Consider the following 57,671-nt stretch of genomic DNA (forward strand, 5'->3'; position numbering starts at 1 on the left):
CCTCGGCCGGGGCGGAGACGAACGGCAGCGCGAGCGCGGCGGCCGTGACCGTGAGGGCCAGGGTGCGGGCACGGGGGATCATCGGCCGCTGCCTCCCGGGATCGGGCGGATCCTGCGCGGCTCGGCCACACCGCTCAGGCGCGACTCGCTCGGGACGGCGGACGCGGTGGATCCCGCGGTCGCGCGTACGAAGGCGGGGGCCCCGCCGACGATCGGCAGCTTCGCCGAGGTGCGGGCCAGATCGAGGGTGAGCGTCGGAGTGCTCGCGGGCGGGTCGATCAGATCCCTGTCCGTACCGCCGACGATCAGCGCGAGCCGGTGCCCGGCCGGGACGACATGGTCACTGGCATGCAGGTCGAGGGTGATGGTGTACGCCGTGCCGGGGGTCAGCGGGCGGCCCTTGGCGTCGGAGGCGTAGTTGCCCAGATCGGCCCAGCCTCGGCTGAACACCGTGTAGTCGACGGCGGCCGTGCGCGCCTTGGTCTCCTTGAAGCAGGGGCTGTCGCCCGGCGTGCTCGCTCCCCAGCAGGTGCGGTCGGTGAGAGTGGTGATCCCCTCGCCCGCCGCCGCGTAGTCGCGGATGGTGTCGGGCCCCAGGTCGACGAGGACCGCGGAGAGATGGGCACTGGTGGTGGACGGGGTCGCGGTGATCGTCACCTTGGACGAGCCGGAGATCCGCAGATCGCGGCCGAGCGGCTTGGTGAGGAATCCGGCCTTGGCGGGCGTCGACGTGTCGATCGCCGCGGCCCAGTCGGTCTCGTCCAGCGCCCGGTCGTCGGTGAACGTCTCGGTCGCGCCCGCAGGTGCGGGGGTCAGGGCGAGGGTGCCGACGCCTGCCGCAGTGCCCTTGCCCGGCCGGAGGCTGGTGGTGCCGGTGGCCAGGGGCGGCCACACGCGGCCGGTGGTCCACCGGTCGGGGGCACGCTCGATGTCGGCCATCGGCTCGCGGTCGATGCCGTTGTCGTAGCCGAGGAGATAGTGGTCGAACCAGCGGTGCAGGGTCTTGGTCCACTCGGCCCGTCGGAAGTCGAACGGGTCGACGTGCCCGGTCTGCGAGAGCCAGATCTTGCGCTCCACGCCCCGGTCGGCGAGGGCGTCCCACCACTGGCCGAAGTGCTTGGTACGGACGTTGAGGTCCTGCATGCCGTGCACCGCGAGGACGCTGGCGCGGACATTGTCCGCGGTGCGGACGTAGTCGCGCTCGCTCCACAGCCCGGTCAGGTCACCGCTGCGCGGGGCCTCGTCGACCAGCCGCTTCTGGACGGCCTGGCAGCGGGCGCGTGCCTCGGGACTCTCGACATAGTCGGAGAGCCATTCGGGTCCGGAGTCGTAGAGCGGCGCGCCCTTGGCGAAGTAGTAGTCGTACCAGGAAGAAATGGCGGCGATCGGGACGATCGTCTTCAGCCCCTCGACTCCCGTCGCCGCGACGCCGTTGGCGATGGTGCCGTCGTAGCTCTTGCCGATCATCCCGGTGTCGCCGTTGCTCCAGCCGGCCCGGGCGCGCTCACTGCCGGTGCGGGTGGTGTAGCCGCGTGCGCGGCCGTTCAGCCAGTCGACGACGGCCTTCGCGGACTGGACGTCGGAGCGCCCGCCGACATCGACGCAGCCGTCGGAACGGTTGGTGCCTGCCAGGTCGACGCCGACGAAGGCGTAGCCGCGCGGGACGAAGAAGTTGTCGTAGTAGAGCGGCATCTGCACGACGTTGCCGTGAGCGTCGTAGGTCTTCTTCTGGCTCTCGTTGCCGCGTCCGCAGCAGGAGTAGTACGGACTCGCGTCCATGATCACGGGGATCTTCCGGCCCTGCTGAGCCGGCTCCCGCGGCCGGACGATGTCCACGGCGACACGGTCGGTCCGGCCGTCTCCGTCACCGTCGAGACGGGTGTCCACCCACACGGACTCGCGTATCGCGTTCTCGTACGAGTAGACCGGTCTGCTCTCCCGCAAGGGCGTGCTCTGGGCGCCCGTCGGGGCCAGGGTCATGGCCATCAGGGCGGCCGAAGCCGCCACCACCAGCGATCTGCACGTCAAGCGGGTCCCCCGCGCGCGTATCGGCATGGGCGGAAGGTACTCCGGCCAACTCCCTTGCGACAGAGGGCCATCAGCGCATCAAAGTGACGACTGGGACACCCGGGTTCATGTCGGCCGAATGGCGATCCCGTGAAAGGCCGAGCTTCGCTCCTGACTGAGGGCCCGGGGTCTGCATAGGGTCCAAGTGATCATCGGCCCCCCACGACTTGGAGCATCCGTGCACCGCAGACTCATCGTCCCGAGCGCGCTCGCGGCCTCGCTTGTGCTGGCGATCCCGGCATCGGCCGCAGACTTCTCACCGGGAGCACCGGGCATCGGCGACCCCTACTACCCGGCCAGCGGGAACGGCGGATACGACGTATCCCACTACGACCTGAGGCTCACCTACCAGCCGAAGACCGATCTGCTGGAGGGTACGGCGACGATTCTCGCCACCGCCCAGCAGAATCTGAGCCGCTTCAACCTCGACTTCGGCCTGCAGGTCAAGGAGGTCCGGGTTGACGGCAAGAAGGCGACGTTCGCCAAGGAGGGCGACCAGGAGCTGGTCATCACTCCCGTCGCACCGCTGGAGAAGGGCAAATCCGTCTCGGTGGTGGTCCGTTACGCGGGCAAGCCGTCCGAGCTGAGCATCGGCGGATACACCGCCTGGCACCGCACCCCGGACGGCGGCGTCGCGGCCCAGGAGCCGGACTCTGCCGTGTGGTGGTTCCCCAGCAATGACCACCCGCTGGACAAGGCGACGTACGACATCTCCGTGTCGGTGCCGGACGGCACCCAGGCCATCAGCAACGGCGTACTGCAGTCGCAGAGTTCGAAGCTCGGCTGGACCCGCTACAACTGGCGATCCAACAAGCCGCAGGCGTCATATCTGGCCACGCTCGCCGTCGGGAAGTTCGACATCACGACGGACAAGACGGCCGACGGGCTGCCGATCCTCAATGCGTACAGCAAGGATCTCGGCGACAACGCGGGGGCGGCGCGGGCGAGCGTCGAGCGGACCGGTGAGGTCGCCGAGTGGCTGACCGAGGTCTTCGGCCCGTACCCCTTCAACGCGCTGGGCGGCTATGTCCCCAACGTGAAGAGTGGCTACGCGCTGGAGACGCAGACCCGCCCGTTCTACAGCCCGCGCCAGTTCGCGAACGGCGCGAATGTCTCCGTGGTCGTCCACGAGCTGGCCCACCAGTGGTACGGCGACAGCGTCTCCGTCCACGGCTGGAAGGACATCTGGGTCAACGAGGGCTTCGCCCGGTACAGCCAGTGGCTGTGGTCGGAGAAGGAGGGCGAGGGCACGGCGCAGCAGCTCGCGGACTGGGTCTACGCACAGCACCCGGCCGACGACGCCTTCTGGACGGTCAAGCCGGGCGACCCGGGCGCTGACAAGCAGTTCGACATCGCCGTGTACGACCGGGGCGCGCTGGCGTTGCAGGCGCTGCGCAACGAGGTCGGCGACAAGGACTTCTTCGCGATCCTCAAGGGCTGGCCGGCCGAGCACGCCTACGGCAACGCCAAGGTCGGCGACTTCGTGAAGTTCGCCGAGAAGGTCTCCGGCAGGCCGCTGGCCGGGCTCTTCGACACATGGCTCTACCAGCCGTCGAAGCCGGGCACTCCTGCCGCGGCAGGGGCGCGGATCGCGCGGGCGGACGGGAAGCCCGCCCGGCCCGCGTCGTGGAAGAAGATCGCCGCGACGAACTCGATCCACGATCACGACCACGACCACCACTGAGGTGCCCGCGTGCGGCGCCGCCGTCCCAGGCCGGGACGGCGGCGCCGTTCACCTCGGAACACCGCGGGTGGGAGCGCTCTCAGCCGATCGCCGGGACCGGATATCCTGGACGTCCCACGCGGCTGAATGACGCAGACGAGGAGCTCCCGCCTTGCCCGAGCAGACCACTGGCTCCCGCCCCACTCTGGAAGCCGTCGCCGCCCGCGCCGGTGTATCCCGGGCCACGGCATCGCGGGTCGTCAACGGCGGCGCGGGGGTCAGACCGCCGCTGGTCGACAAGGTGCGCCAGGCGGTCGAGGAACTCGGATACGTACCGAATCACGCGGCCCGCACGCTGGTCACCCGGCGCAACGGTGCGATCGCGGTGATCATCGCCGAGCCGGAGTTCCGGATCTTCTCGGACCCCTTCTTCGAGCAGCAGGTGCGGGGCATCAGCCGTGAGCTGGCGGCGTACGACTCCCAGCTGGTGCTGCTGTGGGTGGAGGGTCCCGGGGACTACGACCGGATCGCCCGCTATCTCGGCGGCGGCCATGTCGACGGCGCGCTGGCCTTCTCGCTGCACAACGACGACGAACTGCCCTCCATCATCCGCCGGGTGAAGGTCCCGACCGTGTTCGGCGGCCGCCCCGGCTGGCCCGGCGCCGCCGCCGGGTCCGCCGTCCCCTATGTCGACTGCGACAACCGCGGGGGCGCCCGCGAGGCCGTGCGGCATCTCGTCTCTCTCGGCCGCGAGCAGATCGCGCACATCGCGGGCCCACGCGACCAGACCTCCGCGACGGACCGGATCGACGGGTACCGCGACGTTCTGCTGGACGCCGATCCCGGTCTTGTCTGCCAGGGCGACTTCACCGCCGAGAGCGGCGCCCGGGCGATGGCCGAGCTCCTCGACCGCCGCCCGGAGCTGGACGCCGTCTTCGCCGCGAACGATCTGATGGCGTCGGGTGCCCTGCAGACACTGCGGGAGCGGGGACGGCGGGTGCCGGAGGATGTGGCGCTGGTCGGTTTCGACGACATGGCCTCGGTGGTCGAGTCGACCGATCCTGCGCTGACGACGATCCGTCAGGACATCGAGGGCATGGGCCGGTTGATGGTCCGGCTGCTGATGCGCGTGCTGAACGAGGGCGAGCCGGGCTCCGGCGCCCCCGCCTCGGTGATCACCCCGACGACACTGGTGCGGCGGGCCTCGGCCTGAGCGATCGGGGCCCGCCGTACACAGAGCATCAGCTGTAGGGGATCACCAGTACGGACTTGTCCGTGCCGGTCTGGAGCTTGCTGGTGCCGTTGCCGATGGCGCTCCACACCTCCAGCCGTACGGTGCCGCCGCTCAGGTTGCCGAGGCTTCCGGTCGCCGCCTTCAGCCCTCGTGACTGCGCGTACTCCTCCCAGCCGGTGACCGGATCGGTCGCGAAGTACTGATAGGTCTCCGCCCGGTCGAAGGTGCCGTCGCCCGTGAAGTCGTAGCTGATACGGGCCTGCTGGCCGAGGCCGACCGTGGTGCCCGCGTCCAGCTGGAGGCGGAACGCGGTGGCCGCGCCCGGGGTGAGGGTGCCGTTGACATCTCTGATCTCGTAGACGAGCGGCTGATGCGGGGTGCCGTCGTAGTTCGCGCCGCCCGCCGAGGCGATCGTGTCGCTGCCCGCCGTGCCGTCGGTCGCGGTCGTGAGCACTCCTCCCGTACGGAGCCGGAAGGTGTTGCCGGTCGGCGGCTCGGGGTCGGGATCCGGGTCCGGGTCCGGGTCGCCTCCCCCGGTCCCCGTGCCCGTCGCCGTCGAGCGCGCCGGGACGGCGAGCGTCTTGCCGTCGGAGAAGGTCACCGTGCGGGCCGTGGCGCCGTAGTTGTGCGCGGCATAGGTCCGTTCGGTGCCCTTGGTGAACACGGCGGAGCTCGGAATGTCCCCGGTCACCGTCGCGTCGGGGGCGCCGAGCGTGTCCAGTGTCGTGAGCCAGTGGTAGGTGTGCGCCTTGGACTCGCCCTGCTCGGGGGTGTAACCGGTGTTGCCCGCGTCCCACTTGGCCTTCGCGGCCGCCGGGTCGGCGAAGGACTGGAACTCCCACAGGATGTCCCGCCATTCGACGGCCGGGCCGCCGTTCTCCCGTTCCATCTCGGCGATATTGCGGCGGATCGCGGCCTTGTCGCCGCCCAGGTGGAGTGAACCGCCCGTCACCGGAAGGGCGTTGATGCCGTGGATCTCCTCAGGGTTGGCGGTCCACCAGGTGGCGTACGCGGCCCCGCTGCCCCACACCATGCCGGCCGTGTCATGGCCGAAGGAGGACGGGAAGACCTGCTCGTCGGCGTCGAACCAGTACTGGGCGATCGCCTCGGACTCGGTGGTGAGCAGATACGTGCCGAGGTCGCGCAGCGTGTTGTCGCCGGTCGCCGATCCCCACAGCACGAGGCCCGCGCTGAGGTTGGTGGACTCCGAGGACGACTCCTGGTTGTTGCCCGCGGCGAAACCCTGGTGCCCGGAGGCCCAGCTGTGGCCCGCGTACACGTCGAAGCCGCGCAGGAAGGGGAAGGCGGTGTCGGTGCGGCTGGGGTTGGCCGCGTCCCGCACCAGTGTCTTCACCATGCCGCCCCAGGCGGAGTCGGCGGCCCATGCCTGGTCGTACTGGGCGACGACGGCAGCCGCGTAGACGTAGTAGCTGTAGTGGAAGTGGTGGTCGTTGAGCTCGGTGTCGCTGCCGTACGAGGCCGGGTAGCCGGTGAGCGTCTTCCAGTCCTTGTCGTACGAGAACTCGTTGCCGCCCCCGGTGGTGAACCAGTCCTGGAGCTTGCCCTTCATCAGGCCGATGAGCTTGTCGCGGGTCGCGGTCTCGCCGATCTGGTCGGCGAGCGGCACGAGTTGGGCGAGCTGCCCGAGCACCTTTCCGGTCCAGTAGGTGTCGGTGTAGTCCTTGAACGGGTTGGGATCGTTCGCGACCTGGTCCAGATAGCCCTTGAGCCGGGCCTGGTCGACGGCACTGGTCTTCGGCAGTGCGGGCAGGACCGCCGACGCCTTCTGGCTGGTGGTGAAGGAGGCCGCCTCGCGGACCTTCATGGTGCCGCGGGGCGAGACGTAGGTGTACGCGGTGAGCGGGTCGGCGGTGTGCAGCCACTGGTGGCGGTAGAGGGCCTGGAGCGTTCCGCGCTCGGTGCCCTCCTTGGCCTCGGTGGTCAGGCTGTAGGTGGCCTGGACGGTGCCGCCGGTGTAGTTCCAGGTGGCCCTGGATCCGGTGACGAAGCTGTAGGCGTACTTCTTGTACGTCGCGAGCGCGTCGGTGGAGGGCAGCACGGCGAGCGAGAAGTAGTCCTTGGCGCCGAGGCCCGCGGTGATGGTGGAGCCGGAGACGGTCCAGTCGCTGCCGGTGGGGGCGAACAGCGCGTAGTGGTGGCCCGCGACGGTGATGCCGAGGACATTGCCCTGGTCGGCGAAGACGGCGGGCGAGGCGGCGGTGGTGATCTGTGCGTTGCCGCCGGAGCCCTTGGCGTATACGAACGGCAGGCCGTGGCCGATGGTCGTGCGCAGGGTGCGGGTGCCGTCCGACCAGTAGGGGGTCACGGTCCAGTCGGACCAGTCGTCGGCCTTGGTGTCGGGCGAGTTGAGGCCGCTGAGACCGAGAGTGAGGTCCCGCTTGTGCGCGTACTCGTACTGGCGGCCCTCCCCGACGATCGCCGGGGCTGTCGGATAGCCGATGTCGAGTCCGCCGGCGGTGGCCTGGTAGGTGAGCGGGTGGCCGTACATGGGGGTGGAGTACGGGTTGTCGCCGTAGCGCTGGAAGGCGAGCGAGGACCACCAGTCGTTGGTGGGAACCGGCTTGTCCTTGGCTGCGGGGGTGACTTTGGGGGTTACCGGCGCACCGGTGTTGGTGGTCGGTCCTGACGTACCGGCGGGGCGGGTGTCGGAGTAGCTGCCAGAGCCTACGGGGACGGTTGCGGCCGCCGCCGGGGTGGCGGCCGGGCCCAGGCCGAAGGCGGCCAGGGCGGTGACCAGGACCAGCGCGGCAGCTGGTCCTGTGCGGGTGGCTGGCATGGACGGCACCTCGAAGTCATCACGGGTAAGGGCGTCCGAGAGCGCTCTCAGATGCCATGGAACGTAAAACTCCTGAAACAGAAGTGTCAATAGGCGGGACACAGGCGGTAGTTGGCGGCCCACCCAACCTGTTATGTGTTCGGGACTTGACGGGGCGATCGCCTCCGGGGCACTCTCCAGTCGCAGATCTGAGAGCGCTCTCAACGGCGTCCTCGCTCCACCGAAGCCAAGGGAGGCTTCCCATGCCCATCGCCCGAGCCGCCAAAAGGGCCACCGTCCGCCTGAGTGCGGTCGCGCTCGCCGGGGCACTGCTCGCCGCCTGTGGATCCGGCTCGTCCGGCGGATCCTCCGACAGCGCGGGCGGCAAGGTCACGCTCACCGTCGACCTGTTCGGATCCTTCGGTTACAAGGAGGCCGGGCTGTACGCCGAGTACGAGAAGCTCCACCCGAACATCAAGATCAAGCAGAGCGACACCGAGGACGAGCAGGACTACTGGAAGTCGCTGCAGACCCGGCTCGCGGGCGGTGGCGGCCTCGCCGATGTGCAGGGCATCGAGGTGGGCCGGATCGCCGCCGTCACCCAGCAGCAGGCCGACAAGTTCGAGGATCTGAAGAAGTACGGCGCCGACAAGCTCAAGGACCAGTTCGCAGAGGCCAAGTGGTCGGCGGCGACCGGCAGGGACGGTCAGATCCTGGGCCTGGGAACCGATGTCGGCCCGGAGGCCATGTGCTATCGGACCGACCTCTTCAAGCAGGCCGGTCTGCCCACCGACCGCACCCAGCTGGCGGCCAAGTGGTCCACCTGGGACGGCTATCTGGCGCTCGGCAAGGAGTACAAGAAGAAGGCCCCGGCCAAGAGCGCCTGGGTGGACAGCATCGGCAGCCTGTACGCGATCATGGTCGGTCAGCAGAAGGAGCGGTACTACGACGCCTCCGGAAAGCTGATCTACGAGAACAACCCGGCGGTCAAGGCCGCCTGGGACGCCTCCACCGATGCCGCGCAGGCAGGCCTGAGCGCCAAGCTCGACCAGTGGTCACCGCAGTGGAACCAGGCGTTCTCGGCCGGCTCCTTCGCCACCATGCCCTGCCCCGCCTGGATGCTCGGCTACATCAAGGGCCAGGCCGGTGACGCCGGCAAGGGCAAGTGGGACGTCGCCAAGCTGCCCGAAGGCGCGGGGAACTGGGGCGGTTCGTATCTCTCGATCCCGCGTGCGGCCGAGCACAAGAAGGAGGCCTACGAGCTGATCCAGTGGCTCACCGCCCCCGAGCAGCAGGCCAAGCTCTTCACCAAGCAGGGCAACTTCCCCTCGTCGACCGGTGCCATCGCCAAGGTCGCGGCTGCCAAGGACCCGTACTTCTCCGACGCCCCGATCGGCCAGATCTTCGGCGACGCCGCCAAGGCCGCGCCGGTCCAGGTCCTCGGGGTGCACGACAAGAACGTCGCCGACCAGATCACCAACGCGCTGAGCGAGGTCGAGCGCAAGGGCACCTCGCCCGACAAGGCCTGGTCGACCGCGAAGAAGAACGTCGAGAACGCGACCGGCTGACCCCGCCTCCACCCGCTCCGGAGGCCGGTCCTCGACACCCGGCCGGACCGGCCTCCGGTTCCACAGCCCGTACCGACTCTCGAAGGGCCGCACAGTGACCCTCACCGCCACCGCGAAGCCGGTGTCCCCGAAGCCGGGGGCCCGGCCGTCGGCCGCGCGCAGGACCTGGCGCACGCTCTCGCCGTACGCCTATATCGCCCCGTTCTTCACCCTCTTCGCCGCCTTCGGTCTCTTCCCGCTGATCTACACGGCCTTCGTCTCGCTCTACCGCGTCGAGCTGCAGACCCCCGGCGAGATGGAGTGGCGGGGACTGGGCAACTACACCGCCCTCTTCGGCGACGAGATCTTCTGGACCGCGCTGCGCAACACCTTCACCATCGGAGTGCTCTCCACCGTCCCTCAGCTGGTGATGGCGCTCGGTCTGGCGCATCTGCTCAACTACCGGCTGCGCGGCCGGACTTTTCTGCGTACGGCGATGCTGCTGCCGTACGCGACGAGCGTCGCCGCCGCGACCCTGGTCTTCGCGCAGCTCTTCGGCCGCGACTTCGGACTCATCAACTACGTACTGGGCCTCGTCGGCTTCGACCCGGTGGACTGGCAGGCGGGCACGGTCTCCTCGCAGATCGCCGTCTCCACCATCGTCATCTGGCGCTGGACCGGCTACAACGCGCTGATCTACCTGGCGGGCATGCAGTCCATCCCGAGCGAGCTGTACGAGGCCGCTGCGATGGACGGCGCCTCACGCTGGCGGCAGTTCATCCATGTGACCCTGCCGGGGCTGCGTCCCACGATCCTGTTCACGGTCGTCGTCTCGACGATCGGCGCGACCCAGCTGTTCGGTGAGCCGCTGCTGTTCGAGGGCTCCATCTCCGGCGGTATCTCGCACCAGTACCAGACGCTCGGTCTGTATATGTACGAGCAGGGCTGGGGCTTCTTCCATCTGGGCCGGGCCGCCGCCATCGCCTGGGTGATGTTCCTGCTGATCCTGGTGCTCGTCGGGGTCAACGCCCTGATCGCGCGCCGCCGCTCGAGCAAGGAGGCCGGCCGATGACCGCGCTCGCCGCCCCGCCGACAGAGCCGCCCACCACGGGCGGCCGGCCCGCGCGGTCCCCGCACCGCAGGAGGAACCGGGCCGGGCGCACGATGCAGGGCGGCAGGCTCGCGTACGCGATGCTGATCCTCGCCGTGCTGATCTCGGCGTTCCCGTTCTACTGGACGATCGTCGCCGCCAGCCGTTCCAACGCCGATCTGGCGAAGGTGCCACCGACACTGCTGCCCGGGCCGAATCTGTTCCGCAACTTCGAGGCGGTGGTGGAGGAAGCCGATATCGGCAAGGCGCTGCTCAACTCCTTGATCGTCTCCGGCTCGATCACCGTGGGCACGGTGCTGTGCTGCACGCTCGCCGGTTTCGCCTTCGCCAAGCTGCGCTTCCGCGGCCGCGGCGCACTGCTGGCGGTCACGGTCGGCACGATGATGATTCCGCCGCAGCTCGGTGTGATTCCGCTGTTCATGCTGATCGCCGAGCTGCAGTGGGTGAACCAGCTGCAGGCCGTGATCCTGCCCGGCCTTGTCTCCGCTTTCGGGGTGTTCTTCATGCGGCAGTACCTGGTGCAGTCGCTGCCGGACGAGCTGATCGAGGCGGCCCGGGTCGACGGCGCGTCGACCGCCCGGATCTTCTGGTCGATCGTGGTGCCCATCGCCCGGCCCGGTATGGCGGTGCTCGGGATGCTGACGTTCATGGCCGCGTGGAACGACTTCTTCTGGCCGATCGTCGCCCTCTCCTCGCAGGAGCCGACCGTCCAGGTCGCACTGCGCCAGCTCGGCGGCGGCTATGTCCACGACCAGTCCGTGATCATGGCCGGGACCCTGCTGGGCACCCTCCCCGTGCTGCTCGTCTTCGGTCTGCTCGGCCGGCAGATCGTCGGCGGCATCATGCAGGGCGCCGTCAAGGGCTGACCGGTCTCCCCCCACCGCCACCTCACTTCCTGGGAGTTCTTTCCTTATGACCGCACTCGACGCACGCCCCGGCACGACGACGACGCGACGCTTCCCGGCCGGTTTCCGCTGGGGCACCGCCACCGCCGCCTACCAGATCGAGGGCGCCGCCGCGGAGGACGGCCGTACTGCCTCCATCTGGGACACCTTCAGCCGCACGCCCGGCAATGTGCGCAACGGCGACACCGGTGACATCGCCGCCGACCACTACCACCGCATGCGCGAGGACGTCGCGCTGATGGAGCAACTCGGCGTCACCGACTACCGGTTCTCCGTCGCCTGGCCGCGGGTCCAGCCGACCGGGCGCGGTCCCGCCGTGCAGAAGGGCCTGGACTTCTACCGGCGGCTCACCGACGAGCTGCGGGACGCGGACATCCGGCCCGTCGCCACGCTCTACCACTGGGATCTGCCGCAGGAGCTTGAGAATGCCGGCGGCTGGCCCCAGCGCGAGACCGCGCAGCGCTTCGGCGACTACGCCGGGATCATGGCCGATGCGCTCGGCGACCGCGTCGCGACCTGGACCACGCTGAACGAGCCGTGGTGCGCGGCCTTTCTCGGCTACGGCTCCGGGGTCCACGCACCGGGGCGCACCAGCGCGAGCGCCTCGCTGCGTGCCGCGCACCACTTCAATCTGGCGCACGGCTGGGCGGCGCAGACTCTGCACGCGGCCCTGGCGTCGAGAACCGAGATCTCGCTGACGCTCAATCTGCACGCGGTGCGAGCGCTCACCGACTCGGAGGCGGACCAGGACGCCGCCCGCCGCATCGACGCCGTCGGAAACCGGATGTTCCTCGACCCGGTCTTCCACGGCCGCCTTCCGCAGGACCTGGTCCGCGACACGGCCGCGGTGACCGACTGGTCCTTCGTCCGGGACGGCGATCTCGAGGTCGTCTCCACGCCGATCGACTCACTGGGCATCAACTACTACTCCCCCACGGTCGTGGCCGCCGGTACCTCGGACGCGCCCTCGCCGTGGGCCGGTGCCGAGGAACATGTGCGCTTCATCCCGGCTCCCGGCCCGCGCACGGCCATGGACTGGCCGGTCGACGCGGAGGGTCTGTACGAGCTGCTGATCCGGCTGCGGGACGATCTGCCGGGTGTGCCGCTGGTGATCACCGAGAACGGGGCCGCCTACGACGACTACGCCGACCCGTCAGGCGACGTCCACGACCCGGAGCGGGTGGAGTACGTGCGCACCCATCTCGCCGCCGTGCACCGGGCGATCGCCGACGGCGCGGATGTGCGCGGCTATTTCCTGTGGTCCCTGCTCGACAACTTCGAGTGGGCGTACGGCTACAGCAAGCGGTTCGGCATCGTGCATGTCGACTTCGCGACCCAGCGCCGTACGTTCAAGGACAGCGCCCGCTGGTACGCGGATGTCATCGCACGCGGCGGACTGACCGGCTGAGTCCGGCGGCGCGCCGCGCCTCGCGCGCGATCGGGAGGTAGCGCAGCCGCTCGGGGAGTACGGGAACCACGGCCCGTACGACCCGGGCGAATCTGCGCAGTGCGCGCTCCTGCTCCGCGGTCCACTGCAGACCGATCGCGTCGCGCGCCTCGGGCGGCATCAGCCCGATGGTGAGGAAGCGGCGGAAGCGGACGAACGACGGAAGCAGCATCGGCCACAGCATCGCGAGCAGCACTCTGACGGGCCGCGGCCCGCGGTCGGGCGGCGGCAAGGTCACGTCGAGGGCGACCAGTTCGCGTACGACGGCCGTCTCCTCCACCTCCTCGGCGAGCCTCTTGCGGAAGTACGGCCAGAACTCCTCGACCGTCTGCGGCATGTCCCGCTCGTGGATGCCGAGGATCCGGCCGACCTGGAGCCACTCGGCGTACAGTTGCTGCTCCTGCGCCGCGGTGAGCGGGCGCGCCAGATAGCGCAGCGCATACCGGAAGACGGGGAAGCCGGTGGCATGGACCCAGGAGTAGCACTCGGGATCCAGGGCCCGGTACCGGCGGCCGTGGGAGTCGGTGCCCCGGATCGGCTTGTGGAGCTCGCGGAGCCTGCGCCCCTCCTCGGCCGCCGCCTCACCTCCGTACACCCACAGCTGGAGCGATCGAAGGGAGCGCTCGCCGCGGCCCCAGGGGTCGGTACGGAAGACGGAGTACTCGTCGACGCCCGCGGCGACGGCCGGGTGGGCGACCTGGAGGGCGAGGGCGGCGGGCAGCATGAGCAGCTCGCGGATGTCGCCGACGACGGACCACAGCACTCCGCCGGGCGGTGGTGGCAGGGGATCTTTCGCGGCCCCGGTCATGCTCACCATCGTAGTGTCGCGATCCGGGCGGTGGGGAGTTGGTGTGATCGTGCGGTTGTGGAAAGAAAGTGGGCACCTGGTCATTACCAGGAGGTAACTCTGGCTGATTTGATGTGCCGCGCCGGTCGTACCCCCCACCTGAATCGGGAGTTCCTGTGCCGCACTCCGTGCTCCGCCGTATCCCTGGCGCAGCTCTGTCCACCGCGCTCGCCGCCGCCGTCCTGACCGGGACGGCTCCGGCGGCTTCCGCCGCCGAGGCGGCGACCCCGCCCCTGAAGGTGCTGACGTACAACACCTTCCTCTTCAGCAAGACGCTGTACCCCAACTGGGGCCAGGACCACCGGGCCGCCGCGATACCGGCGACCTCGTTCTTCCAGGGCAAGGACGTCGTCGTGGTCCAGGAGGCTTTCGACAACTCCTCGTCGGACGCGCTCAAGCAGAAGGCCGCCGCCCAGTACCCGTACCAGACCCCCGTGATGGGGCGGAGCAAGGACGGCTGGGACGCCACGGGCGGTTCGTACTCGGCCACGACGCCCGAGGACGGCGGTGTCGCGATCCTCAGCAAGTGGCCCATCGTGCGCAAGGAGCAGTACGTCTACAAGGACGCCTGCGGTGCCGACTGGTGGTCCAACAAGGGCTTCGTGTACGTCGTGCTCAATGTGAACGGCACGAAGGTCCATGTCGTGGGCACGCACGCGCAGTCCACCGACCCCGGCTGCGACGCTGGCGAGGCGGCGCAGATGCGCAGCCTCCAGTTCCGGGCGATCGACGCCTTCCTGAACGGCAAGAACATCCCCGCCTCCGAACAGGTTCTGGTGGCGGGCGACTTCAATGTGGACTCGCGGACGCCGGAGTACAACACGATGCTCACGGACGCCGGGCTCACGGGGGCGGACACCCGCACCGGGCACCCGTACTCCTTCGACACCGAGCAGAACTCGATCGCGAACTACCGCTACCCGGACGACCCGCGCGAGGACCTCGACTACGTCCTGCACCGTGCCGGGCACGTGAAGCCGGCCGGCTGGACCAATGAGGTGATCAAGGAGCAGAGCGCGCCCTGGTCGGTCTCCAGCTGGGGCAGGACGTACACGTACACCAATCTCAGCGACCACTACCCCGTGATCGCGTCGGGGCAGTAGTCGCGAGCCGTTCGCAGCTGGTCAGAGGCCGCTCTTCGGCAGTGGCTGCAAGGTAGTTGATGTGTCACGGTGGTGACCATGACGGGGTTCGGACACGTCCATGGTCACCACCATCACGCTCCGCACGACCGCATCGACGCGGCCCTCGAAGGGTCCGTGCAGGGGCTGCGCACGCTGTGGTTCTCCTTCGGTGTGCTCGCCGCGACCACCGCCGTCCAGGCGGTGATCGCGGCCGCCTCGGGCTCGGTGGCGCTGCTGGGCGACACCGTCCACAACGCGGCCGACGCGCTCACCGCGCTGCCGCTGGGCCTCGCCTTTCTCCTCGGCCGCCGGGCGGCCACCCGCCGCTACACCTACGGCTTCGGACGTGCCGAGGATCTGGCAGGCGTCTTCGTGGTGCTGGTGATCGCCGCGTCCGCCCTCTTCGCCGGGTACGAGGCGCTGCGACGGCTGTTCGAGCCGCAGGAGGTCAGCCATCTGGCCGCGGTGGCCGGGGGCGCGCTGGTGGGGTTCGCCGGCAATGAGTGGGTCGCCCGGGCCCGCATCCGGACCGGCCGCAGTATCGGTTCGGCCGCGCTCGTGGCCGACGGACTGCACGCCCGCAGCGACGGGTTCACCTCTCTGGCCGTACTGCTGGGCGCGGGCGGAGCTGCACTCGGATGGCGGTGGGCCGATCCGGTGACCGGGCTCGCGATCACCGGGGCAATCGCCCTGGTACTGCGCGGTGCGGCCCGTGAGGTCTGGCACCGGCTGATGGACGCGGTCGACCCCGCGCTGATCGACGAGGCCGAGGACGCGTTGTCCCATGTCGAGGGCGTACGGGCCGTGGGGACCGTCCGCATGCGCTGGCTCGGGCACGGGCTGCGGGCGGAGACCTCCATCGTGGTCGACCCCGCGCTGACGGTGATGCAGGCACATAAAGTGGCGTTGGCCGCCGAGCACGCCCTGATGCACGGGGTCCGGCGGCTGAGCACGGCCACCGTGCAGATCCATCCCTGACCCCCCTTGCCGGGAGGGTGTTCCGGTATTCCCGCACTCCTGCGTACATGACAGGGCCATGTCACATCGAACAATCGGATTGCTTCATTCCGCATCACTTCTCGGCACTCCCCCACAGCGCACTCGCACGAAGGAGAAGCCCCCCATGAGACGCACGCTCCGCGCGCGCATCTGCCTTTCCCTCCTCATCTCCCTGCCCGCCGTCGGCCTGGGCTCGGGCACCGCAGGTGCCGCCCCGGAACCCACACCGGGCGTCACCGCCTCCGCCTCCCAGTACGCCATCGACAGCAGCCTCGAACGCTCACTGGACGACGACAACAGCGCCGGGTCGTATCTCGACGCCGCGACGGGCGAACTGGTCGTCACCGTCACCGATTCGGCCGCGGCCGAAGCGGTGAATGCCGCCGGCGCGCGAGCCAAGCTCGTCGAGCGCAGCACGGCGGAGCTCCAGGCCGCCATCAACACCCTTGAAACCCAGGCGAAGATCACCGGCACCTCGTGGGGCATCGACCCCTCCACCAACCAGATCGCCGTCGAGGCCGACCAGTCGGTCTCCGTGGCCGCCATGGCCCAGCTGCGGAAGGTGGGCGCCGGACTCGGCGCGGCCGTACGTATCACGCGCGTGCCGGGCGTCTTCAAGAAGGAGGTGTCGGGCGGCGACGCGATCTACGGCGGGGGCTACCGCTGCTCGGCCGCCTTCAACGTCGCCAGGGGCACGGCCCGCTACTTCCTGACGGCAGGCCACTGCACCAACCTGGCCTACAGCTGGTCGGCGACGTCCGGTGGGGCGCCCATCGGCGTCCGCACGGGCACGAGCTTCCCGACCAACGACTACGGCATCGTCCGCTACCTGCCCGGCCCCCAGCCCGCCGGGAGGGTCAACCTGTACAACGGCACGTACCAGGACATCGTGACCTCGGCCGATGCCATCGTCGGCCAGGCCATCAGGAAGAGCGGCTCGACCACCCATGTGACCAGCGGGAGGGTCACCGCGGTGAACGTCACGGTGAACTACCCCGAGGGGCCGGTCTACCAAATGGTCCGCACCACCGTGTGTTCGGCCGCCGGTGACAGCGGCGGCGCACACTTCGCCGGTTCCGTGGCACTCGGCATCCACTCGGGCAGCTCCGGCTGCTCAGGCACCAACGGTTCGGCGATCTTCCAGCCGGTACGGGAAGCGCTGAGCGTGTACGGCGTGAACGTGTACTGACGCACGACGTGCGATGAGGACAGGCGTGCCCACCGCGGTGGGCACGCCTGCCGCGCCACCGGCGCGAGCGCGCCACGCCGACGGCCCTGCGCCCGGGACGGCGCCCGGGACGGCACCCGGTCACCCCTGATGGTCGTACACGGTGACCGGTATTCCCCGGCCCGTCAGCCGCTGAGCTATCAACGGCTCGACGCGGGACCAATTTCCGCCCGCCAGCCCGCAGCCGATCCTCGGCATATGAACCGAGGCCTCCAACTCGGCGGCCTTCTCGGCGAGCGCGCCGAGGGCGGTGTCGATCGCCTCGTACCGCACCGCCGAGCCCGAAGTCATTGCCCGCACGCTCGCGGTGCCAGCGGCGGTACTCCGCCTCGGGCCCGGGCCACCGGCGCGATATCGCCAGCACGAAGCCCTTGCCCCAACCGCCCAGGTCGTTGCAGACGTGCGCGATCAGCTTCACCCCCTTGCCCCGCGGCGTGGTGGCGTCCCCCCGTACGTATTCGATCTCGAGCATTCATCCACCATAGAGACGGTCACTGACAATCTGTGTTCGTTGTACAGCGCCTTTCACAACAATGGTGAGACAGCAATACTGTTGCACCGGACGGATGTCCAGGAGAGGCGAGGCAGACCATGGCGACCGACACCGAGGAGCCGACGCTCACCGTCGACGAGCTGGCTGCGCGTGCCGGGGTGACCGTGCGGACCATTCGCTTCTACAGCACGCGCGGGCTGCTGCCGCCCCCGGTCATCGGACCGCGTCGCGTCGGGCACTACGGGCAGGGGCATCTGTCCCGGCTCGCTCTCATCGAGGAGCTTCAGCACCAGGGCATGACGCTCGCCGCGATCGAGCGCTATGTGGAACAGCTGCCGCCGGATCTGAGCGCTCACGATCTCGCCATCCACCGTGCGCTGGTGGCCTCCTGGGCGCCGGACTCGGCCGAGGAGGCGACCCGTGCCGAGCTGGAGCGCCGCGCCGGACGGTCGCTCGGCGAGGAGGACATCGACCGGCTGGCGGCGATGGGCGTCCTGGAGCGCGAGGCCGCCGGGGGCGGCTACCGGCTCGACCCCGGACTGCTGCGGCTCGGTGTGCAGTTGCTCGATGTGCCCATCGCGCACGAGACGATCCTCGCCGCCCGTACCGTCCTGCTGGAGCACACCCGCTCGGCAGCGCACGAGCTCACCCGGCTCTTCCGCGACGAGGTGTGGAACCCGTACCGGGAGCGGGAGTCGGACCCCGAGCATGTGGCCGCGATGAAGTCGCTGTCCGCCCATATGCAGCCGATGGTCGTGCAGGCGCTCGTCACCGCCTTTCAGCGGTCGTTGAAGCAAGAGCTGCGGGCCGCGTTCGGCCAGGAGGGCTGAACGCGGCCCGGGCATCGGGCGTCACGCGTCGGTGAAGACCTCGCCGCGCTCCGCCTTCTCGACGAGCAGCGCCGGCGGCTCGAAGCGCTCGCCGTAGCGCTCGGCGAGTTCACGGGCGCGCGCCACGAAGCCGGGCAGCCCGCCCTCGTAGCCGTTGATGTACTGCAGCACACCGCCCGTCCAGGCCGGGAAGCCGATGCCCATGATGGAGCCGATGTTGGCGTCGGCGACCGACGTCAGCACGTTCTCCTCCAGGCAGCGGACGGAGTCCAGAGCCTCGGAGAAGAGCATCCGCTCCTTCATGTCGGTGAAGGGCACATCCACGTCCGGCTTCGCGAAGTGCTCGCGCAGGCCCGGCCACAGTCCGGCCCGCTTGCCGTCCTCGCCGTACTCGTAGAAGCCCGCCCCGCCGCTGCGGCCCGTACGCGCGAACTCGTCGACCATCCTGTCGATCACCGCGTCCGCCGGGTGGCCGGCCCAGGTGCCGCCCGTCTCCTCGACCGCGCGCCTGGTCTCGTTGCGGATCTTGCGCGGCAGGGTCAGCGTCAGCTCGTCCATCAGCGAGAGCACCTTGGCCGGGTATCCGGCCTGCGCCGCTGCCTGCTCGATCGACACGGGGTTGACGCCCTCGCCGACCATCGCCACGCCCTCGTTGATGAACTGCCCGATCACACGCGAGGTGAAGAAGCCGCGCGAGTCGTTGACCACGATCGGGGTCTTGTTGATCTGGCGGACCAGGTCGAAGGCACGGGCCAGCGCCTCGTCGCCGGTGCGCCCGCCCTTGATGATCTCGACCAGCGGCATCTTGTCGACCGGCGAGAAGAAGTGCAGACCGATGAAGTCGGCGGGCCGCGAGACACCTTCGGCGAGCAGGGTGATGGGCAGGGTCGAGGTGTTGGAGCAGAGCAGCGCGTCCGGCTCGATGACGTCCTGGATCTCCTGGAACACCTTGTGCTTGAGTGCGGTGTCCTCGAAGACCGCCTCGATCACGGCGTCGCAGCCCGCGAGATCGGCGGGGTCGGCGGTCGGCGTGATCCGGGCGAGCAGGGCGTCGCGCTTGGCCTCGGTGGTACGGCCCCGGGAGAGCGCCTTGTCGAGCAGCGCCTCGGAGTAGGCCTTGCCCTGCTGGGCCGCCTCGGCCGTCACGTCCTTGAGGACCACGTCGATGCCCGCGCGGGCGCAGGAGTACGCGATGCCCGCGCCCATCATCCCGGCGCCGAGGACGGCGACCTTGCGGACCGGCCGCGGCTCGATGCCCCCCGGGCGGTTGGCGCCGGAGTTGACGGCCTGGAGGTCGAAGAAGAACGCCTGGATCATGTTCTTGGAGATCTGCCCGGTGACCAGCTCGGTGAAGTACCGGGCCTCGATGGTCAGCGCGGTCTCGAAGTCGACCTGGGAGCCCTCGACGGCCGCGGCCAGGATGTTGCGCGGCGCGGGGTACGGGGCGCCCGCCGTCTGCTTCTTGAGGTTGGCCGGGAAGGCAGGAAGGTTCGCCGCGAAGCGCGGGTTGGACGGGGTGCCGCCGGGGATCTTGTAGCCCTTGACGTCCCAGGGCTGCTGGGAGACGGGGTTGGCGTCGATGAAGGCGCGCGCCTTGGCGAGCATCTCCTCGGGCGTGGCGGCGACTTCGTGGACGAGCCCGTTCTCCAGGGCGCGCTGCGGCGAGTACTGCGTGCCCTGCAGGAGCACCTTCAGCAGCGCGTCGGCGATGCCCATCAGCCGTACGGTACGGGTGACTCCGCCGCCCGCCGGAAGAAGTCCGAGCGTGACCTCGGGCAGGCCGATCTTCGAGCCGGGTGCGTCGAGCGCGACGCGGTGGTGGCTGGCGAGCGCGATCTCGTAACCGCCGCCCAGCGCCGCGCCGTTGATGGCCGCGACGACGGGCTTGCCCAGGGTCTCGATACGGCGCAGGGAGGCCTTGATGGCCGTACCGGCGTCGAAGGCCTGCTGGGCCTGCTCGGGGCCGACCTTGATCATGTCCTTGAGGTCGCCGCCCGCGAAGAAGGTCTTCTTGGCAGAGGTGTAGATGATGCCGCGGATCGAGTCCTTCTCGGCCTCGGCCCGCTCGGCGATGACCGCGATCGAGTCCTTGAAGGCCTGGTTCATGGTGTTCGCGGACTGGTTGGGGTCGTCGAGGACGAGGGTGACGATCCCCGTCTCGTCCTGCTCCCAGCGGATGGTGGTGCTCTGGGTCATTGCGAAGTCTCCTGAGGGTGTGGTGAGGACGCGGGCGGACCTGTCGCACGGCGACGGTCACGCAGGCGTCCGCGCGGCTGCGCCGCAGCGGCCGGCGGGCTCGCGCATCGGACGTACGCGTGCCCCGGGAGTGTGCGTGCGGCGCTAGACGCGCTCGACGATCGTGGCGATGCCCATTCCGCCGCCCACGCAGAGGGTGACGAGGCCGTACCGCTTGTCCTGGCGCTCCAGTTCGTCGATGACGGTGCCGAGGATCATCGCGCCCGTCGCACCGAGCGGGTGGCCCAGAGCGATCGCACCACCGTTGACGTTGATCTTGTCCAGCGGGAGGTCCAGATCGCGGGCGAAGCGCAGCACGACACCGGCGAACGCCTCGTTGATCTCGACGAGGTCGATGTCGTCGATCGTCAGTCCGGCCTTGGCGAGTGCCTTGCGGGTGGCGGGCGCGGGGCCGGTGAGCATGATGGTCGGCTCGGAGCCGGAAACCGCGGCCGCGACGATGCGGGCGCGCGGGGTCAGGCCGTAGCGCTCGCCGACCTCCTTCGTACCGATCGCGACGAGCGCCGCTCCGTCGACGATGCCGGAGGAGTTGCCCGCGTGGTGGACGTGGTCGATCTTCTCCACCCAGTGGTACTTCTGCAGTGCCACCGCGTCGAAGCCACCCATGTCGCCGATGCCCGCGAAGGAGGGCTTGAGCGCGGCGAGGCTGTCGGCGGTGGTTCCGGGGCGCATGTGCTCGTCGTGGTCGAGGACGACAAGGCCGTTGCGGTCGCGCACCGGGACCACGGACCTCTCGAAGCGGCCGTCCTTCCAGGCCGCGGCGGCACGCTCCTGGGAGAGTGCGGCGTACTCGTCGACATCGCGCCGGGAGAAGCCCTCGATGGTGGCGATGAGGTCGGCGCCGATGCCCTGCGGGACGAATCCGGTGTCGTAGTTGGTCATCGGGTCGGCGAACCAGGCGCCGCCGTCGGAGGCCATCGGTACTCGGGACATCGACTCGACGCCACCGGCGAGGACCAGGTCCTCCCAGCCCGAACGGACCTTCATCGCCGCCATGTTGACGGCTTCGAGACCCGAGGCACAGAAGCGGTTCTCCTGCACGCCGGCGACGGTGTCGGGCAGTCCGGCCGCGATGGCCGCGATACGGGCGATGTCGGAGCCCTGGTCGCCGACCGGTCCGACGACGCCGAGCACGATGTCGTCGACGGCCGCCGGGTCGAGGCCGGACAAGCGGCCGCGCAGCTCATGGATCAGGCCGACGACGAGGTCGATCGGCTTGGTGCCGTGCAGGGCGCCATTGGCCTTGCCGCGCCCGCGCGGGGTGCGGATCGCGTCGTACACATACGCTTCGGTACTCAAGACAGCAGCCTTTCAATAAGTGTCAGCCGAGAAGGGAACGGCCGATGATTTCCTTCATGATCTCGGTCGTACCGCCGTAGATCGTCTGGATACGGCCGTCCGTGAATGCCCTGGCGACGCGGTATTCGGTCATATAGCCGTAGCCGCCGTGCAGTTGGAGACAGCGGTCGGCGACCCGCTTCTGGAGTTCGGTGGCCCACCACTTGGCCATCGAGGCATGGACCGCGTCGAGTTCCCCGTTCGAGTGATCCACGATGCAGCGGTCGAGGAAGGCACGGGTCACGGCGCATTCCGTGGCCATTTCGGCGATCTCGAAGCGAATGTGCTGCAGCTTGGAGAGCGGCCGCCCGAAGGCCTCGCGCTCCTTGACGTACTGCGTGGTGATCTCCAGGAGATATTCGGCGGCGGCGATCCCGGCGACCGCGATGCCCATCCGCTCCTGCGCGAGATTGGTCATCAGATGGATGAAGGCGCCGTTGAGTTCCCCGAGCAGATTCTCTTTGGGGACGCGTACGTCGTTGAAGAACAGCTCTGCCGTGTCCTGGGACTTCTGGCCGATCTTGTCGAGATTGCGGCCGCGCTCGAAGCCTTCCGTGCCGCGCTCGACGACCAGCAGCGAGAGGCCCTTGGCCCCGCCCTCGGGCGTGGTCTTCGCGACGACGATCACCAGGTCGGCGAGGATTCCGTTGGAGATGAAGGTCTTGGAGCCGTTGAGGATCCAGTGGTCCCCGCGGTCCTCGGCGCTGGTGCGGATGCCCTGGAGGTCGGAGCCCGCGCCCGGTTCGGTCATCGCGATGGCGGTGATGATCTCACCGCTGCAGAAGCCGGGCAGCCAGCGACGCTTCTGCTCCTCGGTGGCGAGAGTGGTGAGGTACGGGCCGATGATGTCGTTGTGCAGCCCGAGCGCGAGTCCGGCCGCGCCCGCGCGCGTGAACTCCTCGGCCAGGACGGCGCTGTAGCGGAAGTCTGCGTTCCCGCCGCCTCCGTACTCCTCGGGCACGGCCAGACCGAGCAGCCCCTGCCTCCCCGCGGCCAGCCAGGCCTCGCGGCTGACGATGCCGTCCTTCTCCCACTGCTCGTAGTGCGGAAGGACCTCCTTGGCGAGGAAGGTGCGCACGGTTTCGCGGAAGGCCTCGTGCTCGGCGGTGAAGATCTGGCGCTTCAACGGTCCTCCTTGGTCAGCCCGGGCTGGTCCTCTTCGGTGAGCCCGGGCAGGTCCCAGTCGCGGGCCACCTCGGCGGTGTCGGCTCCCGGCTGGGCGGGTCCCCGGTACACGGAGCCGGGCGTGGCGGAGAAGCGGGGCGCGGGCGCGGGCTGGGTGATTCCGCCGTGCTCGACGAAGGTCCCGCGAGCCGCGAGATGGGGGTGCGAGGGAGCTTCGCGCAGGGAGAGCACCGGTGCGACGCAGGCGTCCGAGCCCTCGAAGACGGCCGCCCACTCCGCGCGGGTCCTGGTCTTGAAGCGGGCGGCGACGGCGGCGCGCAGTTCGCCCCAGCGGGCGAAGTCCTTACGGGCCGGAGCCTCGTCCTTGATGCCGAGCAGCTCGATGAACTCGTTGTAGAACTGCTGCTCCAGCGCCCCGACGGCCATGTACTGGCCGTCCGCGGTCTCGTAGTTCCCGTAGAAGGGGCAGCCGCCGTCGAGGAGGTTCGCCCCGCGCCGGTCCTGCCAGCCGCCGGCCGCCATCATGCCGTGGATCATCGTCGCGAGATGGGCGGCCCCGTCGACGATGGCCGCGTCCACGACCTGGCCCGAGCCGCCTTCGGTCCGGGCGTGGTGCAGGGCCGCGAGGACTCCGACGACGAGATAGAGCGAGCCGCCCGCGTAGTCGCCGACGAGATTGGCCGGGACGGTCGGCGGCTCGTCGGGCTTGCCGATCATGCCGAGCGTGCCGGTGACGGCGATGTAGGCGATGTCGTGCCCGGCCCGCTGGGCGAGCGGTCCCTCCTGGCCCCAGCCGGTCATCCGCCCGTAGACCAGCCGCGGATTGCGCTCCAGGCACTCCTCGGGTCCGACGCCGAGCCGCTCGGCGACGCCGGGCCGATAGCCCTCGATCAGTACGTCGGCCCGCTCGACCAGGTCGAGGACCCGGGCGCGGCCGTCGTCGGCCTTGAGGTCGACGAGTACGGAGCGCTTGTTGCGGTTGGTGAGGTCGTACGCCGGATCGATCGCGAGCCCCGAGCCGCCGGGCCGGTCGACCCGTACGACATCGGCGCCCAGATCGGCCAGGAGCATGGCGGCGAACGGACCGGGCCCGATGCCCGCCAGTTCGACCACACGCACCCCGGCGAGCGGGCCGTTCCCCGTCGCTGCCATCGAGCCCCCAGCCCTGCCTGTGACACAACTGATGTAACACCAGTGATGGTAAGAACGCGTTCCACCCGGCACAAGGGTCTGGGCCGAGCAAGCGCTTAGAACCGGCCGCAGCCTACACGCGGATTCCGACCGAAATCATGGCTTTCCGGCCCATGCCGTCAGGGTAGGCGGGTCGCTCAGCGCGCCGCGGCGCCTCTCTCCCTCATCTGGCCCGCCGCCGTGCTGACCGCCGTCGACACCTCGTCGGCGCGCGAGAGTCCGGGGGCCAGCCAGTGGTAGGTGCCGACCGCCATGACTCTGGTCCGTGAGCCGTCCGTGCGCCGGATCTCCACCGCGCCGTGCCCCGGCGCGGCGGAAGCGACCTCCGCCAGCGGTATGTGCCGGTCGGTGGCCAGATTGCGGACCACGACCTCGCTGTCGGTCAGGGACACCCGGCGGTTGAAGGCGAGCAGCAGCAGATAGGCGGAACAGGCGATCACCACCCCCGCCATGCCGTACAGCTGGCCCGCCCCCTCGTCGGTGGTCGCGGCGAGCGCCACCAGTGCGGCGCCGGCGACGAGCCCGCACACCCCGAGCGCGGTGTGGAACCACCGCACCAGGCGGTGGGGACGCCATGTACGCATGTCTTCACGCTAGATCCGGCCCTGGGGCCCGGCATGTTACCGATGGGAAACGCATCTTCTTCCCGGGCCCGTTCGCACGCTAGCCTCAGCCACCGACATGACCGCGGGGGCAACGGCGGAGGGGCCATTGAACAGGCAGAACGGGACCGATCGCGCACAGCGCCCGTACGACATAGTGCTCTTCGGAGCGACGGGTTTCGTCGGCGTGCTCACCGCGGAGTACCTCGCGGCGCACGCGCCCGAAGGCTGCCGCTGGGCCGTCGCGGGCCGCAGCCGGCAGAAGCTGGAGCAGTTGCGTGAGCGTCTTGCCGCCAGTCATCCCGGCTGTGCCGGGCTGCCGCTGATCGAGGCGGACGTGAATGATCCCGAGGCACTTCGCCAACTCGCCGAGTCCGCCCGTGTGGTGGCCACGACGGTCGGCCCCTATCTGCTGTACGGCGAGGCGGTGGTCGCCGCGTGCGCGGAGGCCGGGACCGATTATGTCGACCTGACCGGCGAGCCCGAGTTCGTGGACCTGATGTACGTACGCCATGACGCGCGGGCCAGGGAGACCGGGGCCCGGCTGATCCACGCCTGCGGCTTCGACTCGGTCCCGCACGACCTCGGCGCGTACTTCACCGTCCAGCAGCTCCCCGAGGGCGTGCCGCTGCGCGTCGACGGGTTCGTACGCTCCAACGCCACCTTCTCCGGCGGGACTCTCGCCTCCGCGCTGAACGCCATGGGCCGCGGGCGGCAGATGCTGCGGGCCGCGCACGAGCGGCGGCTGCACGAGCCGCGGCTGGTCGGACGGCGGGCCCGGGCTCCGCTCGGCTCGCCGCGGTTCAGCCGCGAGACGGGGGCCTGGGCGCTGCCGCTGCCGACGGTCGACGCGCAGATCATCGCGCGCTCGGCGCGGTCGCTGAAGCGGTACGGCCCGGACTTCCGCTACCGGCACTACGCGGCGGTCCGCACCCTGCCGATGGCGGCGGGTGGTGCCGCGGCCGTCGGGACGCTGTTCGCGCTGGCCCAACTGCCGCCCGCCCGGCGCTGGTTGTCGGAGCGGATCAAGCCGGGCGAGGGTCCGGACGAGCATCGCCGGGCGAAGAGCTGGTTCTCTGTGCGTTTCGTGGGTGAGGGCGGTGGCCGCACGGTGTTCACGGAGGTGTCGGGCGGCGATCCGGGCTACGGCGAGACGGCGAAGATGCTCGCCGAGTCCATGTTGTGCCTGGCCCACGACCAACTGCCCGACACCTCGGGGCAGGTGACCACGGCGGTGGCGATGGGTGACGCGCTGCTGGAGCGGCTTCAGGCGGCGGGCATCCGCTTCCGGGTGGCCGCCACGCGCTGAGAGGTGGAGCGTGCCGATCACGACCCGCCGGTGATCTCCGCGAGTGCGCGCCTGCACAGGCGGTCGGCCAGCCGCGTCGATTCGGGGAGCCGGTAGCGGGACGCGAGGTGGAGGGTGTGCGCGCAGGCGTTGTCGAGCGTCGTGCGGTGGCCGACCGAGACGAAGACCGGCTTGATGTCGTCCTGGGTGCGCAGCGCCCGGCCGACCTCCTCGCCGTCGTCGGCCCGCAGGGCGGCGAAGTCGCCGCGCCGCGGGCCCAGTTCGCCGTAGCTGAAGACGAAGGGGTTCTTGGCGACGCCGATCACGGGAAGCCCGGTCAGCACTCCGAGATGCGAGGCGAGCCCGAAACGGCGGGGATGCGCCCGGCCGTAGCCGTCGCAGACGACAAGACCGGGATCCGACGTGAGCGATTCCAGGACGGCGAGCACGGTCGGGATCTCCCGGAAGGCCAGCAGCCCGGGGACGTACGGGAAGGCCACCCGCCCGACCGCCGTGGCCTCCTCGACGACGGTGAGCGTCGCCGCGTCCAGGACGACGGCCGCCGCGGCGACGACGTCGCGGTCGTCGTCGTAGGCGACATCGACGCCCGTCACGAGGCCGGTGGCGGGCGGCGGCCCCGGCTCGTCCAGGACGACGCGCGTGCGCAGTTCGTCCTGGACGGCCAGGGCAGCGGCCTCGTCGACGGGCCAGTGCGGGGGCGTCTCGATGATCTTCATGGTGACGCCCAGCCTACGACCCGGACGGCTGGGTCCTGTCCGGCCGATCCTGCCGGGCTCGCGTAGCCTGGCGATCATGTTCGTACTGGAATTGACCTACACCGCACCCCTCGAGCGCGTCGACGAGCTCCTCGAAGCGCATGTGGCCTGGCTGGACGCGCTGTACGAGGAGGGCGTGTTCCTCGCGTCGGGACGCAAGAATCCCCGTGACGGCGGGGTGATCCTGGCCGTGGGGGACGACCGCGCGACGATCGAGAAGACCGTGGCGGCCGACCCCTTCACGGTGGGCGGCGTGTGCGAGTACCGGATCACGGAGTTCATCGCGACCAAGACCGCGCCCGAACTCGCTCCGTACCGCCGGCAGTTGCCCTCCTGACGCGATCGCCGAGCGCGGCTCAGAACTCCAGCCGTGCCACGCGGCCCTTCTCGCCCGAGGCCCAGCAGCCGAAGCCGGCCGTGCAGTCGACGGTGTCGTACGAACCGGTGTCGACCGTGCGCCAGCTGCGGCCGCCGTCCAGGGTCAGATCGGTCCCGGTCGGGCCGACGGCGAGGGCCGCCGAGCGGCTGTGGGGGAGCCAGGTCACGCCCGAGCGGTAGGCCGGCGGCGGTGTCTTCGCCTGCTGCCAGCTGCGGCCGCCGTTCCCGGTGACCGCTCCGGCGCTCGGGGATGCCTGGTCCGGGCGGTAGTCACCGCCGACGGCGATGCCGTGGGCGCGGTCGCGGAAGGCGAGCGCGAAGACTCCGCGGGCCGGGTCCCCCGCCGGGATGGTCGCATCGGCGACGGTCCAGTGCAGGCCGCGGTCGGCGGAGTGCAGCACGCGCGCGGTCGCGCCGCCGCCGGTGGCCAGCCAGACGTCCTTCGGTCCCGAGCTGACCAGGCACTGGCCGCTCGCCGCGAAGGCCGCCTCGCCCGGCAGCGCGTCCGGCATCCCGGCGCTCGGCAGCACCTTCCACGACTTTCCGCCGTCGCCGGTCGACAGGATGCGGTACTTGCCGTCCACCGGATCGCTCATCGCGAGGCCGTGGCGGTTGTCGAAGAAGGTGATGCAGTCGTAGAACGCCTTCGGGTCGGTGTTACGGAAGGACTCGGTCCAGCTCGCGCCGCCGTCGTCGGTGCGCAGGACCCGGGAGGCCTCGCCCTCGCCGATGGCCAGCACCACGGCCCGCCTGCCGTCGAAGGCCTCGATGTCGCGGAACTCCAGCCCGCTCGCCCCCGGCGGGGAGACGTCTCGCCAGCTCCGCCCGCCGTCCGTGGTGCGCAGGACCGTGCCCTTGGAGCCCGCCACCCAGGCGGCGTCGCGGCTGACGGCCGCGAGGCCCCGGAACCGTACGTCGGTGCCGGTGTTCTTCAGGCTCCAGGCGGGACCACCCTTCTCCGCCGCTTTCTCCCCGGCCGCGCCTCCGGTCTGCTGGGCCGCCTGTGCCGGTGCGGCCAGTGCGGCGGCAACTGCCGTGGCACACAGCACCCCTGACACCATTCGTCTCGTCTTCCCCATGGAGGTCATGGCGCTGGAAGCTAGCCCACGGGCCCGAGCCCGTCCAGGGTGCCGCCCGGCGGCTCTTTGGCCGTCAAAGTCCCGTCTGTCCGGCGGTGACACAGGTCACTCTGCCTTCCGATGCACGGATTCCGTCGTTCCGACGTCTCTGACGTTGTCAGCCAGACGTCAGCGAGCCGCGCACGAAGGAGCAGGCCTTGTCCACCGTCATCGAGCAGGCCGTGCAGGCCCGCCTGGTCGCCTCGGCGCCCCAGATGGAGTCTGTTCCGGCCATGCTGCGTTACGACCGCGAGGATCCCTTCGCCGTACGTATGGCCTTCCCGCCCCCCGCGACGCTGGAGGGCAACGAAGTGTCGTGGGCGTTCTCGCGCGAGCTGCTCGCGGCGGGCGTCGACGGACCGGCCGGCGTCGGCGACGTACGCGTCAGGCCCTTCGGCTACGACCGTACGGTCCTGGAGTTTCACGCCCCGGAGGGCGTCGCGATGGTGCATATCCGCACCAGCGAGGTGCGCCGTTTCCTCAAGCGCGTCCAGGGCATGGTCCCCACCGGCCGTGAGCACCTCTATCTCGATCTCGACCACAATCTGGCCGAGCTGCTGCGCGACGCCTGCTGACGCTTTCCCTCATATTCCGTTGACGGCCACCGGGCACCTTCGTACGGTGTACAGCGGTTCTGTTGCCGTTGAATGGAGAAGGACGTTGCTCCTCTGAGGTCTTGAGACACCGTGCGTCGCAGCTGCTTCGGGCAGGCTGCGCGCTTCGCGTGCGACCTCGGCATTCGAGCCGTCCTCCCCCGGCCGGGACCCCTTCCATCCCTGTGTGTCCCCCGGCGGCCGTCGCCCGCCCCACGGTGTCTCCACCCGTTGCCCCACCCCCTTCGTCATGCAACCGGGAGACCCGTATGTCTACTGCCCCCACGTGCATCACCTGCTCCTCGCTCACCTTCGCCTGGCCGGACGGCACCGGCGTCTTCGACGACTTCCATCTGGCGGTCGGCCCGGGCAGAACCGGCCTGATCGGCCTCAACGGATCAGGTAAATCAACGCTGTTGAAGCTGATCGCCGCCGAACTGGCGCCGACGGAGGGATCGGTCCGCACCACGGGCGGAGTCGGCTATCTCGCGCAGGACCTCGTTCTCGACACGACACTGCGGGTGGACGAGGTGCTGGGCATCGCCCGCACGCGCGCCGCGCTGCACGCCATCGAGGCGGGCGACGCGAGCGAGGAGCACTTCACGGCGGTCGGCGACGACTGGGACGTGGAGGAGCGGGCACGCGCCACCCTCGACCAGCTCGGGCTCGGCCACATCGGGCTCGAGCGCACCATCGGCGAGGTGTCGGGCGGCGAGGGCGTCCTGCTGCGGCTGGCGGCCCTGCTGCTGGCCAGGCCCGGCGTACTGCTGCTCGACGAGCCGACCAACAACCTCGATCTGTACGCGCGCGGACGGCTGTACGAAGCGGTCGCCTCCTGGTCCGGCGTGATGGTCGTGGTCAGCCACGACCGCGAACTGCTGGAGCTGGTCGACCAGGTCGCCGATCTGCACGACGGGGAGGTGCGGTGGTACGGCGGCAACTTCTCCGCGTACGAGGATGCGCTCGTCGTCGAACAGGAGGCCGCGGAGCGGAAGGTACGCGTCGCCGAGTCGGATCTGCGCAGGCAGAAGCGCGAACTGGCCGATGCCCACATGAAGTTGGCGCGCCGCAAGCGGTTCGGACAGAAGAGTTACGACAACCAGCGCGTGCCGAAGATCATCGCCAATGCCCGCAAGGCCGAGGCCCAGGTCTCGGCGGGCAAGCACCGCATCCTGCACGAGGAGAAGCTCGCCGAGGCCAGGGAGCGGCTCGACGAGGCCGTGGACGCGGTGCGCGACGACGACGAGATCCGCATCGAGCTGCCGTTCACCAAGGTCCATCCGGGCCAGGGCGTTCTGCGCCTGAGCGAGCTGCGGCTGCGCTACGGAGCCGAGGTGAAGGGGGAGTTCGAGATCCGCGGCCCCGAGCGGATCGCGCTGGTCGGGCGCAATGGCGCGGGCAAAACAACTCTGCTGCGGACGATCGCCGGAGAGCTGGAGCCGCTCGCGGGTGAGGCCGTGGCGGAGGTCCCGCTGCGTTTTCTGCCCCAGCGGCTCGATGTGCTGGACGACGCGCTGAGCGTGGTGGAGAACGTGGCGCGGTTCGCGCCGGAGGCCACCAACAACCGGATCAGGGCGCGGCTGGCCCGCTTTCTCTTCCGGGGCGCGCGGGCCGACCAGCAGGCCGGGACGCTCTCGGGCGGGGAGCGTTTCCGCGCCGCGCTTGCCGCGCTGCTGCTCGCCGAACCGGCGCCCCAGCTGCTGATGCTCGACGAGCCGACGAACAATCTGGACATGGCGAGCGTCCGGAAGCTCACGGCGGCTCTTGAGTCGTACGAGGGAGCGCTGATCGTGGCGAGTCACGATGTGCCGTTCCTGGAGTCGATCGGCATCACACGCCGACTGCTGCTGGACGGCGAACTGCGCGAGATCACGGCGGACGAGGTACGGGAGGGGGTGCCGGCTCGCTGACAGGGCCCTCGCCGGCGAGGCAGCCGGACGGAGGCGGCGCCGGGGAGCGGGGGCGCCAGCGCCACGGGTGCCGCACGCCCCCGGACTCGACGTCCCATACGCGGCTCGTCAGGGATTCCATCGGCCGAGCATCGCGGGACATGATGGGCGCCACCAGACCCCCGTAACCTCTGGAGACCCCCTCGTGCCCAGCAGGAAAGCCCTGATCCGCCGCCCCAGCCCGCGTCTCGCCGAGGGCCTGGTCACCCATATCGAACGCTCCCCGGTCGACGCCGCGCTGGCGCTGGAGCAGTGGGAGACGTACGCCGAGACCTTGCGCGAGCACGGCTGGGAGACCGTCGAGACGGAACCGGCCGACGACTGCCCGGACGGTGTGTTCGTCGAGGACACGGTGGTGATCTTCCGCAACGTCGCGCTGATCGCCCGCCCGGGGGCGGAGTCGCGCAGGCCGGAGACGGCGGCCGTCGAGGAGACCGTCGCCCGCCTCGGCTGCTCGGTGAACTGGGTGTGGGAGCCGGGCACGCTCGACGGCGGCGATGTGCTCAAGGTCGGCGACACGATCTACGTGGGCCGCGGCGGCCGTACGAACGCGGCCGGCGTGCAGCAGTTGCGCGCCGCCTTCGAGCCGCTGGGCGCCCGGATCGTGGCGGTGCCGGTGACCAAGGTGCTGCATCTGAAGTCGGCGGTGACCGCGCTGCCGGACTCGACCGTCATCGGATACCCGCCGCTGGTGGACACCCCGACCGTCTTCCCGCGCCATCTGCCCGTGCCGGAGGAGTCGGGGGCGCATGTGGTGCTGCTCGGCGGCGGGAAGCTGCTGATGGCGGCGAGCGCGCCGAAGACGGCCGAGCTGTTCACGGATCTCGGCTACCAGCCCGTGATGGTGGACATCAGCGAGTTCGAGAAGCTCGAAGGCTGCGTGACCTGCCTCTCCGTACGCCTACGTGACCTGTACGCATAACGGAACGTAACTGGACATCCCTCATCCGGGCTTGGCCAGGGGCTTACTGCGGCTTTAACCTACGGTCTCGTAACCTACGAATACGTAGGTAACTCTCCCGTCCCCCTGGAGCACCCGTGACGATCACCTCTCCCCACCTCGGCAGTTCGGAAGCGTGGAGCGACGCCCGACTGCTGTTCGCGCTGGAAGAGGTGGTGGAGAAGGAACTCAACCGCCATCTCAAGGTCGCCAAGGACTGGATGCCGCACGAGTACGTCCCGTTCAGCGACGGCCGCAACTTCCCCGGTTACTTCGAGGACGGCCAGGCCTGGGAGCCCGAGCAGTCCAAGGTCACCGACATCGGCAGGATCGCGCTGGTGGTGAACCTGCTGACCGAGGACAACCTCCCCAGCTACCACCACGAGATCGCCTCCCTCTTCGGCCGCGACGGCGCCTGGGGCACCTGGGTGCACCGCTGGACCGCGGAGGAGGGCCGGCACGGCATCGTGATGCGCGACTACCTGCTCACCTCGCGTGCCGTCGACCCGGACAAGCTGGAGCAGTTCCGGATGGCGCACATGGCGGAGGGCTTCGAGTCCGACAACCGCCACTCGATGCTTCACTCCGTGGCGTACGTCGCCTTCCAGGAGCTCGCCACCCGCGTCTCGCACCGCAACACCGGCCATCAGTCCGGTGACCCCGTCTGCGACCGGATGCTCGCGCGGATCGCGACCGACGAGAACCTGCACATGGTCTTCTACCGCAACCTTCTGGGCGCGGCCTTCGAGCTCGCCCCCGATCTGACCATGCAGTCCGTGCGCGACGTCGTCGTCAACTTCCGGATGCCCGGACACGGCATGCCCGGCTTCGAGCGGGCCGCCGCGCAGATGGCGATCGGCGAGATCTACAACATGCGCATCCACCACGACGACGTGCTGCAGCCGGTGCTGCGCTTCCTCAAGGTGCTCGACATAGACGGTCTGGGCCCGGAGGGACTGAAGGCGCAGGAGGAGCTCGGCCTCTACATGGGCGGGCTGGACTCCGAGGCGACGAAGTTCGACGAGAAGCTCGCGGCCCGCAAGGCGCGGATGGCGGCGCGCGCGGCGGGCTGAGTCCCGCCGCGCTCGGGCGGCCGGCTCACCAGTCGGCCTCCTCGTAGTCCTTGAGAAAGACACCGGCGACCGGTGCGCCCGCCTCGCCGCGCACGATCGGGTCGTAGACACGGGCCGCTCCGTCCACGATGTCGAGCGGCGTCCGGATCCCGGCGGCCGCGATGCGTGCCTTGCGCGGCGCGGGATTCTCGTCGGTGATCCAGCCGGTGTCGACACTGCACATATGGACCCCCTGCGCGGCGAGCCCGGCCGCGCTCGTGCGGGTGAGCATGTTGAGCGCGGCTTTCGCCATGTTGGTGTGGGGATGGCCGGATGTCTTGTTGCGTACGGCGAACCTGCCCTCCACGGCCGACACGTTGACGATGTAGCGGCGCGGCCGGGGTGAGGCCAGGAGCAGCGGAAGCAGCCGGTCGGCGAGCAGCGCGGGGGCGAGAGCGTTGACGAGCTGGGTCTCCAGGAGCTCGGCGGGGTCGAGCTCGCCGAGACGGGCGGACCAGGAATTGGCCGGGGAGAGGTCGGGGAGCAGCCCGGCCTCGTCCGCATCGCCGAGTACGAGGGCCAGGGCGCGTGTCCCTCCTTCGAGGGCAGCCATGGGCGCCCAGCCGGGTGCGGCCAGCACGCCGGGCGGCAGCGCGCCGCTCTCCCCGGCCGCGAGCAGGGCGTACGACTCGGGCGGCCGCCGGATGGTCTGCGCGGCGTTGTTGACGAGAATGTCGAGCGGCTCCCCGTCCGCGCGCAGCCGCTCGCACAGCCCGAGTACCTGGCGCGGGTCGCGCAGGTCGACGGCGACGACCGTCAGCCGGTCCAGCCACTGCCGACTACCCTCGACCGCGGCGAACCGCCGCAGGGTGTCCTGCGGGAAACGGCTGGTCACGAGGAGCTCGGCGCCGTCGCGGAGCATCATCAGCGCGAGCTGGAATCCGATCTTCACGCGTCCGCCGGTGAGCAGGACGCGCCGTCCCGAAAGGTCGGTGGACAGGGTGCGGCGCGCGGTGTTGTCGGCGGCGCAGCGAGGGCACAGCCGGTGGTAGAACCCGTCGGTCCGCCGATAGAGCGCTTTGCAGACATAGCAGTGCCGGGGCCGCAGGAAGACACCCGCACGTCCCTTGCCGGTCAGCGCCGCGTCCTCACGCCGGTCGAGCGCACCGGTGGCGGTGCCCGCCGTGACGGCGGCGTCCGCGCCGCTCTCCAGGCGCCTGCGCGCCTTGCGGCGCTTGTTGCGGCTCTCGCGCGCGAAGGACGCGGCGATCTCCTCGCCCCGCATGCGCAGGGGATCGGCCATCGGCAGAGCCCGCAGCCTGCGGACGGTCCGCTCGAAAGCCGCCAGTTCGTCGTGAGTGACCGTGTCGTCCATGTGCCCTGCGCCCCCGTTGTTTCCGGGCGATCCTAATGACCGGGCACGGGGTCAGCATCCGGATATCCCACGGTGTTTGTCGCATGCGCGGGGTCAGCTCACTGAGGTAATCGAGTCGGCGGGGACGCGCCGTCCCGAAGGCACCCCCGAGGACGACGCGCTCGCGCGCCCCGCCATACACGGTCAGCCCTGGCTTCGCTTGAGGCGATACCGCTCCTTCTCCGACAGCCCGCCCCACACCCCAAACCTCTCGTCATGCGCCAGCGCGTACTCCAGGCACGGCACCCGCCCCTCGCACGCCCCGCACAGCTGCTTCGCCTCCCGCGTCGACGAGCCGGGCGCCGGGAAGAAGAATTCCGGGCCCGCCTGGGCGCACAGCGCGGTCTCCTGCCAGGAGAGTTCCTGGTCCGTAGTGGTGTTGATCGGCATGCCGCACACATTCCCCGGCCGCGATAAACACCGCATCAACGAAGCATCAACGTCCCCACGGGCACCACCCCGGCGCCGGGCCCGTCCGCGCGCGTCACCGTGGAGAAGGCCGGCTCAGTCGTCCTGCTGCACGCCCTGCATCACCGCGAACCGCGCCCCCGCCGGGTCCGACAGTTTCGCGAAGCGGCCGACGCCTTCCATGTCGACCGGGGCCATCCGGACCGTGCCGCCCAGGCGTTCCGCCGTGGCCACCGCCGCGTCGCAGTCCGTCACCTCGAAGTAGGGCAGCCAGTAGGGGCCCTCCGTTTCGACCGGGTCCGCCGCCAGCGGGACGATGCCGCCGAACATCGCTTCGGTGCCTGCGCCCGCCGGGTTGATCATCGTGTACGAGCCCGTGCCGTCCGGCAGCGGCATCGTGGAGGTCTCCCAGCCGAACACGCCCTGGTAGAAGCCGAGGCCCGCACCCGGGTCCTCGGTGTACAGCTCGGCCCAGCACAGCGTGTTGGGGTCGTTGACGGCGTCCAGGCCCTTGTTCTGGCCCGGCTGCCAGGTCGCGAAGGCCGCGCCCGCGGGGTCGGTGAAGACCGCCATGCGGCCGAGTTCGAAGACGTCCAACGGCTCGAACAGGACCGCGCCGCCGCCCGCCTGGACCGCTTTGGCCGTGGCGTCGGCATCGGGCGACTGGAAGTAGAGGGTCCAGCCCGGGCCGCCCTGTTCGGGGGTGACGGTCATGGCGCCCGTGACGGTCCTGCCGTCCAGTTGGTACATGCCGTAGCCGCCGGCATCGGGACCCGCGGACTGGAAGGTCCAGCCGAACAGTCCGCCGTAGAAGGCGGTCGCCGCGTCGAGATCGGGGGTGCCCAGGTCGATCCAGTTCGGGGAGCCCGTGACAAAACGGGTGCTGAGCATGGTGCGCTCCTTCGAGGGTGATCCCGTCGTCCTGCCCTGTCCTGCCGAGTCTGCTACCGATCCCCGGGGCCCGCACTCAGGCGGCGGATGTCACGAAGCGGTCGAGCAGCGCGGCCAGGCCGGCGGCCAGCCCCTCCGGTCCGCCGTGCTCGGCGAGAGCGGGCGCGGTCTTGCGAAGCCTGGGAAGTTCCTGGACCGGCATGCGGTGCAGCCCGAGCCGGAACGCGGGGTCGGACTCTTCGGGGTTGTCGACCATGGCTCGCAGCTCCACGAAGATGTAACCGAGCACCCAGCTGGTGAACGCCCGGAAGGCCATCGAGGCCTTTTCCTCGTCGAGCCCGGCCTGCTCGAGCAGCTCCAGTACGCGCTCGTGGTCCATGAGGACCGCCAGCGGGCGCCGGGCCAGCGGCACTGCCAGCATGCGGGTGGCCAGGAGGGGGACCACCTGCGGGTGGTCAAGGGCGACCTGGTAGGTCGCCTGGGCGATCCGGTGCAGCTCGGTGCGCCATTGCGGCCCCTCGGCCAAGGAGCCCGCGGCCGTGGCCACCGCTTCGTCCGGACCGTCGGCCGCGGCGTCATCCAGGTATTCCTGCAGCTCGATGAAGAGGGCCTCGACCAGGCCGTCCAGGAGTGCGTCCTTGCTGGGCGCGTACCGGTACAGGGCCATGGCCTCCACGCCGAGCTCGGCTCCCACCCTGCGCATGCTCAGCGCCGAGAGCCCTTCGCGGTCGACCAGCTCCAGAGCGGTGGCCAGTACGCGTTCCCGGCTCAGCCTGCCGTAGTGGCCGCGATCGCCGGACCGTCGGCCGCCCTCCTTCCCCCCGCGCTCGGCGCCCTTGCCCTTCTTCGCCATGTCGTCCCTCCAGTCGCCTGAGCAAGCCGCCTTGGCCTCCCTCTTGACCGTAGACGCAAAAGGGACAAAAGTGTATGTATACAACGTAAATATATAGCGTCAGGGCGCGGCACGAGAATCCAGGCGCCCACCCGGTCCCGGGCCCGCCCCTTGGACGGCCGGCGGAGACCTCCCCCTCGGCACATCACGTCCAAAGGAGAAGAGTCCATGCCCGAGCCATCAATCGTCCTGGTCACCGGCGGTGCCGGTTTCATCGGCAGCCACACCAGCGTCGAACTTCTCGAACACGGCTACGAGGTCATCGTGGTCGACGACTACTCCAACAGCTCGCCCCTGGCCTGCGTACGTATCCAGCGGGTCGCCGGCCGCCCCCTGAGAGGCGTGTACGCGGTCGATCTGCGTGACCGGCGCGCACTCTCGGCCATATTCCACCAACACCAGGTGGAGGCCGTGGTGCACCTCGCCGGAAAGAGGTCTGTCGACGAATCCCTGCAGATGCCGATCGACTACTACGACGTGAACGTCGGCGGCACCACGTCCCTGCTGAACGCCATGCAGGAGCACGGTGTGCACCAGCTGATCTTCTCCTCCTCCTGCTCCATCTACGGCGAGGGCGACAGAGTGCCGCTCGCCGAGAACGCCCCGGCCCATCCGGCGACACCTTCCGCCGCGTCGAAATGGGTCTGCGAGCAGATACTCGCCGATCTGTGCCGACTCCGCCCGGAGTTCACCGTTCTGACGCTGCGCCACTTCAATCCGGTCGGCGCGCATCCCAGCGGACTGCTCGGCCAGGACGCGCGCGGCGAGCCCGCCAATCTGATGCCCCGAGTGGCCCGCGTCGCGGCCGGAAGGCATGTGCGCCTCAGCGTCTTCGGCGGCGATTACGACACCGCCGACGGCACCGTGGTCCGGGACTACATCCACGTCATGGACCTCGCCGATGCCCACCGCAACGCTCTGGAGCATCTCGCCGACCGCAGGGGTATGCGCGTCTTCAACCTCGGCGGCGGATCGGGTACCTCGGTCCTCGAACTCCTGGCGGCTTTCGGCGAGGCATGTGGCAGGTCCATCCCGTACGAGGTCGTGGACCGCCGCCCGGGCGACGCGAGCGAACTCGTCGCCGACGCGAGCGCGGCGGCGCGTGAGTGGGGCTGGCAGCCGACCAGGGATCTTGCCTCGATGTGCCGCGACGCATGGCGCTTCCAGCAGGTCAACCCGTCCGGCTACACGTCCGACACTTGACCAAATGTCCGATATGGTTAATATGTATGTATACGATGTAAACGTACAGAGGACACGGAGCCCTCCCGACTCGAATCCGGAGACATCATGACCACGAACCAGACGCATCACCAGGCCACCGACCCGGCGCCGTCCCCCACCGCTCACCCCTCGCGCCGGGCCACGGACACACCGGCCCACCCGATGCGCCGCGCGGAGGACAATCTCCCGCCCCGCGCGTCCGTGTCTCTGGTCGTTCCGGCCCTCAACGAGGCGCGCAACATCCCCTGGGTCTTCGAGCAGATCCCGGACTGCGTCGACGAAGTCATCCTGGTCGACGGCAACTCCGTCGACGCCACGGTGCCCATGGCGACCCACTGCCTGCCCACCGTCCGCAGCGTCAAGCAGAACGGCCCGGGCAAGGGAAACGCCCTGCGCACCGGGTTCCTCGCGGCGACCGGCGACTACGTGGTGATGATGGACGCGGACGGCAGCATGTCGCCCGCCGAGATCCCGCACTACCTGCACTTCCTGGAGAACGGCTACGACTTCGTCAAGGGCTCCCGGTTCGTCGCGGGCGGCGGTTCCCTGGACATCACCCGCTTCCGGCGCCTGGGCAACAGCGTGCTGCTGGCAGCGGTCAACCGGCTCTACGACGCCTCGCTGACCGACCTGTGCTACGGATTCTGCGCATTCCGGCGCAGCTTCCTGGACCAGTTGGACCTGCATGCCGCCGGCTTCGAGATCGAGGCCGAGATGATCGTGCACGCGCTGCGTTCCGGACTGCGGATCGCCGAGGTCCCCAGCCTCGAACTGCCCCGCCGCAGCGGCCGTTCCAATCTCCACGCCATCTCCGACGGCCGCCGCGTGCTGCGCACCCTGGTGTCCGAGCGCCCCGGCGCGCAGTCCGCGTCGACCGGACGGAGCACCGGGTGAACGCCGCCGGCTCCCGTTTCCCCACCCCGGACACGGCAGCCTCCGTGCCCGCCGCCCCGCCGTACATCCCGGCAAGGATCGTCGACATCGATCTGGCCGAGCCCGGCGAGTTCTGCCCGCCCGGCAGCCGGGAGCGGATTCGCCCGGAGGGCCGGGTGCTGGCCCTGGTACGGCTGCACGGCCACCCGCTGGGCATGGTCTCCGCGACCGGCCCCGGCCCTGTCGAGCTGTGGCAGGCCCTGGCCAACGCCGCCCACCGGGATCTCACCACCCCCGTCTCCCAGCACCTGGCAGCCGACGGTCCGAGCACCGCGTTCGGGGATTCCTCCCGGTCGTGGGACGAACCGGCCGCCCTGCACTGTCAGGCCGCCAGGCTGCGCGCCCTCCAGGAGGCCACCGACATCAGCGTGATCGTCGCCACCCACAACCGGCCCCAGCAACTGCGCCAGTGCCTGGACTCGCTCCTGCAGATGGAGTACCCGCGGTTCGAGGTGATCGTGGTGGACAACGCCCCGGCGAACGGGGCCGCCGAGCAACTGGTCCACGAGGTCTACGGCCGGCGCGTCCGTTACATCCGCGAGCCCGTGGCCGGTCTGGCCCGTGCGCACAACCGTGGACTGGCCGCGGCGCGCGGCCGGATCGCCGCCTTCACGGACGATGACACCCTCGTCGACTCCCGCTGGCTGACCGAACTCGCCGCCGCCTTCGCCGGCGACCCGCGGATCGGCTGTGTCACCGGCCTGATCGTGCCCGCAGAACTCCAGACCGGAGCCCAGGCCGCACTGGAGCGGCACGGCGGATTCGCGAAGGGGTACACCCCTCACACCTGGTCGCTGCACAACCCGCCGGACGACCCGCTGTTCCCGTTCACCGCCGGACGCTTCGGCTCCGGCGCCAACATGGCCTTCCGTACCGATCTGCTGCACGCCATCGGCGGCTTCGACCCGGCCACCGGAACCGGAACGCCGGCACACGGCGGCGACGACCTGCTCGCCTTCTTCCGGGTTCTGATCGCCGGCCGCACACTCGCCTATCAGCCGGGCGCGATCGTCTGGCATCGCCATCACCGCACCGAGGACGCCCTGAAGACACAGGCCTTCGGATACGGCGCCGGGCTCGGGGCCTATCTGACCGGCGCACTCGCCAACGAGCCCAGGATGCTGCCCGCCCTGCTGCGCAGGCTCCCCGGCGGCATCCGGTACGCGGCGACCAAGGCACGCGGCCGGACGGAACCGGGCGACAGATGGTCCCGGCAGCTGGCCTTCCTGGAGATCAAGGGTCTGCTCTACGGGCCGCTCGGCTATCTGCTCAGCCGCGGTCTCCGCCACCGGGCCTCCAGGAGGTCCTCATGAATGCCGCACCGACTCTGTCGGTCGTCGTCTGCGCCTACACCGTCGACCGGTGGGACGACCTGCGTGCCGCGATCGGGTCGGTGCATGCCCAGGACCACCCGGCGGACGAGATCGTGCTGGTCATCGACCACTGCCAGGAGCTCTACGAGCTGGCCTCCACGTCGCTGTCCGGAGTACGGGTGATTCCCAACCACGAGAGCAAGGGGCTGTCGGGGGCCCGCAACACCGGTGTGGCGGCGGCCCGGTGCGAGGTGGTGGCCTTCCTCGACGACGACGCGGCCGCCGACCCGGACTGGACCGACCGCATGCTGGCGCGCTACGACGACCCGCGGGTCGCGGGCGTCGGCGGGCTGGTCCGGCCGTGGTGGGGCACAGAGCGGCCGGCGTGGTTCCCACCGGAATTCGACTGGGTGGTCGGCTGCTCGTACCGGGGACTGCCCGAACAGCCCGCCCCGGTACGGAACTTCATCGGCGCCAACATGTCCTTCCGCCGGGCCGAGGTGGTCTCGGCCGGCGGCTTCCGCACGGACCTCGGACGGGTCGGAACCCGGCCCCTGGGGTGCGAGGAGACTGAGCTGTGTCTGCGGATCGCGGCCCGCCGGCCCGACGCCGTACTGCTGTACGAGCCTGGCGCGGCGGTACGACACCATGTCCCCGAGACGCGTACCACCTGGGCGTACTTCCGTTCGCGCTGCTATGCCGAAGGGCTCTCCAAGGCGCTGGTCGCCCGGCACAGCGGCAGCAGAGCCGCGCTGGCCAGCGAGCGCACCTATCTGAGGTCGACCATTCCTCAGGCCTTCGTCCGAACCGTGCGGCCTGGCGGTCCGAGCGCCCTGCGCACTTTTGCGGCACTGTCCGCGGGCGTCTGCGCCACGGTCGCCGGCTACGCCGTCGGCCGGATCCGCTCGCTGTCGTCCGGCTCCGCTCCGCACCGCCCGCCGTCTGCCCCGGACGCGCCGGACACCGACACGGCACCGGAGCCCTTCTGGGGGTCTCCCTACGCCCTGCGGGCGTGGGGGCCCGTCGGCAGGCGAGACTGACTCGCTCCTTGCCGCTCAGTGCTGCCAGACACGCACCCAATCCACTCGCATCCGCGCCGAATCGACCGAGGGGGGCGGGGGACCGGGAACGCCCACTGCCAGATTGACCAGTACTTCCATGGCGACGTGCGGGATCCTGTCGGCTTCGGTCACCCGGAACCGTTTGATGCCGTCCACGTACCAGGTCAGCTCGTCGGCCTCCCAGAGGAGCCCGAACACGTGGTACCCGGCGGGGAAATCGACTGGTCCGTAGGTTCCTCGCGCCCGCTGCTCGGCGCCCTTGCGGTCGCGCCAGTGCACATACATGAAGGCTCGCTGCGTGGTCCCGATGAACTCCATGATGTCCAGCTCGGGAGGTGTGTAGCGGGACGCGGGCATCATCCAGAAGGCCGGGAACATGCCCCCCTCCGGGGGAATCCGGATCGCCGCTTCGAAATAGCCGTAGGTGAAGGTCCGGCGGGGACGGCCGTCCCAGTGGTCACGTCCCGTGGAGATCATGCCGGAGGTCCACGGGTAGGTCCTGCCGTCACTCCCCCGGGTGCTTCTGCGCTCGGCGTTCAGGGACAGGGCGCCTCCCCCCACCGAGACCTGGCCCGGGAGGTACCACTGCGCCTCGTTGTTCCCGCGGTTGGTGCACCCGCCCTTGTTCCAGTCGTAGCAGGTCACCCAGCGTTCGGTATCGAGTTTCGAGCCGTTGAAGTCGTCGTGGAACACCAGGTGCCAGGTGCCCGCAGCAGGCGGTTCCGGGGCCGAGTTGTCCCCGCCGCAGGCCGTCGCCAGCATCAGCAGGATCGCGGCCACCGCCTGCCAGGCGTGCCTGGCCGGTCCCGCTGTCACCGGTTCCTGGCCGCGAGCCCGACGGCGAGCTGCCGGGCGGCGAAACCCGTCCCGCAGACGAATCGCAGGACCGGCCCGAAGCTGGGTGCCGCGGCCAGCCCGGTGAAGTAGAGGCCGGGCACCGAGGACTCGAAGCCGGCCGACAGCCGCGGTGCACCGCCGAACGTCTGCACCGCCTGACGGAGTGTGGGCTCCAAGAGGTCGAGGCGGTCCACCTCCACTCGGTAACCCGTGGCCATCAGGAGGTGGTCGGCGCGCAGCAGTTCTCTTCCGCCGCCCGTGTCCGTCAACTCCAGGAGCACCGTCCCGTCCTCCGGCTCGGCGGAACGCACCATGCGCCCGCACAGCACCGGGAAACGGCCTGCGACGCGCTCTCGCAACCACCAGGCACCGGACGGCCCCAGCACGGTGTGCAGCAGATGGCCCCGCACAGGCGTCGGCAGATGGCGGTAGGCGGCGGCGCCTCGGCTGACAGCCAGCAGTGACCAGCCCGGGCCGAGGGGAGAGCCGGGCTTGTGCAGCCGGGTGGAACGGGGGCGGGCGCTGGGCGTATCCGTCTGCGGAGGGTCACCGAAGGCGACGGTGGCGGCACGGGCGACCACGGTGGGGCGGGCACCCGCCTCGTGCAGCAGTGCGGCGCTCTCCAGCGCCGACTGCCCCGCCCCCAGGACCACCACCCGCTGTCCCGCGAAGCCGGTCAGATTCCGGTGCTCGCACGTGTGGGAGGTCAGCCCCGCCGCGGCGAGGCGGCGCAGCTCCGGCGGTTCATGGGCGAACGGGACCAGCCCGGTGGACACGACCACAGCTCTGGCGAGGAATTCCTCACCGGAGTCCAAGGTGATACCGAAACCGCCGTCGACGGCTTGCACACCGCGCACCATCGACCGCTCGACTTCGGGCACCCGGCGCTCTTGGAACCATCGCCCGTAGCCGATGAACTCCTCCACCGGGATCGGATAGAGGTCACCAACCGGTCCGCTGCCCTGAGCCGCCCGGAAATCCGCGAAGGCGTACCCGGGTTCCGGGGCGGAAATCGACGACGCCGACGGGACGGACTTGAGGAACATGCCTTCGGGCATATGGGTGTGCCAGCCCTGCATCGGCTCGCCGAAAATTCTCAGACGAACCCCCGATGCGCTCAGCCGGGCAGCGGTGGCGAGCCCGTACGGTCCAGCTCCGATGACCACGACCGGAACCCCTTCCCGGCGGATCCCGGTCGTTCTCGTGGCTGCCCGGTACCGGGCAGCCACGCGCAAATTCGGGGGCATTCCCGTACCTCCTCCGAGGAAAGGTCCTTCAACCAGGGTGCACCAGCGGCCCGAAGGCGACCATTCGTGGACCCTGTCCGCGCGGCGCCCTTCGCTGTCACGCTTTCGATTCGGGCTCAATGGCCGGCGCGGTGGCCTGCCGTTCCTCAAACCGCTTGCCACCGCGTCGCGGCATGAGTGCGAGGACGGAGGTGAGGACGGCGAGTGCCAGCAGAGCCCGCCTGGTGGTGAACGTGCCGGTGAGGAAGAACGCCTCCGCCACGAGCACCGACAGCGACATGCTGAGCACCACGCTGAGTACGGCGGTCTCCAGGAGGGCGACCCGGCCGCCGCCTCGCCACGCCTGGGGACGTACGGGTCCCACGGCCGCGAGTCCCGGACACACGAGCAGAAAGACGGCGGTGACGACAACCCGCAGCCCAGTCCCCGCCGGCGGCACGGTGGCCGCGAGCGCCAGCCAGCCGGACGCGGCGAGTCCCCAACGTAGCGAGGTCATCGGCGGATCGTCTCCCTCGGAGTCTCGTACCGGTACACCACCGCGTCATCGCTGTCGTAGACGCGAGCGAAGCCCGCTGCGCCCGACAGGGCCGACTCCAGCCGTTTCACGGTGTCGGCGGGCAGCTCCCCTGTGAGGTACAGGTCCCTGGCCTGCGCCTGGCTGAGGATGATGTACGCGGGCTCCTTCGGGCTGGCCCCGTGGACGAAACCCTTCACGCCCTCCACAGGATCTCGTACCAAACGCCGTCTGTCCGCGACCTCCTGCTGGCCCAGTAGCACCTGCTCGTGCTGGTCGTAGTGCATGAAGAGGCCGGGCACGGCGGAGGTCAGTGTCACGATCCGCGAACCTTTCGGAGCGTGAGAGGCCACATAGCGGGCGGCGGCGACCTCCTGGAGGGTGAAGCGGTTCACGGCCTCCTTGCCGTAGTAGCCGAAGACGAGGCCGCCGAGCAGGGCCAGCAGCAGAGGGTAGATGACCAGCATCCGCGGACGTGGCCGCGTGCCGCGGTACACGAGCAGCGCGGCGATCAGGAAGGCTGCGGCGGGCAGTGCGAAAAGGTAGGCCCGGAAGATCATCTCTCCGCCGTACGCGTTCGCGGCGAGGATCAGCAGAGGGGAGATCACCAGCAGGGGCAGTCCGATGCGGCGCGTCCAGGGACGGCGTACGAAGCCGATCGCGGCCAGCAGGAACACAAGCCCGGACAGGCCACGGTCGATCCAGGACACCAGGGCCAGTCCCGGCGCGGCTGTGCCCAGGGTGGCCAGCCCGGAGGAGATGTTGGTGTCGGGCTGGATGAGAGCGTCCAGCATGCTGCTGAGGTGGGGGGAGATGTACGACCGCGCCACGGTGGCGTCCCACGCGGCCGTGAGCACGAGTGCCCCGGCCAGAACCGGCAGCACCACCCGCCGGTTGCGGCGCGGAAGCGACAGAAAAACCAGCGCGCTGAGCAGCATCAGCGGGGTGAGTGGGTGTGACGAAACGATCGCGGCCACGATCACAAGCACCACGAGCAGCAGTCCCGGCGGCCAGGCTCCTCGTCTTCGACGGTCCGGCCGTGGGAGCGCGGAGGACGGCAGCTGCCGCAGGATCAGGGCGATCACGGTCACGAACAGCAGGAAGCCGAAGGCCTGCGGCGCGAAGTAGTCCTGCCCCACCCAGGAGCAGGAATAGAAGATCCAGGCCGCTCCCCAGATGAGCCTTCTGTCACGGGCCACCGCCCGGTACATCAGCAGCAGCGGACCGAGCAGCAGGACGTTGGTGAAGGCCGGGGCCCAGGCCGCGTACCCGACGGCGGATTCCAGACCGGTTGCCCGCAGGAACAGCGCGTTGAGCTGGAAGAAGCCCGGCCACTCGTTGTAGATGGAGAGCTGTCCCGGGTTCGGCACATCGCCGCCGTGTCGCAGCATCGCGTCGATGATCGCCAGATGCTTCCAGGCCCAGGAATAGCGCAGGGTCGGATAGAGCAGCGTGGGCGTGGCGTGGATGACGCCGATCAGCCCAAGAACGTAGGCCGCGTACCAGGTGTTGCCGGTCCGCCGGTCGCCCAGCGCAAGGCAGAAACCCAGGGTGAGCAGGGCCAGTGCGACCCAGAAGAGCACCGGCAGTACCTGCAGCAGGCCCAGGTCACGCATCCGGTCGAGGTCGACAGTGCGCAGCGACAGCAGCCACAGGACGAGCGCGGTCGGCAGGACCGCCCGGATCACCCAGCGGCGCGCGGCTGCCCGCCCTGGACTGGATTCGCCGGTCGTGGACGTGCCGGGCGCCGCCTCGGCCCTCGCACGAGACGACGTCGAGCCACCTGTCAGCGTCGGGCGCTCGCCCATCGAGACGCCTCCTCAAGGACTGGGGCGACGGTGTGGGCCGCCCACCAGTGGCTTCGCCCGAACTGCGGCGACTTCTGGACATTGCTCGCCACGTGCCACAGCCACGTCAGCAGCGGAAGTACTGCCGGGTCGCCGCCGTCCGGATCCACGCCGGCGGACGCGAGCAGTGCACGGTCCGCAGCCGGCAGCCCGTCGGCACGGAGGGCATCGGCGACCAGCCTTCCCAGCGGGCGGCCGCTGAGCGCCTGCCGGACTGTCAGCACGAAGGCGCAGGCGTCGATCTCCGAGGGACCGTCCATTCGCGCGTTCCCCCAGTCGTAGACACCAGTGACCCGGGTCCGCTCCTCGTTCAGCAGCACATTGCCGGGATGAAAGTCCCCATGCGTCCAGGCCTCCGTCAGCACGGCTCCGGCAAGGCCCTCGTCCAGACGTCGGCGCAGCGCTTCCAGTCCCTGCGCTCCGGCACCTGTCCTGCACCATCCGATCTCCGTCGAGAGGATCTGCAGCTGCGGTTCGGCCCACTCGTCGGCCCGTTCGGCTGCCGGCTGCCGATGTCCGCTCGCACGACGCAGTTCCGCCAGGAAGGAGAGTGCGGCAGTGACCGTACGCTGCAGGTCCTGCGGTCTGTGCGGCACCAGGTGATCGGCGGGTGCGCCCGCGAGCCAGCCCTGGGCCAGCATCCTGGCCGGCCCGTCGGGCCGGTAGCCGACGGGTTGTGGCAGCAACTGCCGCCAGGGTTCGAGCCGGTCGTCCGCGGCCAGCTGCCGCAGGACCTCCCACTCACGGGCGAGGCCGTCTGCCGCCCTTTCGTTCCTTGGGTGCTTGACCAGGACGGCCCACGTGCCTCGCTGCAGCCTGAACACGAGCAGGTTGGTCTGAGGGTAGGTGTTTCGCCGAACCACGGTGACATCGCAGGGGTGCATCCCGCGCACCAACCAGTGCGCCCTCAGGCCGTCGGCCAGTCCGCCGAGAACACGTGGAGAGCGGAGTGGCAGCAGCCCGAGCACGGGCTCCCACCGCGAATGGCCGCTCCGGTGGCCCGTCGATTTCACGGCGTCCACACACTGCCCGGTCGGAAGCCTCGTCATCGTCTCGGGCGGGGTCGCGAAGTTCTGAGCATGATTCATGATCAAACTTTCGGGGGGCGGGCGCCCACCGGCGCGACCTGCACCTCGCGCGAACGGCGGAACTGATGGGTCCAGATGGCGGTACTTCTGTCCGTCAGCGCAAACGGACGGCGATTCACTGTCCGCTGCCGGGGGTCGATTCCTGAGGAACGCCACTCACCATGAGATCAATGATCCAGAATAGGGTATATATGGTACTAATTCCTAGCTTCTTCTGTGTAGTGCTGATGGGTAGCAGGAGGATCCGGGTAACGGTCCGTCACGGCGCAAGGCAAGACAGCAGGCGCATCCCCGTCCCGTGAAGGGAGAACCGTGAGGCCACGAGCGAGGGGCGCGAGGCCCTTCCCGGTTGGCGGGCCGGGGCGCACCAGGAGCGAGCCGCCCAACTACCTGACCTCCCAACTCCTGGTCGACGCCTGGAGAAGCGATGACTGATCTCCGCGGTGCACAGGACAACGGATGAATCCCGGATCATCCCTCGACCGGGAGGTGCCCACGCTGCTCGCCAAGATCGGCAGTTATCCCCAGCACCATGGCGGCCTCGGCGTGGTGCGCACGATCGGCCGCATGGGTGTCCCGGTACACGCTGTCGTCGAGGACCGGTTCACTCCGGTGGCGGTATCACGCCATGTCACCAGGAGGTTCGTCTGGCCCACTACCGGGCTGGAGGAACCGCGGCTGCTGATCGAAACGCTGCTGTCGATCGGCCGGGCCATCGGCTCGCCCTGCATCCCCGTACCGACCGACGACGAAGCGGCCGTCCTGCTGGCCGAGAACGCGGACCGGCTGGCGGAGTGCTTTCTGCTCCCACCGACGCCCTCCGGTCTGCCGCGGCTGCTGGCCAGCAAGGCAAGTCTGCACAAGCTCTGCGAGAAGCTCGGCGTACCCACCCCTCGCACACGGGCACCCGCAAACCGCGATGAACTGGTCGACGCGGCGCGTGAACTGGGCTACCCGGTGGTGCTCAAGAACCGCGAAGCATGGACCAGACTGCGCGCCCCGGCGGTGGGCAACACCACCATGGTCCGCGACGAGCAAACTCTGCTGACCCTGTATCCGGCGGGCCCGCTGCCCCCGCTCGTGATGCAGGAATACATCCCCAGGGAGCAGGCCGAGGACTGGATCACGCATCTCTATTGCGGTGCGGGCGGCGTGCCCCGCGTCGTCTTCACCGGTCTGAAGCTGCGCTCGTGGCCGCCGCACGCAGGGGTGACCACCCGGGCTGTGACCCTGCGCAACCCCTGCTTGGCGAAGCTGGCCGGGGACCTGTGTCAGCGGATCGGCTACAGCGGACCGGCGGACCTCGACTGGCGCTACGACCGGCGCGACGGGCGCTACAAGCTGGTGGATTTCAACCCGCGCACGGGTGCCCAGTTCCGGCTGTTCGAGAATGTCCACGGTATCGACGTGGTACGGGCGATGCATCTGGACCTGACGGGCCGTCACGTGCCGGTCGGCCCGGAGGTCGAAGGGCGGATGTTCGTCGCCGGTCAGCTCGATCTGCCATCGGTTGCCGCCTGGCTGTGGGAGGAGCGCAGGCTGCCGCCTGCCCTGCTGCACGGGACGGAGCGGGCCTGGCTCTCCCGGGACGACCCACTGCCCGCCGCGGCCGAGGCGATCAGGCTGGCAGGCACCGTGGCGCGTCGCATCGGTTGCTCACTGAACCTCCGGCTCGACGGACGCCGAAAGGCGTCCTGCCCCTGATGCCGAGATCGCGCGCGCGGCTGCCGGACACCTCTCCGACTCGCGCGTTGCTGTCGACTCAACCGCAGCGAGTCGTCCGACATCTGGCGGTTGCTCATATATATGGTGATGTGTCATGACTTTTACCCAATAGTGGACGGAGGGTCCGTGGAAGTCGCCTTCCCTCACGTCGAGCTGTCGGGATCCTGGGTGCGCGGCCTCATCCCGATCCGGCCCCGTGGCCTGCTGACCCGGCCCGTAGATCTGCTGATGGCCCGTCGGCTGGCGAGCCGGCTGCGTACGGACACCGTCAGATTCCACGACCTGCATCGGCTGCAGCGAACAGTTTCCGATCTCCTGGTGTTCCAGTTGGACGGACAGACCGTGCAGCCCCCTCTGGTGGTCAAGCATCCCCGCAGCAGCCGAGCTGCCGCGTCGCTGGCCGTGGGATGTGAGGCCGTGCGGCAACTGACGCGGGACGACCGCCTGGACGACTGGAGGCGGCTGCTGCCTCGCGTGGAGGTGTGCCGACTCGATGAGCGGCTTCCCCTGGTCGCGGAAGGCCTGCTGCCGGGCGTCGAAGGCGACACACTGCTGCGGCGCTCTCCACGGCAGGCTCGGTGCCTGGCGGTCGCCGCGCTCCGGACGGTCGGCGACCTGCACCGGGCGACCGGCCGCCCGGAGCGCGTCACGGACCGTGTCCGGGACTGGGTGGACCCCCAGCTCGCGATCCTGTGCGAAGAGATCCACTGGTGCCGCAAGGGCCGCGGCGCGGCCGCCGTCGAGGCACTGCGGGAGCGCCTTGTCCGCGGTCTGGACGGACGCACCCTGACGGTCGCGTGGACCCATGGGGACTTCCACCCCGGAAACGTTCTACTGAGCGAGGAGCGCGGGACACTCACCGGGGTGATCGACTGGGCGAGCGCCCGCCCCGACGGCCCGTGCGTGATCGATTCCTACATATTCGTTCTGACGCTCCGGCATCAGCGCGGTGGGCGGCAGCTGGGGCGAATCGTGGCCGATGTCGTACGACGCGGCTCTCTGCTGCCCGAGGACCGCCGCCTCCTTGCCGAAGCCGATGTCCCGCCACCGGACGAGGACGAAGCCGTACTGCCGCTGCTGACCTGGTTGTGGCATGTGGCGGGCAACGTGGCCAAGTCGGCTCGCTACGGGCGCAGCCATCGGTGGGTCGCGGGCAATGTGGTGCCAGTGCTCAAAGAGGTGGCGGGGCGATAGCGCCAAGCACCCGTTGCGACGCACGCCGAGTGCCGCCGGGAGGCCGTGCGACGGGGCTCGGCCTAGGCTCGGGAAAGAGGCAGGCAGGGCATGGCCCGCCCCGTCCCCGACTTCTCGTCCCGCCCTCTCATCCCTCGTCAGCAGGAGGAGGCCATGAACTCAGCCGTCGTACTCCCGGCGACCACAGCGTCGGGCCCGGTGCGGGTGACCAGCCCCGCCCCGCGGGAGGTCTGGCGGCAGCTGGCAGAAACCGATGAGAACGCCGTGGTCAGCCAGACTCCGACGTGGCTCGATTGCATCTGTGCGACGGGGCCGTTCGAGGACGCCAGCCGAATGTACGAATTCGGCGGAGGGCGCCGGCTCGTCGTACCGCTGGCCCGCCGGCGAGGCTGGCGGGCGAGACTGGCCGGCGAGGACTCCTGGCCGTCGGACTGGGGGATCGGCGGCCCGTTGGTGCCCCCCGGGGCGCCCGACGAGACCGAGGCTCGCGTCGTCTTCGACGACCTGGCGCGCCGCCCGATGCTCCGGGTCGCCATTCGGTTCGGGCCGGGCGCCGACCCGGTGTGGGCACGGGCGGCCCCGCAGAGCTTCCACGCGGAGGAACACATGACGCAGGTGCTGAACCTGAACGGCGGCTTCGGCACCGTCTGGGACCGGCGCTTCCACGGGCGCGTCCGACGTGCCGTGCGCCGAGCCGAGCGGTCCGCGATCGAGGTGGAGGTCGATCGCACGGGCAGGCTCGTGCCGGCCTTCTACGACCTGTACGAACAGTCGATGGAGCGCTGGGCCCGGCAACAGCACGAGCCACCGGCACTCGCCCGGTGGCGGCAGACCCGGAGCTTCCCACGACAGCGGCTGGAGGCCGTTGCCGAGCGGTTCGGTGAGTCGTGCGTGATCTACATGGCATCGTGTTCCGGCGAGCCCGCCGCGGCGATTGTCGTCCTGCGTCACGGGCCTCATGCGAAGTACTGGCGCGGTGCGATGAACCGGGATCTCGCCCACCCGGTCCGGGCCAACTTCCTGCTCCACCACCTCGCCGTCGAGGACGCGTGCGAGGCGGGCTGCACCTACTACCACCTGGGAGACTCCCGGCCTGGGTCCTCGCTCGCTCATTTCAAGGAGGGCTTCGGGGCCGAGAGCTACTCGACCCCCACCTTCCTGCGCGAGCGGCTTCCGGTCTCGGCCGCCGATCGCGGGCTGCGGGACGTCGTCAAGCGCCTGATCCGCTTCGAAGACGCCTAGCTCGGGACACGGAAACGCGTGCGAGGACGGCCCGAGGCGGACCGGGTCGCAGACTGTCCGTGCTCGACCTAGGCTGAGGGGAAACGAGGAGTTGTTGGAAAGCCGAGCTATCCGTGGCCGCCGGATGGAGTCCTCCGTAACGCAGATTCTTCGTACGGAACACCCGTCGCCTCCTTGTCCGGGCTGCGCATCACTGGGAGTCACCTTGCGCCGTCGGCAGGAGTGCTACCGCGGACATCTGGGCATCGCCCGGTGCCCTGAGGGTGATCGGGCGAGCGCTGCTGCCGACGGCCGTGGGGCCGCCGCGCCGCACGAGGCCGAGCACCTGCACGACAACTGGCGGGCACGGTGAGCCGGGGGCAGCAGCAGCCCAAGGACCATTTGCTGCGCACCGGCCACGTGCTGACGTTCAACTCGGTAGTGACAGCGGCACTTGGGGCCGGGTACTGGGCGTTGGCCGCCCGCTGGTACGACACCGATGCGGTGGGCCGCAACTACTCGGCGGTGTCGGCGATGATGCTGCTGGCCGGGGTGGGCCAGCTCAACCTGACCAATGTGCTGCTCCGTTTCGTGCCCACCGCGGGGGAACGCACCCGGCCGCTGGTCTCCAAGGCCTATCTGGCCGCTTGCGTTTTCACCGCGTTCCTTGCGGGGATGTTTCTCCTCCTGCTGCCCCAGATCTCGCCGGGGCTGCTCTTCCTGCGCGAGCCGCTGCTCGGGGGATGCTTCGTCGTGGCCACTGCGGCGTACGCGATTTTCGTCATCCAGGACGGCGTGCTGACCGGCCTGCGACGTCCGGAATGGGTGGTATGGGAGAACGCGGTGTTCGCGGTGGGGAAGATCGTGCTCGTCGGCGTGCTCGCCGTCGTCGCGAAGTCGACCGGAATCCTGCTGTCCTGGGCCCTCGCGCTGGTCCTCGCCATCAGCCTCACCAACGGCTTCCTGTACGCCAGGGCCTTCCCCCGGCACGCCAGCAACCCGGCGGACGAACGGGCCGACCCGAGCAGACCGACGCCGGGATACATCATGGCGGACTACGCGGCCGCGCTTTTCTGGCTCGCCGCGACCGCCCTGCTCCCGATCATCGTTCTCAACCGCCTCGGCCCCGACCAGGCCGCCTACTTCTCGCTCGCCTGGCTCGCCGGGTTCTCGCTGTACCAGCTGAACGCGAGTATGGGCGAATCGCTCATCGTCGAGGCAGCGAACGACCCGGCGCAACTGCCCATGCAGTGCCGCCGGGTGCTGCGACACACAGGGATGCTGCTGCTGGCGGGAACACTGATCCTCTGTGCAGCGGCGCCGCTCGTACTGCGGGTGTTCGGCCCGGAATACGCCCAGAACGGGGCGGGTCTGCTCCGCCTGGTTGCTCTGTCGGCGTTTCCCAATCTGGTCATCATCACGGCCGTGAGCGCCTGCCGGGCCCAGCGCCGGATGCGCGTGCTGGTCGGAATCCTGGCCGTCGTCTGCTCGCTGGCCACATCGCTGTCCTTGGTCCTGCTGTCGGCACTGGGCATCGCGGGGGTCGGTGCCGGCTGGCTCATCGCCCAAACGGTGGTGGCCGCGTGGCTGTGGTGGCGCAAGCCGCTCTGGCTGCCAGTGCGGGACCGGTCGGCATCACCGACAGACGGGGGCCTGGTGGGACCGCCCTGAGGCGCGCTCAGCTCCGTTCGGCAATGAGACGGGACTCGACAGCCCCGCGGACCCGGTCCAGCCGATCCTGAAGCCGAGTGAGCGGCAGGCGCTCGAGCCGGTACTCGGCGAGGTGTCTCTCGCGGGCACCGAGGTTGGCCTTGAACCGCTCCAGTGAAGCGACCCCGCCCGATTCGCCCATCTCGTAGTAGCGGCAACCGACATCACAGGCTTGCTCGACCGAGCGGAGCTGAAGGAGCTGGTTCACGCGCAGCGGACCGGCCGTCTGCTTGTCGCTGAAGCCGCGCCAGTAGATGCAACTCGATGCGTGCACCAGAACGATCGTGGCGGCCACCGGTTCACCGTCGAGGGTGGCGACCAGAATGCGGCAGGTGCCCGGGAGGGAAGCGGCAACGGCTTGGAATTTGGCGAGCGGCTCCGCACGCTTGCCGCGCTCCCGGACAACAGCCGAGGGCAGGTGCCTCTCCCGTGCCCGCCGGTCGAGCCAGCGCAGGTAGAGGTCGTAGAAGTCGGCAACCAGCTTGGGCGAGTGGCCGCTTTCGATGACCAAGCCGGCCTGCTCGGCCTTCCGTTCAGCCGATCGCAGGCGACTTCGCGTGTTCCTGGACCATCGCTGCGTCCACAGGACGTCCATGCCGCCCTCAAGATCCAGTACATGGACCTTCCGCGGGATGTGGACGACCCCCGGTGCCTGGTCGGGCCACGCGGGCGCAGCGGCGAAGGCAGGGCGGACGATGGTGCGCAGTGCTCCGTCCGACACCAGGTCGGCAAGGATCATGTCGACTTCGTGGGGGCGGACTCCTCCGGACGCCAGAATGCCGCCCGTTCCCCACCCCGGAGGGAAAGAGGACTGCAACGAGAGCGCGCGGAACCACCCCGGCCGGCGAACCATCGGCAGGACGAGCTCCCGGCCTTCGGCGGTCCGGTAGAGCCGGCTCGCGTCCTGCCAGCCACCGACGCGGCAGATGCAGTCCAGCCATTGCGGCATGTGGAATGCCGTGGCTGCCGGGTCGGCGGCGAGCACCTGCGCCCAGGTCTCATGTGGAACCGGGCTCACGGCCCGCATCACCCCATCACCGGCGTGGACGTCCCACTCCTGAGGCTCATGTTCGGGTGCCTGGTGATGGCTCACGAATGGTCTCCTCACGACCCCGCCCCGGCGGATGGACACCACGGCCCAGTCTTCCGGCGAGTGAAGCAGGAGAACTCGGAGCGTCGGCTCAAGTCTCCTGCTGCCACGATCCATTGTCCGAACACTTGCGCAGCCACGCAACGCGACGCCTGTGCCGGTACGGCGGCGACACCCGGCACGCGGAGACGAGTAATGCAGGCCGCGAGCCCGAAGTGCGGAACCTCTTCACGACGGCGGTGGCCGTTCACGTCCTCTGCCCGTCTCCGGCTGACCAGCGGCTCGCCATGAGGGCACCGTCCAGGCCTGCGCTCGCCAGAGCGAGCCTGGCCAGCCGGGCGGGCATGCCGACGCGGCCGGCCTCCGGTACCGCGAGCAGGGCCGTCAGGGCTCTGTCGTCGGGAGCCAGGCGCGGCGCCCGGCAGGCCGGACAGTGACCCGGCCGGTGGCCCAGCAACCGCTCGACGGCCTCGGCGAGCCCGGCCTGGCAGGGCCGTCGCAGGACAGGAAGCCCCGCCGCGCGCACCGCCCGGTCGGCGTTGCGCGGCGCACAGCCGGTTTCCGCTGATCGCAGCATCGGGATATCCGTGAAGCTGTCGCCCACAGCCAGTACGGGCCGCGCTTCGGGGGCGCCGAGCAGGTCCAACAGACCGCGCAGACCCGTGGCCTTGTCGATGCCCACCGGCACAAAATCGGTCTGCATGTCCCCTTGAACCACCGAAAACCGATCGGTGTCTCGCAGCTGTGCCATGAGACGGCGGACGGTGGTCATGTCCACGGCCCTACGACCGGCGCCTTTCCCGCGAGACGCCCGCACGGCATACCGGTACTGCGGGTCCACGCTCACGGACGGTACAGCGGACAGCAGGTCGGTCAAGGCGCCGTCGTGTTCGGCCACGAGCCCGACCGACCGGTCGGAGGCCGCGTCGTACGCCACGGCCCCATACTCTGCGACCCCTCCCGACAGGCCGTACGCCCGGCACCGGTCCCTCACCTCGGGGAGAGAGCGTCCGGTGGCGAGCAGCACCCGGTATCCATGGGCTCGAAGCGCGCGGAGGGCGAGCATCCCGGCGGGTGTGGAGACCGGGAAACCCGACAGGCTCGTCTCCAGCACACCGTCCACGTCCAGAACGCACCACGGCCCGTCCGCCACGGCATCCACATCCTGGAGGAAGAGACCTGACAGGTACTGCTGCACCGCCCGGGACTGGGCGCGCCGCGCATCTGCTGCAGTCATGCCTACGTCAACACCCGAGTGTGCGAGCCTCTCGGCGTTCCAGCCGTGCGCCACCTTGTACAGGCACCACTGGGAGGGTGGGACGGGAGTCTCGGTCAGCTTCTCGTAGCGGGCCAGCAGCCGGTCCTCCTCGCCGGGCAGCGGGAGCACAGCCCCTGCCAGGTCATACGCCGCGTCGTAGGCGGCCAGGTCCAGGTGACTGAAGAGGCCTTCGTGGAAGTCGACCTTGACCCATCCCTCGGCACCTTCCCGCCACTGCCCGTACGAGGTCCGGCCGTCCACGAGACACGGCGACGGCGAGTGCAGCAGAGCGCGCAGCAGAGGATCGATCAGCAGCGGGCGGAGCGGGGTTGCCAGCAGTCCGCACCTGTCGGCGAAGACCCGGGCTCCGATCTCCCACACGGGCTGACGCCCCTTGAGGAACGAGCTGCGGTCGGCCACCACGGCCAGTCGCTGTCGACGCTGCGTGACGTATTTGACGACGGCGTGCGGCGGCACGCGAGCGGCATCCCCGACCGCCTCCCCCTCCCCCGATTCCGCATCCTGGCGTTCGCGCAGCAGTACCCCGTCGTGGAACCCGTAGACGGGGGGCACCAGGCTGCCCAGCCGGCCGGCGACCGCGACGGCGTACCGGCCGAAGTAGCCGGTCCCCGCCGCTTCCGCGACCATCTCCAGCCGCTTCTCGCCGGAACCGGTGCGGACACGTGCGCTGAGAGGCACCGCCACCCGCGACCAACGGGACGGAAGGCCCGGTCGGCCCACCGACAGCTCGATCACCTCATGGTGGGGCAGCACATGCTCCAGGGTGCGGCGCATCGCCTCCTCGCCCATACGGGTGCGCACGTACCAGTCCGTGCCGGGGAGCACGACACTCGGGTGACCGGCAATCAGATCCGGAAGCGAACCCTCGCCGAATACGGCGAGCATCATCACGATGTGTTCGGCGGAAATCCCTGCCCGGCCGAGCTGGCCGGCGACAGCCGCCAGACTGCCGCCGGTTGTCGGAGGGTCGTCGCACAGCAGGGCCAGGCCTCGGCTTCGTCCGAGGGAGCGGAGAAACTCCCCGTCGCTGCGCAGCGGTGGCTCCCCCGGCCGGACGGTCTGAACCTTTACATGCCGGTATCCCGCGTCGCGCAGGGCGGCTCCGGTCAGCGGAGCAAGGTAGTTGCCCGATGTGCGCAGACCGATAACCACGAGGTGACGGTCCCGATCGGGATACCTGTGCGCGAAACGGGCGACGAGTTCTACGACATCGCGCGGGTGCTGGTCGAAGCTGCGGAAGGAGGAAGGAGGCCGCAGCAGGCTGTCCTCCAGGAGCGCGGCGATGCGTCGGGGCACTCCGGCCGTGTGGTGGCGCAGCAGGTGTTCCGCCCGCGCAACGCGTTCGGTGGAACGAGCGTCGGAAGCGGACACCAGCTCGGCGATCACAGCGTCTGCCAGCGCATCGGCGAGATCCTCGACCGATGTCAGCCACGCTCTCAGTTCACGGGCTGCGGGCGACGTTGCGGCGACCGAGAGCAGACCGCCCACGGCCCGGCGCAGTGCGGTCGCGCCGGTCCCGCGCGCGCCCAGCCGCCGCACCACCCGACTGGGCAGCCAATGGGTCCCGTGCAGGTAGTCCTGACCCACCTGAACGATGCCCGCAGCGCACAGAAAGGCATCCAGCACGTCGTCCCGGTCCGCAGCTGCCTGCAGACGGCTGTGCAGTTCCCGCACATTCGCATGCAGGTCCGGCACCGTCGGCCACGGGACCGTACCGCTCACGGCGACGGCGCCTGTCCTGCGGACAGTGACAAATACGACTGCCGGGGCGGGGAATCAGTACCTGTGAAGCTCATCAGGACCTCGACCACTCCTCCCGGGGCGCTTGCGCAACTGCCCGGGATTGCCGGTACGTGCACCACGAGTGACAGGCGGCAATGCTTCCGTGTCTCATGCTAGGCGTGGGCCCTCACGCGGGCGACCGCTGAGCCGCCCGGCACGACTGTGCCCGGCCGCGAGGTACACGGCCGGGCACGTCGTTCTGAGGGTCAGTGCTGCCAGACCCTCACATAGTCGGTCATCATGTCGGCCGGGGTCACGATCGGACCGCCGTGCTCGGTGCTGACGCCGTTGTTGAGGATCACGTACATCGGCGACGAGGTGATGCCGGTCGTGATCTGGCCCACCTGCTTGCCGTCGTAGTAGTACGTGACGACTCCGGACTTCCACTCGGCTCCGTACGTGTGCCATCCGGTGAAGTCACCGGGGGCGCAGCCGCCCGGGCCGCCCGACGGGGAGTGGAAGTGGTAGCAGGCCTTGCCGCCGCCGAGACCCTCCATGACATCCATTTCACCGTCTTCCGGCCAGTTCTGTCCGTCCGTCCAGAAGGCGGGCCAGTTGGCGATCACCCCAGGGGACGCCGCCGGGGTGTAGATCCTGGCCTCGAAGGCGCCGTAGGTGAACTGCGCCTTGCCGTTGCTCTCGACCAAGCCGGAGCGGTAGGCGTAGGTCTTGCCGTCGTTTGCGGTGGTCGCCTGCTTCTCGGCCTTGAGGTGCAGGGAGCCGCCGCTGACGCTCACCTGAGACGGGGCGTAGGCAGCCAGCTCGGCGGAGTTGACCGGCTTCGTCGTGCAGGTGGGGCAGCCCAGCCAGTTCGGGTTCCACTTCGAACCGTCGAGGCTTGTGCCGTTGAATTCGTCCCCGAAGACCTGGCGCCAGGTGCCCGGGATGCCCTGCGGCGCGCTTCCGCTCGTCGGCGTGGTCTGGCTGGGGGACGGAGCCGTCGTGGCCGGCGCGGTCGGGGTGGAGCTCGGGCTGGGAGTGGAGCTCGGGCTGGGCGATGCGGAGGCGGAAGCCGTCGGGCTGGGCGTCGGCGTAACCGTGGAGCCGGAGGTGAACGTCTTCACCGGCGAGAGGTTGTGCCAGGTGTTGTTGTACTTGTACGCGGCGAAGGCCTTGTACGTGCC

At 69.8% G+C, this 57,671-nt stretch carries 47 protein-coding genes and 1 pseudogene (2 of these 48 only partly in view); 24 read left to right on the forward strand and 24 right to left on the reverse strand.

Annotated elements, in window-relative coordinates:
- Window positions 1-82: the beginning of a M14 family metallocarboxypeptidase gene (locus OHA61_RS05270; protein ID WP_406301918.1), read on the reverse strand. The gene continues 1,199 nt to the left of window position 1, outside the view; 82 of the gene's 1,281 nt are visible here — the first part of the coding sequence; the start codon lies at window positions 80-82; its stop codon lies beyond the left edge, outside the window.
- Window positions 79-2,055: a Xaa-Pro dipeptidyl-peptidase gene (locus OHA61_RS05275; protein WP_406301919.1), complete on the reverse strand. Its 1,977-nt coding sequence runs from the start codon at window positions 2,053-2,055 to the stop codon at window positions 79-81. The genes OHA61_RS05270 and OHA61_RS05275 overlap by 4 nt, the downstream gene beginning before the upstream one ends.
- 190 nt (window positions 2,056-2,245) lie before the next feature.
- On the opposite strand from OHA61_RS05275, the gene OHA61_RS05280 reads away from it, so the two are divergent.
- The gene (locus OHA61_RS05280; RefSeq protein ID WP_406301920.1) at window positions 2,246-3,751 is read left to right on the forward strand and encodes a M1 family metallopeptidase; all 1,506 of its coding nucleotides are present in this window, start codon (window positions 2,246-2,248) and stop codon (window positions 3,749-3,751) included.
- A gap of 151 nt (window positions 3,752-3,902) precedes the next feature.
- Window positions 3,903-4,943: a LacI family DNA-binding transcriptional regulator gene (locus OHA61_RS05285; RefSeq protein ID WP_406301921.1), complete on the forward strand. Its 1,041-nt coding sequence runs from the start codon at window positions 3,903-3,905 to the stop codon at window positions 4,941-4,943.
- A gap of 28 nt (window positions 4,944-4,971) precedes the next feature.
- On the opposite strand, the gene OHA61_RS05290 is transcribed toward OHA61_RS05285, so the two are convergent.
- Window positions 4,972-7,761: a glycosyl hydrolase gene (locus OHA61_RS05290; RefSeq protein WP_406301922.1), complete on the reverse strand. Its 2,790-nt coding sequence runs from the start codon at window positions 7,759-7,761 to the stop codon at window positions 4,972-4,974.
- A gap of 242 nt (window positions 7,762-8,003) precedes the next feature.
- Between OHA61_RS05290 and OHA61_RS05295 the strand changes: the two genes are divergently transcribed.
- From OHA61_RS05295 to OHA61_RS05310, 4 genes are all read left to right on the forward strand, one after another.
- Window positions 8,004-9,308 (forward strand): extracellular solute-binding protein, encoded by a 1,305-nt coding sequence (locus OHA61_RS05295; RefSeq protein WP_406301923.1) that lies wholly within the window; start codon window positions 8,004-8,006, stop codon window positions 9,306-9,308.
- 94 nt (window positions 9,309-9,402) lie between these two features.
- Window positions 9,403-10,359 carry a carbohydrate ABC transporter permease gene (locus tag OHA61_RS05300; protein WP_406301924.1) on the forward strand — a complete coding sequence of 319 codons (957 nt, stop codon included), beginning with the start codon at window positions 9,403-9,405 and terminating at the stop codon, window positions 10,357-10,359.
- On the forward strand, window positions 10,356-11,264 hold the full coding sequence (locus OHA61_RS05305) for a carbohydrate ABC transporter permease (RefSeq protein ID WP_406301925.1): 909 nt from the start codon (window positions 10,356-10,358) through the stop codon (window positions 11,262-11,264). The genes OHA61_RS05300 and OHA61_RS05305 overlap by 4 nt, the downstream gene beginning before the upstream one ends.
- Window positions 11,265-11,310: 46 nt before the next feature.
- Entirely contained in the window at window positions 11,311-12,711 is a 1,401-nt protein-coding gene (locus tag OHA61_RS05310; RefSeq protein WP_406301926.1) for a GH1 family beta-glucosidase, read from the forward strand.
- On the opposite strand, the gene OHA61_RS05315 is transcribed toward OHA61_RS05310, so the two are convergent.
- On the reverse strand, window positions 12,683-13,567 hold the full coding sequence (locus OHA61_RS05315) for an oxygenase MpaB family protein (protein WP_406301927.1): 885 nt from the start codon (window positions 13,565-13,567) through the stop codon (window positions 12,683-12,685). The genes OHA61_RS05310 and OHA61_RS05315 overlap by 29 nt on opposite strands.
- 146 nt (window positions 13,568-13,713) lie before the next feature.
- Here OHA61_RS05315 and sph point away from each other — a divergent pair, with 146 nt between their 5' ends.
- The 3 genes from sph to OHA61_RS05330 all read left to right on the forward strand — a co-directional run bounded on the left by sph (window position 13,714) and on the right by OHA61_RS05330 (window position 16,909).
- The gene (sph, locus tag OHA61_RS05320; RefSeq protein WP_406301928.1) at window positions 13,714-14,700 is read left to right on the forward strand and encodes a sphingomyelin phosphodiesterase; all 987 of its coding nucleotides are present in this window, start codon (window positions 13,714-13,716) and stop codon (window positions 14,698-14,700) included.
- A gap of 78 nt (window positions 14,701-14,778) precedes the next feature.
- Entirely contained in the window at window positions 14,779-15,699 is a 921-nt protein-coding gene (locus tag OHA61_RS05325; RefSeq protein WP_406301929.1) for a cation diffusion facilitator family transporter, read from the forward strand.
- A gap of 145 nt (window positions 15,700-15,844) precedes the next feature.
- Complete coding sequence (locus OHA61_RS05330) at window positions 15,845-16,909, forward strand: S1 family peptidase (RefSeq protein ID WP_406301930.1); 1,065 nt, start codon at window positions 15,845-15,847, stop codon at window positions 16,907-16,909.
- 120 nt (window positions 16,910-17,029) lie between these two features.
- On the opposite strand, the pseudogene OHA61_RS05335 reads toward OHA61_RS05330, so the two are convergent.
- Window positions 17,030-17,420, reverse strand: a pseudogene (locus OHA61_RS05335) (Appr-1-p processing protein).
- Between the two features lie 119 nt (window positions 17,421-17,539).
- On the opposite strand from OHA61_RS05335, the gene OHA61_RS05340 reads away from it, so the two are divergent.
- Window positions 17,540-18,271: a MerR family transcriptional regulator gene (locus OHA61_RS05340; protein WP_406301931.1), complete on the forward strand. Its 732-nt coding sequence runs from the start codon at window positions 17,540-17,542 to the stop codon at window positions 18,269-18,271.
- Window positions 18,272-18,292: 21 nt separating this feature from the next.
- On the opposite strand, the gene OHA61_RS05345 is transcribed toward OHA61_RS05340, so the two are convergent.
- The 5 genes from OHA61_RS05345 to OHA61_RS05365 form a co-directional block, all read right to left on the reverse strand.
- Complete coding sequence (locus OHA61_RS05345; protein WP_406301932.1) at window positions 18,293-20,467, reverse strand: 3-hydroxyacyl-CoA dehydrogenase NAD-binding domain-containing protein; 2,175 nt, start codon at window positions 20,465-20,467, stop codon at window positions 18,293-18,295.
- 144 nt (window positions 20,468-20,611) lie between these two features.
- A complete protein-coding gene (locus OHA61_RS05350) occupies window positions 20,612-21,826 on the reverse strand; it encodes an acetyl-CoA C-acetyltransferase (RefSeq protein WP_406301933.1) in 1,215 nt (404 codons plus the stop codon).
- A 22-nt stretch (window positions 21,827-21,848) separates the two neighbouring features.
- A complete protein-coding gene (locus OHA61_RS05355; RefSeq protein ID WP_324983760.1) occupies window positions 21,849-22,991 on the reverse strand; it encodes an acyl-CoA dehydrogenase family protein in 1,143 nt (380 codons plus the stop codon).
- Window positions 22,988-24,142, reverse strand: coding sequence for a CaiB/BaiF CoA transferase family protein (locus tag OHA61_RS05360; protein WP_406301934.1), 1,155 nt, complete (start codon window positions 24,140-24,142; stop codon window positions 22,988-22,990). The genes OHA61_RS05355 and OHA61_RS05360 overlap by 4 nt, the downstream gene beginning before the upstream one ends.
- A gap of 176 nt (window positions 24,143-24,318) precedes the next feature.
- Window positions 24,319-24,765, reverse strand: coding sequence for a hypothetical protein (locus OHA61_RS05365; RefSeq protein WP_406301935.1), 447 nt, complete (start codon window positions 24,763-24,765; stop codon window positions 24,319-24,321).
- Window positions 24,766-24,892: 127 nt separating this feature from the next.
- Here OHA61_RS05365 and OHA61_RS05370 point away from each other — a divergent pair, with 127 nt between their 5' ends.
- On the forward strand, window positions 24,893-26,092 hold the full coding sequence (locus OHA61_RS05370) for a saccharopine dehydrogenase family protein (protein ID WP_406301937.1): 1,200 nt from the start codon (window positions 24,893-24,895) through the stop codon (window positions 26,090-26,092).
- 17 nt (window positions 26,093-26,109) lie between these two features.
- On the opposite strand, the gene OHA61_RS05375 is transcribed toward OHA61_RS05370, so the two are convergent.
- Window positions 26,110-26,808, reverse strand: coding sequence for an endonuclease V (locus OHA61_RS05375; protein WP_406301939.1), 699 nt, complete (start codon window positions 26,806-26,808; stop codon window positions 26,110-26,112).
- 76 nt (window positions 26,809-26,884) lie between these two features.
- On the opposite strand from OHA61_RS05375, the gene OHA61_RS05380 reads away from it, so the two are divergent.
- Window positions 26,885-27,184 (forward strand): YciI family protein, encoded by a 300-nt coding sequence (locus OHA61_RS05380; protein ID WP_406301941.1) that lies wholly within the window; start codon window positions 26,885-26,887, stop codon window positions 27,182-27,184.
- Window positions 27,185-27,203: 19 nt separating this feature from the next.
- Here the strand turns inward: OHA61_RS05380 and OHA61_RS05385 are convergent, their stop codons facing one another.
- Window positions 27,204-28,313, reverse strand: a complete 1,110-nt coding sequence (locus OHA61_RS05385) for an oxidoreductase (protein ID WP_406301943.1) — start codon at window positions 28,311-28,313, stop codon at window positions 27,204-27,206.
- Between the two features lie 188 nt (window positions 28,314-28,501).
- Here OHA61_RS05385 and OHA61_RS05390 point away from each other — a divergent pair, with 188 nt between their 5' ends.
- The 4 genes from OHA61_RS05390 (at window position 28,502) to OHA61_RS05405 (ending at window position 32,898) form a co-directional block, all read left to right on the forward strand.
- Window positions 28,502-28,918, forward strand: a complete 417-nt coding sequence (locus tag OHA61_RS05390; protein ID WP_324983781.1) for an SsgA family sporulation/cell division regulator — start codon at window positions 28,502-28,504, stop codon at window positions 28,916-28,918.
- Window positions 28,919-29,205: 287 nt separating this feature from the next.
- Window positions 29,206-30,846: an ABC-F family ATP-binding cassette domain-containing protein gene (locus OHA61_RS05395; protein WP_406301945.1), complete on the forward strand. Its 1,641-nt coding sequence runs from the start codon at window positions 29,206-29,208 to the stop codon at window positions 30,844-30,846.
- Between the two features lie 184 nt (window positions 30,847-31,030).
- On the forward strand, window positions 31,031-31,807 hold the full coding sequence (ddaH, locus tag OHA61_RS05400) for a dimethylargininase (protein WP_324983787.1): 777 nt from the start codon (window positions 31,031-31,033) through the stop codon (window positions 31,805-31,807).
- Between the two features lie 116 nt (window positions 31,808-31,923).
- Window positions 31,924-32,898 (forward strand): acyl-ACP desaturase, encoded by a 975-nt coding sequence (locus tag OHA61_RS05405; protein ID WP_406301947.1) that lies wholly within the window; start codon window positions 31,924-31,926, stop codon window positions 32,896-32,898.
- Between the two features lie 25 nt (window positions 32,899-32,923).
- On the opposite strand, the gene OHA61_RS05410 is transcribed toward OHA61_RS05405, so the two are convergent.
- From OHA61_RS05410 to OHA61_RS05425, 4 genes are all read right to left on the reverse strand, one after another.
- Complete coding sequence (locus tag OHA61_RS05410; protein ID WP_406301949.1) at window positions 32,924-34,252, reverse strand: SDR family oxidoreductase; 1,329 nt, start codon at window positions 34,250-34,252, stop codon at window positions 32,924-32,926.
- A gap of 183 nt (window positions 34,253-34,435) precedes the next feature.
- Entirely contained in the window at window positions 34,436-34,681 is a 246-nt protein-coding gene (locus OHA61_RS05415) for a WhiB family transcriptional regulator (protein ID WP_324983804.1), read from the reverse strand.
- Between the two features lie 114 nt (window positions 34,682-34,795).
- A complete protein-coding gene (locus tag OHA61_RS05420; protein ID WP_406301950.1) occupies window positions 34,796-35,590 on the reverse strand; it encodes a VOC family protein in 795 nt (264 codons plus the stop codon).
- Window positions 35,591-35,666: 76 nt separating this feature from the next.
- Complete coding sequence (locus tag OHA61_RS05425; protein ID WP_406301951.1) at window positions 35,667-36,443, reverse strand: TetR/AcrR family transcriptional regulator; 777 nt, start codon at window positions 36,441-36,443, stop codon at window positions 35,667-35,669.
- A gap of 207 nt (window positions 36,444-36,650) precedes the next feature.
- Here OHA61_RS05425 and galE point away from each other — a divergent pair, with 207 nt between their 5' ends.
- The 4 genes from galE (at window position 36,651) to OHA61_RS05445 (ending at window position 40,992) form a co-directional block, all read left to right on the forward strand.
- Window positions 36,651-37,685, forward strand: coding sequence for a UDP-glucose 4-epimerase GalE (gene galE, locus OHA61_RS05430; protein ID WP_406301953.1), 1,035 nt, complete (start codon window positions 36,651-36,653; stop codon window positions 37,683-37,685).
- An 87-nt stretch (window positions 37,686-37,772) separates the two neighbouring features.
- Complete coding sequence (locus tag OHA61_RS05435) at window positions 37,773-38,600, forward strand: glycosyltransferase family 2 protein (RefSeq protein WP_406301955.1); 828 nt, start codon at window positions 37,773-37,775, stop codon at window positions 38,598-38,600.
- Entirely contained in the window at window positions 38,597-39,952 is a 1,356-nt protein-coding gene (locus OHA61_RS05440) for a glycosyltransferase family 2 protein (protein ID WP_406301956.1), read from the forward strand. The genes OHA61_RS05435 and OHA61_RS05440 overlap by 4 nt, the downstream gene beginning before the upstream one ends.
- On the forward strand, window positions 39,949-40,992 hold the full coding sequence (locus OHA61_RS05445) for a glycosyltransferase family 2 protein (RefSeq protein WP_406301958.1): 1,044 nt from the start codon (window positions 39,949-39,951) through the stop codon (window positions 40,990-40,992). Before OHA61_RS05440 ends, OHA61_RS05445 begins: the two co-directional genes overlap by 4 nt.
- Before the next feature lie 15 nt (window positions 40,993-41,007).
- Here OHA61_RS05445 and OHA61_RS05450 read toward each other — a convergent pair whose 3' ends face one another.
- The 5 genes from OHA61_RS05450 to OHA61_RS05470 all read right to left on the reverse strand — a co-directional run bounded on the left by OHA61_RS05450 (window position 41,008) and on the right by OHA61_RS05470 (window position 46,546).
- Window positions 41,008-41,829, reverse strand: coding sequence for a family 16 glycosylhydrolase (locus OHA61_RS05450; RefSeq protein ID WP_406301960.1), 822 nt, complete (start codon window positions 41,827-41,829; stop codon window positions 41,008-41,010).
- Window positions 41,826-43,016: an FAD-dependent oxidoreductase gene (locus tag OHA61_RS05455; RefSeq protein ID WP_406301962.1), complete on the reverse strand. Its 1,191-nt coding sequence runs from the start codon at window positions 43,014-43,016 to the stop codon at window positions 41,826-41,828. Before OHA61_RS05455 ends, OHA61_RS05450 begins: the two co-directional genes overlap by 4 nt.
- Window positions 43,017-43,194: 178 nt before the next feature.
- The gene (locus OHA61_RS05460; protein WP_406301964.1) at window positions 43,195-43,593 is read right to left on the reverse strand and encodes a hypothetical protein; all 399 of its coding nucleotides are present in this window, start codon (window positions 43,591-43,593) and stop codon (window positions 43,195-43,197) included.
- Window positions 43,590-45,419, reverse strand: coding sequence for a glycosyltransferase (locus OHA61_RS05465; RefSeq protein WP_406301966.1), 1,830 nt, complete (start codon window positions 45,417-45,419; stop codon window positions 43,590-43,592). Before OHA61_RS05465 ends, OHA61_RS05460 begins: the two co-directional genes overlap by 4 nt.
- On the reverse strand, window positions 45,398-46,546 hold the full coding sequence (locus OHA61_RS05470; RefSeq protein ID WP_406301968.1) for a phosphotransferase family protein: 1,149 nt from the start codon (window positions 46,544-46,546) through the stop codon (window positions 45,398-45,400). Before OHA61_RS05470 ends, OHA61_RS05465 begins: the two co-directional genes overlap by 22 nt.
- Window positions 46,547-47,005: 459 nt before the next feature.
- Here OHA61_RS05470 and OHA61_RS05475 point away from each other — a divergent pair, with 459 nt between their 5' ends.
- From OHA61_RS05475 to OHA61_RS05490, 4 genes are all read left to right on the forward strand, one after another.
- Entirely contained in the window at window positions 47,006-48,250 is a 1,245-nt protein-coding gene (locus tag OHA61_RS05475; RefSeq protein WP_406301970.1) for an ATP-grasp domain-containing protein, read from the forward strand.
- Between the two features lie 147 nt (window positions 48,251-48,397).
- Window positions 48,398-49,465, forward strand: a complete 1,068-nt coding sequence (locus OHA61_RS05480; protein WP_406301972.1) for a phosphotransferase family protein — start codon at window positions 48,398-48,400, stop codon at window positions 49,463-49,465.
- Between the two features lie 153 nt (window positions 49,466-49,618).
- Window positions 49,619-50,707 (forward strand): GNAT family N-acetyltransferase, encoded by a 1,089-nt coding sequence (locus OHA61_RS05485; RefSeq protein WP_406301974.1) that lies wholly within the window; start codon window positions 49,619-49,621, stop codon window positions 50,705-50,707.
- A 348-nt stretch (window positions 50,708-51,055) separates the two neighbouring features.
- Window positions 51,056-52,357 carry a lipopolysaccharide biosynthesis protein gene (locus OHA61_RS05490; protein ID WP_406301976.1) on the forward strand — a complete coding sequence of 434 codons (1,302 nt, stop codon included), beginning with the start codon at window positions 51,056-51,058 and terminating at the stop codon, window positions 52,355-52,357.
- Window positions 52,358-52,364: 7 nt separating this feature from the next.
- Here OHA61_RS05490 and OHA61_RS05495 read toward each other — a convergent pair whose 3' ends face one another.
- The 3 genes from OHA61_RS05495 to OHA61_RS05505 form a co-directional block, all read right to left on the reverse strand.
- Window positions 52,365-53,381 carry a GNAT family N-acetyltransferase gene (locus OHA61_RS05495; RefSeq protein WP_406301978.1) on the reverse strand — a complete coding sequence of 339 codons (1,017 nt, stop codon included), beginning with the start codon at window positions 53,379-53,381 and terminating at the stop codon, window positions 52,365-52,367.
- A gap of 352 nt (window positions 53,382-53,733) precedes the next feature.
- Window positions 53,734-56,487 (reverse strand): HAD hydrolase family protein, encoded by a 2,754-nt coding sequence (locus tag OHA61_RS05500; protein ID WP_406301980.1) that lies wholly within the window; start codon window positions 56,485-56,487, stop codon window positions 53,734-53,736.
- Between the two features lie 266 nt (window positions 56,488-56,753).
- Window positions 56,754-57,671, reverse strand: partial view of a family 16 glycosylhydrolase gene (locus tag OHA61_RS05505; RefSeq protein ID WP_406301982.1) — the 3' portion only. It continues 351 nt past the right edge of the window; the window shows 918 of its 1,269 coding nt (coding positions 352-1,269); the start codon falls outside the window, past its right edge — the gene reads right to left on this strand; the stop codon is at window positions 56,754-56,756.

It is taken from the genome of Streptomyces sp. NBC_00885, assembly GCF_045207475.1.
GTDB lineage: Bacteria > Actinomycetota > Actinomycetes > Streptomycetales > Streptomycetaceae > Streptomyces.

What these genes read in the sequence shown, in the direction of transcription:
- OHA61_RS05275 (WP_406301919.1), bottom strand. Translation starts at nt 2,055, where the DNA reads ATGCCGATACGCGCGCGGGGGACCCGCTTGACGTGCAGATCGCTGGTG.
- OHA61_RS05290 (WP_406301922.1), bottom strand. Translation starts at nt 7,761, where the DNA reads ATGCCAGCCACCCGCACAGGACCAGCTGCCGCGCTGGTCCTGGTCACC.
- OHA61_RS05295 (WP_406301923.1), top strand. Translation starts at nt 8,004, where the DNA reads ATGCCCATCGCCCGAGCCGCCAAAAGGGCCACCGTCCGCCTGAGTGCG.
- OHA61_RS05305 (WP_406301925.1), top strand. Translation starts at nt 10,356, where the DNA reads ATGACCGCGCTCGCCGCCCCGCCGACAGAGCCGCCCACCACGGGCGGC.
- OHA61_RS05310 (WP_406301926.1), top strand. Translation starts at nt 11,311, where the DNA reads ATGACCGCACTCGACGCACGCCCCGGCACGACGACGACGCGACGCTTC.
- OHA61_RS05315 (WP_406301927.1), bottom strand. Translation starts at nt 13,567, where the DNA reads ATGGTGAGCATGACCGGGGCCGCGAAAGATCCCCTGCCACCACCGCCC.
- OHA61_RS05325 (WP_406301929.1), top strand. Translation starts at nt 14,779, where the DNA reads ATGACGGGGTTCGGACACGTCCATGGTCACCACCATCACGCTCCGCAC.
- OHA61_RS05330 (WP_406301930.1), top strand. Translation starts at nt 15,845, where the DNA reads ATGAGACGCACGCTCCGCGCGCGCATCTGCCTTTCCCTCCTCATCTCC.
- OHA61_RS05340 (WP_406301931.1), top strand. Translation starts at nt 17,540, where the DNA reads ATGGCGACCGACACCGAGGAGCCGACGCTCACCGTCGACGAGCTGGCT.
- OHA61_RS05345 (WP_406301932.1), bottom strand. Translation starts at nt 20,467, where the DNA reads ATGACCCAGAGCACCACCATCCGCTGGGAGCAGGACGAGACGGGGATC.
- OHA61_RS05360 (WP_406301934.1), bottom strand. Translation starts at nt 24,142, where the DNA reads ATGGCAGCGACGGGGAACGGCCCGCTCGCCGGGGTGCGTGTGGTCGAA.
- OHA61_RS05365 (WP_406301935.1), bottom strand. Translation starts at nt 24,765, where the DNA reads ATGCGTACATGGCGTCCCCACCGCCTGGTGCGGTGGTTCCACACCGCG.
- OHA61_RS05375 (WP_406301939.1), bottom strand. Translation starts at nt 26,808, where the DNA reads ATGAAGATCATCGAGACGCCCCCGCACTGGCCCGTCGACGAGGCCGCT.
- OHA61_RS05380 (WP_406301941.1), top strand. Translation starts at nt 26,885, where the DNA reads ATGTTCGTACTGGAATTGACCTACACCGCACCCCTCGAGCGCGTCGAC.
- OHA61_RS05385 (WP_406301943.1), bottom strand. Translation starts at nt 28,313, where the DNA reads ATGACCTCCATGGGGAAGACGAGACGAATGGTGTCAGGGGTGCTGTGT.
- OHA61_RS05395 (WP_406301945.1), top strand. Translation starts at nt 29,206, where the DNA reads ATGTCTACTGCCCCCACGTGCATCACCTGCTCCTCGCTCACCTTCGCC.
- OHA61_RS05410 (WP_406301949.1), bottom strand. Translation starts at nt 34,252, where the DNA reads ATGGACGACACGGTCACTCACGACGAACTGGCGGCTTTCGAGCGGACC.
- OHA61_RS05415 (WP_324983804.1), bottom strand. Translation starts at nt 34,681, where the DNA reads ATGCCGATCAACACCACTACGGACCAGGAACTCTCCTGGCAGGAGACC.
- OHA61_RS05420 (WP_406301950.1), bottom strand. Translation starts at nt 35,590, where the DNA reads ATGCTCAGCACCCGTTTTGTCACGGGCTCCCCGAACTGGATCGACCTG.
- OHA61_RS05425 (WP_406301951.1), bottom strand. Translation starts at nt 36,443, where the DNA reads ATGGCGAAGAAGGGCAAGGGCGCCGAGCGCGGGGGGAAGGAGGGCGGC.
- galE (WP_406301953.1), top strand. Translation starts at nt 36,651, where the DNA reads ATGCCCGAGCCATCAATCGTCCTGGTCACCGGCGGTGCCGGTTTCATC.
- OHA61_RS05435 (WP_406301955.1), top strand. Translation starts at nt 37,773, where the DNA reads ATGACCACGAACCAGACGCATCACCAGGCCACCGACCCGGCGCCGTCC.
- OHA61_RS05445 (WP_406301958.1), top strand. Translation starts at nt 39,949, where the DNA reads ATGAATGCCGCACCGACTCTGTCGGTCGTCGTCTGCGCCTACACCGTC.
- OHA61_RS05460 (WP_406301964.1), bottom strand. Translation starts at nt 43,593, where the DNA reads ATGACCTCGCTACGTTGGGGACTCGCCGCGTCCGGCTGGCTGGCGCTC.
- OHA61_RS05465 (WP_406301966.1), bottom strand. Translation starts at nt 45,419, where the DNA reads ATGGGCGAGCGCCCGACGCTGACAGGTGGCTCGACGTCGTCTCGTGCG.
- OHA61_RS05470 (WP_406301968.1), bottom strand. Translation starts at nt 46,546, where the DNA reads ATGAATCATGCTCAGAACTTCGCGACCCCGCCCGAGACGATGACGAGG.
- OHA61_RS05475 (WP_406301970.1), top strand. Translation starts at nt 47,006, where the DNA reads ATGAATCCCGGATCATCCCTCGACCGGGAGGTGCCCACGCTGCTCGCC.
- OHA61_RS05485 (WP_406301974.1), top strand. Translation starts at nt 49,619, where the DNA reads ATGAACTCAGCCGTCGTACTCCCGGCGACCACAGCGTCGGGCCCGGTG.